The sequence below is a fragment of the Flavobacterium sp. genome, assembly GCF_031537875.1.
Taxonomy (GTDB): domain Bacteria; phylum Bacteroidota; class Bacteroidia; order Flavobacteriales; family Flavobacteriaceae; genus Flavobacterium.
The window spans coordinates 346,029-403,699 of record NZ_JAVKNB010000011.1 but is presented as its reverse complement, the minus strand read 5'-3'; the positions used below and the strand labels follow the sequence as shown (position 1 = coordinate 403,699).

The 57,671-nt window shown below is 33.2% G+C and carries 43 protein-coding genes (2 of these 43 cut by a window edge); 24 read left to right on the top strand and 19 right to left on the bottom strand.

The window, feature by feature from the left end; genetic code table 11:
* From RMR09_RS09025 to RMR09_RS09005, 5 genes are all read right to left on the bottom strand, one after another.
* Positions 1 to 2,008: the 5' portion of a TonB-dependent receptor gene (locus tag RMR09_RS09025; RefSeq protein ID WP_310595467.1), read on the bottom strand. Its footprint begins 1,073 nt before the window's first position; the window shows 2,008 of its 3,081 coding nt (coding positions 1-2,008); the start codon lies at positions 2,006 to 2,008; its stop codon lies off the left edge, out of view.
* A 38-nt stretch (positions 2,009 to 2,046) separates the two neighbouring features.
* Positions 2,047 to 3,369: a sugar porter family MFS transporter gene (locus tag RMR09_RS09020; protein WP_310595466.1), complete on the bottom strand. Its 1,323-nt coding sequence runs from the start codon at positions 3,367 to 3,369 to the stop codon at positions 2,047 to 2,049.
* 338 nt (positions 3,370 to 3,707) lie between these two features.
* Positions 3,708 to 5,243: a glycoside hydrolase family 32 protein gene (locus RMR09_RS09015; RefSeq protein ID WP_310595465.1), complete on the bottom strand. Its 1,536-nt coding sequence runs from the start codon at positions 5,241 to 5,243 to the stop codon at positions 3,708 to 3,710.
* 3 nt (positions 5,244 to 5,246) lie between these two features.
* Positions 5,247 to 7,808: a GH32 C-terminal domain-containing protein gene (locus RMR09_RS09010; RefSeq protein WP_310595464.1), complete on the bottom strand. Its 2,562-nt coding sequence runs from the start codon at positions 7,806 to 7,808 to the stop codon at positions 5,247 to 5,249.
* A 178-nt stretch (positions 7,809 to 7,986) separates the two neighbouring features.
* A complete protein-coding gene (locus RMR09_RS09005; RefSeq protein WP_310595463.1) occupies positions 7,987 to 10,719 on the bottom strand; it encodes a substrate-binding domain-containing protein in 2,733 nt (910 codons plus the stop codon).
* Between the two features lie 555 nt (positions 10,720 to 11,274).
* Here RMR09_RS09005 and RMR09_RS09000 point away from each other — a divergent pair.
* The 3 genes from RMR09_RS09000 (at position 11,275) to RMR09_RS08990 (ending at position 15,098) form a co-directional block, all read left to right on the top strand.
* Positions 11,275 to 12,393 (top strand): VWA domain-containing protein, encoded by a 1,119-nt coding sequence (locus tag RMR09_RS09000; RefSeq protein ID WP_310595462.1) that lies wholly within the window; start codon positions 11,275 to 11,277, stop codon positions 12,391 to 12,393.
* A gap of 17 nt (positions 12,394 to 12,410) precedes the next feature.
* Positions 12,411 to 13,880, top strand: coding sequence for a magnesium chelatase (locus RMR09_RS08995; RefSeq protein WP_310595461.1), 1,470 nt, complete (start codon positions 12,411 to 12,413; stop codon positions 13,878 to 13,880).
* 66 nt (positions 13,881 to 13,946) lie between these two features.
* Positions 13,947 to 15,098, top strand: coding sequence for an 8-amino-7-oxononanoate synthase (locus RMR09_RS08990; protein ID WP_310595460.1), 1,152 nt, complete (start codon positions 13,947 to 13,949; stop codon positions 15,096 to 15,098).
* A gap of 4 nt (positions 15,099 to 15,102) precedes the next feature.
* Here RMR09_RS08990 and RMR09_RS08985 read toward each other — a convergent pair whose 3' ends face one another.
* A complete protein-coding gene (locus RMR09_RS08985; RefSeq protein ID WP_310595459.1) occupies positions 15,103 to 17,013 on the bottom strand; it encodes an ABC-F family ATP-binding cassette domain-containing protein in 1,911 nt (636 codons plus the stop codon).
* 64 nt (positions 17,014 to 17,077) lie between these two features.
* Here RMR09_RS08985 and RMR09_RS08980 point away from each other — a divergent pair, with 64 nt between their 5' ends.
* Positions 17,078 to 17,461, top strand: coding sequence for a DUF983 domain-containing protein (locus RMR09_RS08980; protein WP_310595458.1), 384 nt, complete (start codon positions 17,078 to 17,080; stop codon positions 17,459 to 17,461).
* 4 nt (positions 17,462 to 17,465) lie between these two features.
* On the opposite strand, the gene RMR09_RS08975 is transcribed toward RMR09_RS08980, so the two are convergent.
* The 7 genes from RMR09_RS08975 to topA form a co-directional block, all read right to left on the bottom strand.
* On the bottom strand, positions 17,466 to 18,515 hold the full coding sequence (locus RMR09_RS08975; RefSeq protein WP_310595457.1) for an FAD-dependent oxidoreductase: 1,050 nt from the start codon (positions 18,513 to 18,515) through the stop codon (positions 17,466 to 17,468).
* A gap of 94 nt (positions 18,516 to 18,609) precedes the next feature.
* Positions 18,610 to 19,497, bottom strand: coding sequence for a gliding motility protein GldN (gene gldN, locus RMR09_RS08970; protein WP_310595478.1), 888 nt, complete (start codon positions 19,495 to 19,497; stop codon positions 18,610 to 18,612).
* A 39-nt stretch (positions 19,498 to 19,536) separates the two neighbouring features.
* Entirely contained in the window at positions 19,537 to 21,075 is a 1,539-nt protein-coding gene (gene gldM / locus RMR09_RS08965) for a gliding motility protein GldM (RefSeq protein ID WP_310595456.1), read from the bottom strand.
* 49 nt (positions 21,076 to 21,124) lie between these two features.
* Positions 21,125 to 21,760, bottom strand: a complete 636-nt coding sequence (gldL, locus tag RMR09_RS08960; RefSeq protein WP_310595455.1) for a gliding motility protein GldL — start codon at positions 21,758 to 21,760, stop codon at positions 21,125 to 21,127.
* 34 nt (positions 21,761 to 21,794) lie between these two features.
* Positions 21,795 to 23,201 carry a gliding motility lipoprotein GldK gene (gldK, locus tag RMR09_RS08955; RefSeq protein ID WP_310595454.1) on the bottom strand — a complete coding sequence of 469 codons (1,407 nt, stop codon included), beginning with the start codon at positions 23,199 to 23,201 and terminating at the stop codon, positions 21,795 to 21,797.
* 110 nt (positions 23,202 to 23,311) lie between these two features.
* Positions 23,312 to 24,463, bottom strand: coding sequence for a formimidoylglutamase (locus RMR09_RS08950; RefSeq protein ID WP_310595453.1), 1,152 nt, complete (start codon positions 24,461 to 24,463; stop codon positions 23,312 to 23,314).
* 3 nt (positions 24,464 to 24,466) lie between these two features.
* Positions 24,467 to 26,971 (bottom strand): type I DNA topoisomerase, encoded by a 2,505-nt coding sequence (gene topA / locus RMR09_RS08945; RefSeq protein WP_310595452.1) that lies wholly within the window; start codon positions 26,969 to 26,971, stop codon positions 24,467 to 24,469.
* Positions 26,972 to 27,257: 286 nt separating this feature from the next.
* On the opposite strand from topA, the gene miaB reads away from it, so the two are divergent.
* The 8 genes from miaB to RMR09_RS08905 all read left to right on the top strand — a co-directional run bounded on the left by miaB (position 27,258) and on the right by RMR09_RS08905 (position 36,551).
* Positions 27,258 to 28,703 (top strand): tRNA (N6-isopentenyl adenosine(37)-C2)-methylthiotransferase MiaB, encoded by a 1,446-nt coding sequence (miaB, locus tag RMR09_RS08940; RefSeq protein ID WP_310595451.1) that lies wholly within the window; start codon positions 27,258 to 27,260, stop codon positions 28,701 to 28,703.
* Positions 28,704 to 28,800: 97 nt separating this feature from the next.
* Positions 28,801 to 30,060 carry a sigma-54 dependent transcriptional regulator gene (locus RMR09_RS08935; protein WP_310595450.1) on the top strand — a complete coding sequence of 420 codons (1,260 nt, stop codon included), beginning with the start codon at positions 28,801 to 28,803 and terminating at the stop codon, positions 30,058 to 30,060.
* A gap of 35 nt (positions 30,061 to 30,095) precedes the next feature.
* On the top strand, positions 30,096 to 30,599 hold the full coding sequence (locus RMR09_RS08930) for an LptE family protein (RefSeq protein ID WP_310595449.1): 504 nt from the start codon (positions 30,096 to 30,098) through the stop codon (positions 30,597 to 30,599).
* Between the two features lie 74 nt (positions 30,600 to 30,673).
* On the top strand, positions 30,674 to 31,516 hold the full coding sequence (locus tag RMR09_RS08925; protein ID WP_310595448.1) for a tetratricopeptide repeat protein: 843 nt from the start codon (positions 30,674 to 30,676) through the stop codon (positions 31,514 to 31,516).
* A 2-nt stretch (positions 31,517 to 31,518) separates the two neighbouring features.
* Positions 31,519 to 31,848 (top strand): preprotein translocase subunit SecG, encoded by a 330-nt coding sequence (gene secG, locus RMR09_RS08920; RefSeq protein ID WP_310595447.1) that lies wholly within the window; start codon positions 31,519 to 31,521, stop codon positions 31,846 to 31,848.
* Positions 31,849 to 31,984: 136 nt separating this feature from the next.
* Entirely contained in the window at positions 31,985 to 32,260 is a 276-nt protein-coding gene (gene groES / locus RMR09_RS08915; RefSeq protein WP_310595446.1) for a co-chaperone GroES, read from the top strand.
* A 45-nt stretch (positions 32,261 to 32,305) separates the two neighbouring features.
* Positions 32,306 to 33,931, top strand: a complete 1,626-nt coding sequence (gene groL, locus RMR09_RS08910) for a chaperonin GroEL (protein ID WP_310595445.1) — start codon at positions 32,306 to 32,308, stop codon at positions 33,929 to 33,931.
* Positions 33,932 to 34,169: 238 nt separating this feature from the next.
* The gene (locus tag RMR09_RS08905) at positions 34,170 to 36,551 is read left to right on the top strand and encodes a hypothetical protein (protein ID WP_310595444.1); all 2,382 of its coding nucleotides are present in this window, start codon (positions 34,170 to 34,172) and stop codon (positions 36,549 to 36,551) included.
* A 71-nt stretch (positions 36,552 to 36,622) separates the two neighbouring features.
* Here the strand turns inward: RMR09_RS08905 and RMR09_RS08900 are convergent, their stop codons facing one another.
* From RMR09_RS08900 to RMR09_RS08875, 6 genes are all read right to left on the bottom strand, one after another.
* On the bottom strand, positions 36,623 to 37,291 hold the full coding sequence (locus tag RMR09_RS08900; RefSeq protein ID WP_310595443.1) for a VTT domain-containing protein: 669 nt from the start codon (positions 37,289 to 37,291) through the stop codon (positions 36,623 to 36,625).
* A gap of 98 nt (positions 37,292 to 37,389) precedes the next feature.
* On the bottom strand, positions 37,390 to 37,731 hold the full coding sequence (locus RMR09_RS08895) for a cation transporter (protein ID WP_310595442.1): 342 nt from the start codon (positions 37,729 to 37,731) through the stop codon (positions 37,390 to 37,392).
* 82 nt (positions 37,732 to 37,813) lie between these two features.
* On the bottom strand, positions 37,814 to 39,823 hold the full coding sequence (locus RMR09_RS08890) for a TonB-dependent receptor domain-containing protein (RefSeq protein WP_310595441.1): 2,010 nt from the start codon (positions 39,821 to 39,823) through the stop codon (positions 37,814 to 37,816).
* Between the two features lie 72 nt (positions 39,824 to 39,895).
* Complete coding sequence (locus RMR09_RS08885; RefSeq protein ID WP_310595440.1) at positions 39,896 to 40,300, bottom strand: HYC_CC_PP family protein; 405 nt, start codon at positions 40,298 to 40,300, stop codon at positions 39,896 to 39,898.
* A gap of 45 nt (positions 40,301 to 40,345) precedes the next feature.
* Entirely contained in the window at positions 40,346 to 41,701 is a 1,356-nt protein-coding gene (locus RMR09_RS08880) for an MBL fold metallo-hydrolase (protein WP_310595439.1), read from the bottom strand.
* Between the two features lie 24 nt (positions 41,702 to 41,725).
* Complete coding sequence (locus RMR09_RS08875; protein WP_310595438.1) at positions 41,726 to 42,556, bottom strand: ATP cone domain-containing protein; 831 nt, start codon at positions 42,554 to 42,556, stop codon at positions 41,726 to 41,728.
* 84 nt (positions 42,557 to 42,640) lie between these two features.
* On the opposite strand from RMR09_RS08875, the gene RMR09_RS08870 reads away from it, so the two are divergent.
* The 12 genes from RMR09_RS08870 to RMR09_RS08815 form a co-directional block, all read left to right on the top strand.
* Positions 42,641 to 43,096 carry a GAF domain-containing protein gene (locus RMR09_RS08870; protein WP_310595437.1) on the top strand — a complete coding sequence of 152 codons (456 nt, stop codon included), beginning with the start codon at positions 42,641 to 42,643 and terminating at the stop codon, positions 43,094 to 43,096.
* A 20-nt stretch (positions 43,097 to 43,116) separates the two neighbouring features.
* Entirely contained in the window at positions 43,117 to 44,076 is a 960-nt protein-coding gene (locus RMR09_RS08865; RefSeq protein WP_310595436.1) for an energy transducer TonB, read from the top strand.
* Positions 44,077 to 44,229: 153 nt separating this feature from the next.
* A complete protein-coding gene (locus tag RMR09_RS08860; RefSeq protein ID WP_310595435.1) occupies positions 44,230 to 45,087 on the top strand; it encodes an energy transducer TonB in 858 nt (285 codons plus the stop codon).
* 126 nt (positions 45,088 to 45,213) lie between these two features.
* A complete protein-coding gene (rpsO, locus tag RMR09_RS08855) occupies positions 45,214 to 45,483 on the top strand; it encodes a 30S ribosomal protein S15 (protein WP_229317385.1) in 270 nt (89 codons plus the stop codon).
* Positions 45,484 to 45,626: 143 nt separating this feature from the next.
* Positions 45,627 to 47,762 carry a polyribonucleotide nucleotidyltransferase gene (locus RMR09_RS08850; protein ID WP_310595434.1) on the top strand — a complete coding sequence of 712 codons (2,136 nt, stop codon included), beginning with the start codon at positions 45,627 to 45,629 and terminating at the stop codon, positions 47,760 to 47,762.
* A 163-nt stretch (positions 47,763 to 47,925) separates the two neighbouring features.
* A complete protein-coding gene (locus RMR09_RS08845) occupies positions 47,926 to 48,789 on the top strand; it encodes an RNA polymerase sigma factor RpoD/SigA (RefSeq protein ID WP_026707723.1) in 864 nt (287 codons plus the stop codon).
* A gap of 143 nt (positions 48,790 to 48,932) precedes the next feature.
* Entirely contained in the window at positions 48,933 to 49,595 is a 663-nt protein-coding gene (rpe, locus tag RMR09_RS08840; RefSeq protein WP_310595433.1) for a ribulose-phosphate 3-epimerase, read from the top strand.
* Between the two features lie 192 nt (positions 49,596 to 49,787).
* Positions 49,788 to 51,263: a GT4 family glycosyltransferase PelF gene (gene pelF, locus RMR09_RS08835; RefSeq protein ID WP_310595432.1), complete on the top strand. Its 1,476-nt coding sequence runs from the start codon at positions 49,788 to 49,790 to the stop codon at positions 51,261 to 51,263.
* Positions 51,264 to 51,283: 20 nt separating this feature from the next.
* Entirely contained in the window at positions 51,284 to 52,918 is a 1,635-nt protein-coding gene (locus RMR09_RS08830) for a hypothetical protein (protein ID WP_310595431.1), read from the top strand.
* 3 nt (positions 52,919 to 52,921) lie between these two features.
* A complete protein-coding gene (locus RMR09_RS08825) occupies positions 52,922 to 53,704 on the top strand; it encodes an endo alpha-1,4 polygalactosaminidase (protein ID WP_310595430.1) in 783 nt (260 codons plus the stop codon).
* A 385-nt stretch (positions 53,705 to 54,089) separates the two neighbouring features.
* Positions 54,090 to 55,736 carry a hypothetical protein gene (locus RMR09_RS08820; RefSeq protein ID WP_310595429.1) on the top strand — a complete coding sequence of 549 codons (1,647 nt, stop codon included), beginning with the start codon at positions 54,090 to 54,092 and terminating at the stop codon, positions 55,734 to 55,736.
* Positions 55,726 to 57,671, top strand: the 5' portion of a protein-coding gene (locus RMR09_RS08815) for a DUF2194 domain-containing protein (RefSeq protein WP_310595428.1). The gene runs 982 nt beyond the window's last position; 1,946 of the gene's 2,928 nt are visible here — the first part of the coding sequence; it begins with the start codon at positions 55,726 to 55,728; its stop codon lies beyond the right edge, outside the window. Before RMR09_RS08820 ends, RMR09_RS08815 begins: the two co-directional genes overlap by 11 nt.

Here is a 57,671-nt window from a genome sequence, read left to right as displayed (position 1 = left end):
TATCATAATCTGAAAATTCAACTACATTTCCAACACTATTATTTATAAAACTAGACATATACAGATAGTCTCCAATTAAGTCATTCCCATTGATACCCCATGAAGCTCTCAATTTTAAATTGGAAATGTACTTACTCTCTTTTAAGAAATTTTCTTTATTAGCATTCCATGCCAAAGATGCTGCTGGAAAGATCGCAAATTTATTGTTCGGTCCAAAACGAGAAGACCCATCTCTTCTTACACTTCCAGATAAAATATACTTATCATTAAAAATATATTTTAGTGACCCAAATTGAGAAATTTTATACGATTCAACTTTTCCTGTTAAAGTTTGAAATTGAGCATCTGGTTTAATAACATAGCCATTTGTTCCAGTAATATCAACTCCTCTAACTAAATCCGTCAATGAATTATCTTTTCTAGCAGAATTTTCTACACCAACTAAAATTGATATTGCGTGTCTATTAAAAGTTTTATCGTATTTTAAAGTATTAGTAAAAATCGTAGCTAAATAATCATTGTTAATAGCAGAAGTCGTGATATTTTGAAACACTGAAGGAACAGCTCCATTTACTGAAAAAGCTTCGGATGCAGTATTGAATTTATAAGTACCATAATCAAAATTTAAGGTAGTATTAAAATTTAAATTCTTTAACACCTCAAAATCAACATAAACATTACCTAAAATTCGATTATTTTTTTGAACGTTATTTCTATTGCTCCATAAATTAGCTAACGTATTTGGCTTGTCCTGTAAGCCTCCTCCAATAGGAGCAGCATAATCTCCCTTATTAGTATAAATCGGGATTAATGGATTTTGTAAAATTGAATTTTCAAATTCATTCGCTTTCACTTCATTGAATTTTGAATACAAAAAGTTTTCACCAATTGTAATTTTATCCTTCCATAATTTATATGATGCATTTAACCTTAAGTTGATTCGGTCATAATAAGTATATTTTTGTGTCCCATTATCTTTTGAATAACTTGCTTGTGAATACAAATTCAACTTTTCAGTTCCTTTTCTATATGAAAAATCAGTATTTGTAGAAATAGATTGTTGCGTAATTGCATCAACCCAATTGGTATTTGCAGATGAAACTAATTTATTGGCGTCCAAATATTGAGGAATAGTAAAACCAGTTCCATTATTAATCAAAATTGGATGAGTTGGAGTAGTTATTCCTGCTCCTAATTGAGATTGATATTCTACATCTGCCCATTGTTGAGCATTTAGTAAATTAATTTTATCACGAAGCATATTAGTAGTAACTTCTGATTTAAAACTAAATTCAGAAACTCCTTTTTTACCCTTTTTTGTAGTAACAACAATTACTCCATTTGCAGCTGAAGTACCATAAATTGCAGCTGAAGCACCATCTTTTAATACTTGAATAGATTCAATTTCTTCAGGATTTAAAGCAGAAGAATTCGTTGTTTGTACACCATCAATTACCCACAATGGAGATGAACCACTATTAACGGTTGTAAGTCCTCTAATGGTGATTTGAGAATCATTCCCACCAGGAGTTCCACCAGAATTAATTTGTAACCCCGCTACTCTACCTTGTAAAGCAGTTAATATGTTAGGGCTTGACTCCTGAGCGATATCAGCTACTTTAACAACAGTAATTGCTCCAGAAATATCTGATTTTTTCTCCTTACTATATCCAGTAACTACAATTTCATCTAAAGTGTTAGTAGCAGACTTTAATATAATTTTGTAATTAGGAGCTGCAGTTACTACTACTTTTCCATCTATATATCCTAAATAAGATATTATTAACACATTACCTGTTTTAGCACTGATATTGAAGTTCCCATCAAAATCAGTAACAGTTCCCTGTTTAGTCCCTTGAACAATTACACTAGCACCTGGTAACGGATTACCATCATCTGAGAAGACCTTTCCATTCAGCTTATTTTGCTGAGCATAAGATCCAAGTACTAAGAAAAACATCATAATAAAATAGATGTTTTTCTGATTTTTAAAATACTTAATTTTCATACATAATTTAGTTTTGGTTTGTAAATAGAATTATAAAATTATTTTTGTTTAGTAAGATTTTTGTTCATTTCTTCGAGTGATATCCCTTTAGTTTCTGGCATCATAAAAAGCACAAAAATCAATTGAAATACCATCATCAAAGCAAAAAAGGCAAACACATTCCCAACCCCATAATTGGAGAATAAAATAGGAATCATTGACGGGATTATAGCGGCTAGAACCCAATGTACTGAGCTGCCAAAAGACTGTCCAGAAGCTCTCAAATGATTAGGGAATATTTCAGATATAAAAACCCAAATTACAGCACCTTGTCCAATTGCATGTGAGGCAATAAAAACAAATAGAAAAATAGGAACAGCCAAACCAGTCCAATGAAAATAAAATGCACTAGCTACTAGTGAAAGTGAAATAATATAACCGATAGAACCAATTATCATTAATATCCTTCTTCCTAATTTATCAATCAAATACACTCCTAACATTGTAAATATCAAGTTGATAAAACCAATCCCGATACTGCTAAGTAAAGCGGTTTTTGAACCCAATCCTGCTTCTTCAAAAATTCTTGGAGCATAGTATAGAAAGGCATTGATTCCTGATAATTGATTGAAAAATGCTATCAAAAAAACTAATAGTAATGGGAACCTATATTTACTAATAAAAATGGTCTCTCTTAATGGAGTAGTATTGTTATTCTTTTCAAAATCAGAAATTAGAAGTTCTGTTTCATCATTTGTAGCATATAAATTTAAAACCTCTTTAGCTTCTGAAATTCGATTTCCAGACATTAACCAACGAGGGCTTTCTGGAATATATAAAACAAAAATTGAATACAGAACTGAAGGAAATAACTGAATCCCTAACATCCATCTCCAAGAATTTGCTCCAAAATCACTTAAGTAAAAATTAGATAAAAAAGCACACAGTATTCCTAAAACAATATTGAATTGGTAAAATCCAACTAAACGTCCTCGGTCTTTAGCTGGGGCTATTTCTGAAATATAAGAAGGGGCAGCAATTGTCGATGCTCCGATTCCTAATCCTCCAATAAATCTAAAAAAAGCAAACACCCACGGGTTATTTGCTAATGAAGAACCTAATGCTGACAGGGAGAATAATATTCCAATTATGAGCAAGGTCTTTTTCCTTCCTAATTTATTTGTAGGAATCCCACCAAACAAAGCCCCTATTACGGTTCCCCATAATGCCATTGCCATTACTACTGAACCATGGAAAAAATCACTTGAATGCCATAATTGCTGTAATGCTTTGTCAGCGCCAGATATTACTACAGTATCAAATCCAAATAGGAATCCTGCAAATGAAGCAATCAAAGACCATATTAAAATTTTTGTTTTCATAAGATAGTTTGAATTTTCATTTGAACCAAAACTATTCGAAATCGTTTTCTTGAAAATTCTATAATGTATCAATTACATTCAATTAGGTTACATTTATTACAAATCACTGATTATCAGAGAGTAAATAATAAATTACCCTGTTTTTTATTTAGAAAATTTCAAATATGTAACCTAATGTTCTAATATTGTATCTTGCTATGGAAATTGGTTTGGATTTATTTGAACAATTTCAACTTAAATTAGATACCAAAACCTTTTTGACATATATCCTTTAAATAAAAAGAAGTTACAATTCAAAAAAAAGGACTGCATTATGCAGTCCTTTATAAAATTTATTTTTATTTAAATTTGTGAAGGGAAAAATCTAATAATTCAAATATCGGATTCTCCGATTGTAGCTCAACTCTAGTTGTCTTGTTAGTATTAGGAAAAAACAAATTAGTAGCCACTTTCTTTCCGTTATCTAAAAATAATTCTATTGAATTCTTATCTACAATAATTCGAACATTTTTTCTCTTTTTAGAATTAGAACTAGTTTCATATAGAGTCTGAACTGTTTGGTATTCTTGTTTATTTAGTTCTTTATCTTTTCGAATTAAGGTCCAATTTTCGGAATTTGAATTATAACTCAATCTAATTGACACTTTATCATCATCTAAAATTTGAAATACTAAATCTCCATTGGATTTATTAGGAAAGAAAGAGAAACTTAAATCAAATGTTAAATCGAAGGAATTATGATTTTTAAAAATCATATTCACTTGGTCTATACTTATTTTTTTTGATTTTTTACTTAAATCCTTAACATAAGATTCCGATAAGTTTATCGGTTCTTGTCTTAATAAATAACCTGCATCATCTTTATCTAGATATAAATTTCTTGGAATAGTCATTGATCCTCTCCAGCCTAGTGAAGGAATGTCAGCAGCATATTGCCAATTATTCATCCAGCCTAACCATTTTCTGGATTGAGTAGTTTGATTAGGAATTCCTGCCCAAGTAACAGCTGCATAAAAATCCTTACCATAATCCAAAAATTGATACTCTAAACCTGATGAAGTTTCTGTTCCATCCAATACGTAATTTTTTCCATCGAAATCTCCTATAAAATAATGAATCCCTGATCCCCCAGAGATGTTTCCATTACCCAAATTGACTGTTAAAATCCATTTTGTTTTTCCTTTATACGATAAGGGAAATAAATCTGGACATTCCCAAACTCCTTCTGTAATTCCTTTCGAGCCAAACTCACTCATTTTAGTCCAGTCTTTTAAATTAGGTGAACTATAAAATAAAATTTTCTTTTCCATAGACATCGCGACAATCATAACCCAATTTTTATTATTTTCATCCCAAAATACTTTTGGATCTCGAAAGTCTTTACTATTTAAATTTAATACCGGATTATTTGAATATTTGGTAAACGTACGGGCATTATCATTACTATATGCTATACTTTGATGTTGCAACCCTGTAGCAGCATCATAACTGGTATAAATTGCTACAATTGGGGGACTCATCAAACTTCCAAAACCGCTTGTATTGTTATAATCAACAACTGCTGATCCAGAGAATATCATTGTTTTGTTTTCCTCTTCTAATGCAATAGGTAAATGCTCCCATTTTACTAAATCTTTACTTATTGCGTGCCCCCAACTCATATGTCCCCATACATTACCATATGGATTATACTGATAAAAAAGATGGTATTCTCCTTTATAATAAAACATCCCATTTGGATCATTCATCCAATTTTTTTGAGGTGTAAAATGTACTTTAGGTCGGTATTCTTCTATTGGTTTTGCATTTTGGGCATTCCCAAAAGTTAAAGAAAATCCAAATAGCACTAGTGCTTTAATTTTTAGTTTTAACATGTTTTAATTCACAATTATTTTAGCATCAAATAAGCTATTATTAATAAATCCTTTTATTATATATATTCCGTCATTCACTTTAAAACCATTATCTAAAAACCCATCCCAGTAAACTATTGGATTAGAAGGATCGATTGACGTTTCTAGTTTTTTAACTGGAAAACCATTTAAATCAAAAATATAAGCATAAATAGTACTTACTGATTTAGTGTGTTCAAATTGAAAATTAAAAAATGAATTAGATGGATTTGGAAAAACAATTGGATGAATTATATCTTCATTTTCAAAATTGTTTTTTGCAACTGAAGATACTCCACCTGAATTAATATTATAGATTTTTACTTCCGAAGCTGTTGCATTTCCTCCCTTTGCAAAAAGATCGATTCCATTTACTATCCCTGATGGGAATATTCTAGTAGCAAAGGCGAGTTCTTCATTTACAAAGACCTCTACCACTGATGCATCTACAAAAATGCGCCATTTAATATCCCCTACTGGGAGTTCATAGGAGGTGGATTGATTTGTTTTAGGCACATCACTTAGAACCGAGGATTTACTTCGATCAACAACAAAACTTTTATTTATTACATCATAATATATAAGTGTCTGCTCTGCAGTAGCTGTATTTTTATGCAAAACAAAACCTATTTTTGTCGCGGCCCCAGGATTAGTGGTTGCAACAATTTCATATTGTGAACCACTAGCTCCATTTAAGAGATTAGAACTTGATTCATTAAAACTCAAATTAGTAAAAGTTGCTGGTTGAGCGTTTCTTAACTGAAGAAGATTAGGATGAGGAACCTGCTTTATTTTAGAATTAGCAATCGTCCAAACTCTTGGCAAACTAAATACATTGGCCCAACCTTGACTTTTTTGCTTTGCAGAAGTTACATTGTCAGGGATAATTCCAATAGCTGTTAGATTCCCACTAGCATCCTTTCCAATAGAAGGAGATAATAACTGATTAATTAATTCCAAACTATTTGGAACCGGTGAATCTGGAATAAATTTAGTACCATTAAAATTACCAGTCCAATATAATGAATTTGCATTAGGAAGTTTATTTATTAGTAAAATAGATTTAGACCCAAAATTATAATAAATAGGCATTTCCCAAAAATCACCTGTTTGATCTACACTTGGATTACCTTCAAACATAGTACCTTGTAAATCCCATTTTGTAAAGTCTGAGGCAGCAGATTTATACAAAAATATCCCCCCTCTTGCAGTTCCATTGCGTAATCCAGTACCCACCATCATATACCAATTAGAATTGTGTTCAAAAACAAAAGGATCTCTAAAATCTGCGTGAGTAAACCCAGAAGTTGGTGCACTTGTAATCACAGGAATACCGTTTTTAGTCCATGTCTCAAAAGGCGAATCTGATTTTGCAAGTCCAATAGCGGCCCTTGCCTTATTAACTCCAGTATAAAATAAATAGGGTTTATCTTGTGAAACAATTACATGCCCTGACCAAATACCTACCTCGTCAAAACCAGGTTGAGGCCATAAAACTTGTTGCTTTTCTTCCCAATTAGTTAAATCGCTACTTACATAATGCCCCCAATTGATATGTTCTAAATAGGGTCCGTTTAAATTACGTTGACTAAATAAATGATATTTCCCTTGAAGATAAAATAATCCATGAGACTCATTAGTCCAGCCCGCAGAAGGCAATAAATGATATTTAGGTCTATGGTTGTCATTTTTGTAACGTTCAGCAATTGGTATGGACAAATTGGGCGTAGGAATAGTTGTAGCACTAAATTGTGTTTTAATTTCACTGGCTGTAAGTACATTATCCCAGACACTTACTTTATCTATTGCTCCTGTCAAACCATTGGTGTCAAATCCAGCAATGGTCTTAATTTTAGACTCTTTCCCAATAAAAACTGACGCCGAACTATCCCATATTAAATCTCCTCCAGAAACAGTCTTAGTTTGAACTAAATCTCCATTCAAATAGAGTTCTACTTTCCCATTTTTAGCCATCACATTCATTGCTAGATAACTCCATTTTTTAAGTAGAACTTGGGTATCAGATACGATTTGGGTAAGATTATTTCCAATCATACATTGACCAATAATTCTTCCGTATTGATCAATTCCTAATGCTATTCCAGAACCCGTAGAGGGATTCACATTTGAAAAAATCGAAGCTAAAGTATTTTCTGTTATTGGATCGGCATCTTTTCTTTGAACTGGAAATGCTGATGGAGCCACCCAGCCTGTAACCGAAACATTCGAAGTTGGATAGGTTACATTAATTTTACCCGTTGCCCATCCATAAAATCCATTGGTTCGCAAAGCACTCCCTTCTATACCTACAATCCATTCAGCAGAACCAGCAGGCCCATTAATTGAAAGATTGGAATTGGATTTAACTTCCTTTATAGTTTCTCCCGACAATTCATTAAAATTAAAAGAAATAATTTCTTTTGCTGAAACTGTTGGGGTAGGAACAGGAGATGGATCTGGAGGCGACGGTGACGGTGATGTTTTACTAGAGCTACAGCTATTAAGTAACATCACAGCGAAAACAATAAAACCTATAAATTTCTTCATACTATATTTATTTTTTATAAAAATAAGAAGAGTATAAATAAGAGAAATTAGGTATTGTTACATTGTGAAAATAAAATATTAAAAATTATAATAAACTGAATTACTGATATTTAAACCAGAAATTATATCTTGAATTTAACAAAAAAAAAGTAGTTTATAAAAATGTTACCTATTGGATTTACAGAGAATTTCGAAAATCCTTTGGTGAAACTAGATATTTATTTTTAAAGGAAGTTGAAAAATAATTAGGGGATGCAAATCCACAAGAGTAAGCAATTTCAGAAATATTCAAATCAGTTTCTTTAAGCATTTGAATTGCTTTTTCTAACCTGAAATTAACTATATAATCCCCAATTCCAATATTCAGTATAGCTTTTACCTTTCGATATAATTGCACTCTTGATATATGCAAACAAGAGGCTAATTCCTCGACAGAAAAATTTGAATTATCAATATTACTATTTAAAATATCATTTATTTTATTTAAGAAATCTTTTTCATTCTTACTCACCCCTACAATATCAGAAATAACGGTATTATTTTTAGCATAATACGTTCTCATTCTTTCTCTATTAAATAATAAATTTTTAATAGATTGTTGCAAAACTTTAAAATTAAAAGGCTTATTTAAAAATAAATCAGCTCCTGATTCTAAAGACTTAATATAATTTTCATGACCATCCATAGCTGTCAAAATAATGGTAGGTATATGCGATGTTAATTCATTTGATTTTATAGCGGTACAAATTTCAAAACCGTTCTTATCTGGTAAGTTTAAATCACACAACACTATATCTGGTATTGTTTCCAATACTTTATCTATAGCATTATACCCATTTGAGCTATACACTAAATAATCTAGCTGCATTTTTGACACAAGAAATTCAAGTAGTTCTGGATTATCTTCTATAATCAAAATGGATTGTTTTTCATCAGAATTCAAATCTGAAATTTGGGAATTAGAATCTGAATCAAAATATTCATACTCTAACTTATTTATAGTTGAAGTAGTTTCTGTAATTGGAAGTAAGGCTTGAGAGAACGGATTCTCCAAGGGGAGTGTTACTTTAAATTCAGTACCATTTTGAGAAAAAACTTCTATAGTACCATGATGTAACTCGACAAATTTTTTAGATAAATTCAAACCAATTCCTGAACCGTTTTTTGTGCTATTTGAACCTTGATAATATATTTCAAAAATTCTATTTTTTTCTTCCGATGGAATTCCAATTCCATTGTCTTTAAATAAAATTGAAACTGTATTTGAAGTTTGATTTTTTTGAATTTGAATTTCGATTTTCCCATTATCAGGAGTAAACTTGAACGCGTTTGACAATAAGTTATAATATACTTTATCCATCAAATTTTGATCAATAAACACCTGTAATTCTTCGTGATTTGAACTAATGCTATACTCAATTTTTTTCTTTTTTGCTTCTCTTTTAAACTCATCAAAAATATTAACTGAAAATTGATACAAATTAATTTTACTAGGTCTAATTGAGAAGTCCTTATTTTCAATTTTTCTAAAATCAAGTAGTTGATTAATTAAACGTAACAATCTCATCGAGTTGTTATGCATCAACATCAATTCTTTTTTTAAATGTTGATTCTTATTATTAAACTCATCATTTAGCGATTCAACTGCACTTAAAATAAGGGTTAAGGGTGTTTTGAATTCATGTGAAATTCCAGTAAAAAAATTAATTTTAGCTTCATTACTTATTTTTAATTTTTTAGCATATTTCTGTATTTCATTTTTTTGAATACTAATTTTATCATTATTGATTTGAAGCATTCTATTCTTATTCCGAATAGAAATCATATTGTAAACAGTAAAAAGCACTAAGAAAACAATGATAACTATAAAGAAAGTAAGTAACTTAATTAAGTTAAAAAGTGTGAAATATTCTTTTTCTTGTTCTTTAATTACATCTTGTTGCTTTTCTATATTAAGCATTTGTTGAGAAACTTTATCAAATTGGTTACTCATTATATCAGCGTTCAGAGAATCAATTAGTGTAGTCGCTAGCTTAATGTTTTTAGGGACGATTTCCTTCTTTACGATTTGCAATGCAATTTTTATAGCTTCACTCCCACCTGTTGGATATAAAACTGTAGCTGTTAACCTTCCTTCTTTAACTGCTTGAATTCCTCCAACTGGACCATTTAATCCATCAACACCAATAAATTTAATAGAACCTATTTTGTTTTTTTTCTTAGCAACATCCCAAACCTGTAATGCAATATTATCGTTAAACGCAAATACATAATCCAAACTTGGAACGCTATCTAAAATTCTGCTAAATGATTGATTTAAAGCATCCAGACTAACAGCAGTAATACTTGTTCTTTTAATATTAGGAAAATGATTCAAGACTTCTTTAAATCCAAGACTTCTTTCAACTCCTGGTGAAATGTTAGTGGTTGCTCTAATTTCAAGTACGTTAGTTGCTTTATTTGCTCTAGATGCAATATATTTTCCAGCAATTTTTCCAACTTCCACATTGTCTGAGCCAATGAATGTAGTGTAATTAGGTGTATTTACTTTTCTATCTAAAATTATGATTGGTATTCCTTTATTAAAAGCTTTATCTATAACTGTCTTAATAGAATCATTCCCTAAAGGAGCAATAATAATAACATCCATATGACTATCAATCATATTTTCAATATCACTTATTTGTTTTTTAGAGCTACTATTAGCGTTATGAATGAAAAGGTCTATTTCAGGATGTAGAGATGCTTCCACCCTCATTGAATTATCCATTGATTTTCTCCAACTATCATCTTCTGAAATACTTTGGGAGAAACCAATTTTAATCTTAGAACTAGTATCTGAATAATTTTCACAAGAAACTAATCCAATCATTAGGATGAAAACTATTAAAAAGGATTGTTCTTTTTTCATTATTCCTAAATTTCAAATTAATTTCAAATATATCGTTTTTTAACATCTCAATAAGATTAAATCAATTTCAATTTTGATACAATTATTTCAATTATGATACAATTTGCTTTCAAAATAAAGTTTCATAAAATTAACGAGACAAAAAATATCTCAATTAAAAAAGGAACTAGGTAACTATCTAAAATATAAAACAATTACAAATTCTTAAACAAAATAAGTATTGCTATTTGAAAATAAAATTACACCAATAAAATAATAAGTTTAGAGAAATTTCATCAACTTTTAGCATAAAAAAAAGCCTCAAGAATTATCTTGAGTTTTTTTGTGGACTCAAATAAAGACGAAAATTTATCTATTTCATCAGCCAAAAATTCGATAATTTGGTCTGAATTGGGTACTAAGACAAACCTCAAAAGCAATTTTGAGGTTTTTTTATGCTTTTTATTTCTTTACAAGAATTTTCTCAAAATTCACAATATAAAAAATCTTGCTTTTAACTAAAAATTAATAGTCGTTGTATTTTATTCTACGTAATAAACTTTAATTTTAACGATTATGAAAAAGAATAGTACAAAAGGTTTTTTCTTTAAGTCCTACGAAGCTCCGTTTGAGACTCCGTTTGAAAAACTGTTTAAAATTTTTAAAGAGTTAATCACTCATACGTCTGGAGATTTTGACGAAGCTATCGATTGGTTACGCCAATTGGATGTGGAATACAAATTGACCGACTCCAACTATACTATTGATGATTTTATCGAAGATTTAAAAAAGAAAGGCTACATCAAAGAAGAAGTCGATGGAAGCGGAAACTCGGGGACAAAAATAACCGCTAAAACAGAACGCGCCATACGTCAACAAGCACTGGATCAAATTTTTGGAAACCTGAAACAATCCAAAACCGGAAGTCACAATACTAAATCTTCTGGTAAAGGCGACGAACAAACCGGAGAATTTAGAGAATACCGCTTTGGTGATGGATTGGATAACATTTCGATAACCGAAAGTTTGCGTAATGCTCAAATCAACAATGGCTTAGAGGAATTCAAACTCACCGAGAACGATTTAATTGTGGAAGAGTCCAAATTCAAAGCGCAAATGAGCACAGTTTTAATGATTGACATCAGTCACAGTATGATTTTGTATGGTGAAGACCGAATTACTCCTGCAAAGAAAGTAGCCATGGCGTTAGCCGAATTAATCACCACTCGCTACCCAAAAGACACCATTGATATTCTTGTTTTTGGCAACGATGCCTGGTCGATCAAAATTAAAGATTTGCCGTATTTGCAAGTAGGGCCTTATCATACCAATACTGTTGCAGGGTTGCAATTAGCAATGGATATGCTGCGTAGAAAACGAAATACAAACAAACAAATTTTCATGATAACTGATGGAAAACCGAGTTGTGTTAGAGAGAAAAACGGCGACTACTACATGAACAGTAATGGCTTAGATCCTTACATCACTGAACAATGTTACAATCAAGCGGCACAGGCTCGAAAATTACACATTCCCATTACCACCTTTATGATTGCGAATGATCCGTACCTTCAACAATTTGTAAATCATTTTACCGAAGCCAATCAGGGAAAAGCATTTTACACTGGTTTAAAAGGTTTGGGAGAAATGATTTTTGAAGATTTCGAGACCAATCGAAAAAAGAAAATTAATTAGATAATTGAACTCAAAATATGACAATAGATAACATCAATACCTTAGGCGAATTAAAACAATCCAACTACTGTTCTAAAAATATAAAAGACGAATTACGAGACAACCTTCGCAACAAAATTAAAGCGGGAGAAGCTGCTTTTGAAGGTGTTCACGGATTCGAAAATACGGTTATTCCTGAATTGGAACGTGCTATTTTATCGAGACATAATATCAATTTGTTAGGACTTCGTGGTCAAGCTAAAACACGCATGGCACGCAAAATGATTGAATTACTAGACGAATACATTCCAGTAGTGGCGGGTTCCGAAATTAACGACGATCCTTTGAATCCTCTTTCTCGTTTTGCCAAAGATTTAATTACCGAAAAAGGAGATGCTACTCCGATACAATGGTTGCACCGTTCTGAACGATTTTTTGAAAAATTAGCTACTCCTGATGTTACCGTTGCAGATCTTATAGGTGATATTGATCCAATAAAAGCCGCGACATTAAAACTGTCTTATGCTGATGATCGTGTGATTCATTTTGGTATGATTCCAAGAGCCAATAGATGTATTTTTGTCATCAATGAGTTACCTGATTTACAAGCGCGAATTCAGGTAGCCTTGTTCAATATTTTACAAGAAGGTGATATTCAAATACGTGGATTCAAATTACGGTTAGCTTTAGATTTACAATTTATTTTTACCGCAAATCCTGAAGATTATACTAATAGAGGTAGTATTGTTACTCCCCTTAAAGATAGAATTGGCTCTCAAATCCTAACGCATTATCCAGAAACTGTTGCCATTGCACGCACAATTACCCAACAAGAAGCGAAGTTGCTAAACCAACAATCCGAGACGATTCACGTACCATCGTTAGCAAAAGATTTGTTAGAGCAAATTAGTTTTGAGGCGAGAGAAAGTGAATTCATTGACAGTAAAAGTGGTGTTAGTGCTCGATTAAGTATTACTGCTTATGAAGTTTTATTAAGTACGGCAGAACGCAGAGCGCTACAATCTGGAACCGAAACTACCACCGTTAGATTATCCGACTTTATGGGAATTATTCCAGCCATAACGGGTAAAGTCGAATTAGTCTACGAAGGGGAACAAGAAGGAGCTGCAGCTGTTGCACAACATTTAATTGGTGATGCTATACATACTTTCTTTCCGGCATTTTTTCCAAAAATCGAAAAATTAGAACGCGATGCAGAGTCGAGTCCTTATGCCCAAGTATTGGAATGGTTTTTTGCTGAAACAGGTTTCGAATTACTGGATGATGCATCTGACGAGGTATATAAACAAACCTTAGACTCCATTCTTCCATTAAATGATTTAATTGAAAAATACCAAGCTGGTTTTCCAATAGAAGACCGCTACTTTTTAAAGGAATTTATTTTATGGGGATTGGTTGAATACGATAAACTAAACAAAGACCGTTTCGATAAAGGCTACCAAATTAAAGACTTGTATAGTAACTATATCAATAAACTAAAAAGTTAAAACATCTTTTAAAAACTTTAATATTATTTCTTAATTAGTACTTTTAGCAAAACATCTCGTTCCAATTTGAAAAATAGTTATTCTTTCCAAATCTATTCTAGTGCCAACCAACTTCCTGAAAGCTGGGACAAATTAGCCATTGCTACCATTTTCTTATCGAAAGAATATCTTGTAATTCTCGAGAAATCGGCTCCAGAAAATATGAGCTGCCATTTCATTGGGATTTTTGAAAAGGAGATTTTAGTTGGAATTGCGGTTTCTCAATTTGTAGATTTAAACCAGCTAGAATCTTTTGGAGATCGTGACAAATGCATCAAGTCTTGGATTCGCAATAGTGTATTCAAAAATTTCTGTTCCCATATTTTATTGATTGGCAACAATACCCTGACGGGTCAGAACGCTTTTATAATTTCAGAAAATGCCAATACAACTGAAGTTCTAAAAACATTAAAAAAAGCCGTTTTAGGCCTTAAAGAAATTTTCAAAAATCAAGGCAAAAAAGTTCATATGTGTGGGTTAAAAGATTTTTGCGAAGAGGAATTAAGTCACTTTAAAATCCCTGAATTCGATCCCTATTTGCGATTTTCTACGCAACCTAATATGATTTTTAACGTTCGAGACAATTGGAAAAAAGAAGACGATTATGTAGCTGCCTTATCTAAAAAATACAGAGATCAATACAAACGAGCCAGAAAAAAAGCAACAGATCTAGTTAAAAAACAATTGTCTTTGGAAGAAATCAAAGACCAAGAAGAAGTGATTTATGATTTGTATTACCATGTAGCCAAAAGTGCTCCGTTCAATACTTTTTTCTTACCTAAAAACCACTTTGCTGTTTTTAAAGAGCAATTACAAGAGAATTTCTTGTTTTATGGCTATTTCGAAAATGAAAAATTAATTGGTTTCAATACCTTGATTAAAAACGGAACAGATTTAGACACCTACTTTTTAGGCTATGACGATAGCATTCAAAGAGAAAAAATGCTCTACTTGAATATGCTGTATGATATGATTGGATATGCCATCAAGGAGCAATTCAAAAGCATTATTTTTGCTCGAACTGCCCTAGAAATAAAAAGTTCTGTGGGAGCAAAACCACTCAAAATGTATGGTTTAATGTCTCACAACAACAAACTTATCAATAGACGTCTTGATTTCTTTTTCCGTTACTTAGAGCCTGAGACCATTTGGAAAGAGCGGCATCCTTTTCAAGATTAGTTTTCTAATTTAAATTATCAATCTCTTCCTGAACAATTTCCCAGTCCAAAAGCAATTGTTCCAAGTCGGCTTTCTTTTTGTTATAGGCCGTAAAAAAAGAAGCGTCTTCAATATGTTTGTCGTAATTAGACGCTAACATTTTATCATCGTGTTGAATGTCTTTTTCTAATTGTTGAATTTGACTTTCAATTTTGCTCAATTTATTTTGAAGCGTTTTTCCTTTTTTCTGGTCCTCGTAAGATCCCTTTTTATTTTCTTTAGGCGCTTCTTTTTTAGCGATGTCTTTTTTCTCCACTTCACGCATATTTTCTAGATTGCGCTGCTCTAAGAAGAAATTAATATCTCCTAAATATTCTTTTATTTTCTGATCTTTGAATTCGTACACAATATTAGACATGCCTTGCAAGAAATCCCTATCGTGAGAAACCAATAACAGCGTTCCTCCAAATTTTTGCAAAGCGGCTTTCAATACATTCTTCGATTTGATATCCAAGTGATTTGTTGGCTCATCCATCAGCAAGACATTGATAGGTTGCAATAATAATTTACACAACGCCAAACGGTTTCTCTCGCCTCCAGAAAGCACTTTTACCTTCTTTTCTACATCATCACCACGAAATAAGAAAGAACCCAGCATATCGCGTACTTTGGAACGATTCGTGTCCATGGCAGCATCTTCCATGGTTTGCAACAAGGTAATTTCACCATCCAAATACTCCGCTTGATTTTGTGCAAAATAACCCAACTGCACATTATGGCCTAATTTAATCGTGCCTTCGTATTCGAATTCGTTGACAATGGCTTTAATAAAAGTCGATTTTCCTTGTCCATTTTGACCTACAAAAGCAATTTTACTTCCGCGTTCCACTAATAAATTAATGTCTTTTAAAATGGTTTTATCCCCGTAGCTTTTGGTCACATTTTCAGCCTCCACTACTACTCTACCTGGTTCTTTTGAAACAGGAAAAGAAATATTCATGACTGAATTATCATCTTCGTCCACCTCAATACGTTCGACTTTATCTAATTTTTTGATTAACGATTGTGCCATCGAAGCTTTCGAAGCTTTTGCACGAAACTTCTCAATCAACTTTTCCGTTTCTTCAATTTTTTTAGCTTGATTTTTTTGAGTAGCCAATTGCTTTTCGCGAATTTCATGACGCAATTCTAAATATTGCGAATACGGTTTGTTGAAATCGTAGGCTTTTCCAAGTGAAATTTCGATAGTTCTATTGGTTACATTATCCAAGAACATTTTATCGTGCGAAACAATCACTACAACCCCAGGAAAATTGCGCAAAAATCCTTCTAACCAAATGATACTTTCTATATCCAAGTGATTCGTTGGCTCATCCAGTAGTAAAATATCATTGGATTGCAATAATAATTTAGCCAACTCAATACGCATTCTCCAACCTCCTGAGAAAGTCTCCGTTTGATTATTGAAAACCTCTCTTTTAAAACCCAATCCCAACAGAATTTTTTCGGTGTCGCCTACATAATTGTAGCCGCCTAACAATTCAAAACGGTGAGTATAATCAGATAAATCTTCGATAATTTGGGAGTATTCTTCACTTTCATAATCAGTTCGAGTGACCAATTGATGATTGATTTCTTCTAGCTTTTTTTCGACAATTTTAATCTCGGTAAACGCTTCATACGCTTCTTCCAAAACCGTTCTCCCTTGTTCAAAATCGATATCTTGACGAAGAAAACCCATTCGAATTTCTTTCTCTTGGGCGATACTTCCTGAATCTGGAGCAAAATCGCGCGCTAAGATTTTTAGCATGGTCGATTTTCCAGCACCATTTTTACCTACAAGACCTACTCGGTCTCCGGCACCAAGGCGAAAAGTAACTTCTTCAAATAAATAAGAACCTCCGAATGAAACGGATAAATTGTGTATATTAAGCATAGTTTGTGACTAATGTTACATTGGTACTTTTAAAAAAATGTACCTTTGTTAAAAATTTTTGCAAATGTTAAAAAAAGGATCCAAACTAAATAGTATTTTAACAGGAAGTTGTCCTAAATGTCAAAATGAAAGCATGTATGTGGATAAAAATCCGCTACATCTTGGAAAAGTCCTTAAAATGAATGAAAACTGCAGTCATTGTGGTTTGAAATATCAAATAGAACCTTCGTTCTTTTATGGAGCTATGTATGTGAGTTATGGTTTGAATGTAGCGGTAGGCATTGCTGCATTTATTATCTCACACGTATTTATAGGACTTAATTTAGTCCATTCTTTTATTGCTATCATTGGGACTCTTGTGGTTACATTCCCATTTGTCTTACGTTGGGCCAGAAATATCTACATCAATATGTTTATTTCGTATGACCAGAATGCTTCTAAGGAGTAATACCTTATTTCTTTTTATTGACAAATCGCTGAATATCAATTTCTTTATTCAAAGGAATTTGGTTTTCAATAGCATTATATAAGGCTTTTGCCATGGCTGGCCCGAGCATTACCCCTCGGGTTCCTAGGCCGTTCAAAACATGTATTCTATCATGGACTGCATGAGTACCTACTAAAGGTCTTCGATCTCGAACAGTTGGACGAACTCCTGCAAAATGAGAAACGATTTCAAAATCACACCTAATAATTTCTTGAATTCGTTCTACTAACTCGTTTTTTCCCTCGTCTGTAGGTAAATCGGTTTTGTCTTTCCAATTGTAAGTCGCTCCTACTTTAAACAAATCATTGCCTAAAGGCAAAATAAAGACGCTGGTGTTGACAATTACATCCAAATCTAAATCAGGTGCCTTAATAATAAACAACTCGCCTTTGGTCCCATCTAATGGCAATTGATTGAAATACGGATTAGCATGCAATCCAAAACCTTCTGCAAAAATGATATGTTGGGCTTGAATGTCTTTATAACGAACCGCATCTTCTTCAAAAATAATGGCAGTATAATCAAATGATTCTTGGCGAAACCAATTATTAGCCGTTAAATAATTTCGATACGATTCCAATAATGAAGCCGTATCTACATAACCAGTATGCAGTACCTCTCCATATCCAAAAGGCGCAGTAATTCCCTGGTATTCTTTACAATGCAATTGAGTAGATAGAAAAGGTGACAAAGCGGGTTTGTCAGAAGCGGCAAACCAATTATTTTGTTCTTCTATCGAAAAAAACTTTCTTACAATAGGCATTTTAAAATCAAACTGCTGACTGATTTTAGGCTTTAATTGCGCATAAAAGGCATTCATAGTAACTAGCTGAGATTGAGCTTCCCAAACTTCGCTAAAACGCTTTAAAATGACAGGATTATACAACCCACCAGCTATTTTAGAGGAGTTTTGCGAATCGTTATCAATAACTACAATACTTTTGTTATGCTGCAAGGCTTCTTCGGCAAAAGAAATACCTGCCAAACCACAACCCACAATTAAATAATCAATCATAACTCAATTTTGAATAGTACAAAGTAACTACATAAAAAGAAAAAACTCCTACCTTTCAGTAAGAGTTTTTTGCTATTTTAAGGAATCAAATGAATTAATAATTCCACATATCTTGTTCGAAACTACGAATCTTATCTTTCACTCGATCGGATTCTAACAACTGATTCTGTGCGTTATCCTTCATGTAATCTTTTATGTCTCTATCTCCGTACACGTTTTCCTCTTTGTAAATCACACTATTGAAACGGCGTGAATTTAAAATTTGATCAAAGGAAATTGGCATTGAAGAATTTTTCTCGTTAAATGCTTTAGCACTATATAAAGTCTCTCTAGCGTCTGGGAAAAATACCCAGAACAACTCAATAAAATCAGGGTCTTCACTATTCATAGTATAAACGTCTGGAGTTACTGGACAAATACCTAATAAACGGTATTTCAATTCGCTTTGACGTTTGTCAAAATACCACAATCCTTTGATTTTATATTGTGTAACATCTTGTGAAGTCAGGTCTTGTTGTACAATATACTCTGGAGAAATTTTTGAACCTGCATTCAATTGTTCTCTACCTGCATCTGTTGTGTCTATTCGAGACAAAGACGCTTTGATATCTTTAAATGATTTTTTAGTATTGAAATAACTATCCGTATACACTTCAGTGATTTTACCTTTTTTAATCCCTTTAATCAATACATCATACAAGGAACGTCTTTCTGGACCAACATTAGCGGTATCAATTGGAAAGTACAATGGAAAGTTAATTTTCTCTCCTAAATCGATAATTTCCCAAGTCGTTCTACTCATCAAGATATCTCTGTCATGAACATAGCCATAAGCTAGGGGTTTGTCATTATCAGAATTCAATTGAGCAGCTGATTTAATCCCAATTTGACTAGGCTTTTTTGCATTAAGCAAATTGGACTGTCCAAAAGAGGCTACACAACTGATTGAAAAAATTGCGATTAAAAAACTTCTAACGTTCATCATGTTTTGAATATATTGAGTAGTTTATATTTCTACTTATTATTGTATTTCATAAATTACTGGAGCCGTTCTTGGCAACATATAACTTCCAGCACCTACTAATTTTGTTTTGATTTCAGAAATAGTAACTTGATCACCTCTTCCTGCTTTAGCCAAAACCGCTTTACATTGAGCATTCAATTTATTTCCTGGAACTACTACAGTAGGCTGACCTGTTACTTTAAAGTTGAATCCAACTACATCTAGACCCACCTCGAAATCAAAGTCAACTAACTTAGCTCCAACAGTAGAAATCTCTAAACTAGTTTTAGGTCCTTTTACCACTCCCATTTCTCCTCTAATAGTTCCTACAGGGCCAGGAATACCTTTTATTCTAAAAGTCTTTTTATCTGAAACCTTAGATCCATCAGGTAAAGTTCCTGTAACATTAATTACAGCTTCATTACCAGCACCTGGGTTCATCACATATTTTCCTCCACCTACAGATTTTAAGCCTGGACCACTTGCTGAGACTTTATCTGCCGAAACTCCTGCAAATGAAATCGACATTGGGTTAGATACTCCTCTGTACACTACATTCATTTTATCTGCTGAAATCGTAGCTGAGTTAGGACGCGGTACTACCACATATTTACCTTCAAAAGCCAATGGAATCGTTTCTCCATCTTGAACGAATGTAAATTTACCATTGATTTTTTGTTCTCCAACACCACCTGCAGTCAATGAGATAATAGCTTGACCATTTTCTAATTTACCAGGACCTTGGAATGAAGTAGGTTTAGTATTCGCATCATATTTACCTAATACTACTTTACCTGTTACTTTTTCACCTTGGTAATAGGCATTTTTATCCAACACTACCAAAGCAGTAAAGTTTTTCATAGAAGAAGCTTCAACTGCCGCTTTTCCTAATAAAATACTGTAAATATCTGCTTCTGCTTTCTTTACATCATTTTGAAATGAAGTAATTTTAGTTAAAGAAGCAATAGCTGGAAATCCTTTGAAATGATAATCCAAGTATTTTTTAGTAACTCCTTCATGGTCTTTTACATCTGCTGTATTGAATTTTGATTCAATTTCAGCTATAACACCTTTTAATTTAGTATTATTCCCAACAGCGGCTTTCATATCAGCCACATATTTTGAAAATTGAGTTACTATTTCATCTCCTTTTTTAGAATATCCATCCCCCTCAAACCAACCTTCGTCAATTGCATGACCTTTGTCCATAGCTTCGTATGGTAATTTACCGGTTTCAGGATCTACTTCTACACCTTCAGTTGCATCTTTTTTCAAAGTCCCTAAAAATGTATAAAATTCTTTAGAAATGCTAGCTACTTTTTTAGCCTCAGCTGCTGCTTGAACAAAGTGTGCATCTTCACCGGCTTTCTTATCTAAAGCCTGCAACATACTAGCATTCATTGATTCTGCACTTGTATTTGCAGCATCAAATTTTTCATTCATTAATCCAAAAGCAGATAATACTTCTTTGGACATATTTAAAGCCAACATTGCGATGAAAACCAGATACATCAGGTTGACCATCTTCTGTCTAGGGGTTAATTTTCCTCCTGCCATTTTATTTTAAATAATTAGTTAGTAAAGTAATTTAGTTTAAAACTAATTATTATCCTTTGTTACTCATTGCAGAAAGCATTCCTCCATACACAGCGTTCAATGAAGCAATATTAGCCGTCATTGATTGCATTTGTTGTTTTAACATCGCTGCATTTTCAGCAATATCTTTGTTAGCTTCAGCATTTACAGATGCACTTTCCAATTGTAATTTATACAAACTATTCAACGACTCCATTTGAGCAGCTGCTTTAGTCAATTCTTCACTGTATTTTTTAGTTGATGCTAATGAATCAACAGTTGGAGCAATTCCTTTTGCTGCTGATTCGAAATTTTTAATACTATTTCCTAAGCTAGCCATTAACTCTCCGTCAATTTTAGCTTCTTTCAACATAGCATCTAATTTTTGAGAAAGTAATCCATCTGCATCAGCAACATCTTCTTTCTTTTTCACTTTTGGTTTTGCCTCACCACCAGCTAATTCTGGATAAACCAACGTCCAATCCAATTCATCATCTACTTTGTCAAATGCTGATAATGCGAAAATAAACGCCTCTGTTAAAAGCCCAATAATTAATAATTGACTTGCTCCAGTCCAGTGTTGGATTTTAAACAATGCCCCTACAATTACTACTGCCGCTCCCATACCGTAAGCGAAATTCATTACTTTTTTGTTGATTAATGCCATGCTATTTATTCTTTAAGTGATATTTATTAATTTATTATTTTTTTGCTTTTTTAGTTGAAATTTTCTGAGTTCCCATATAATCCTGAACTGTTCTAAAACCAATGTAACTTCTTGCAGAATCTGCATACTCATGGTCTCTAGTTGAAACTTGTAACATATAGGCTACATCTTTCCAAGAACCTCCACGAACTACTTTTCTTTTATTCTTGTAATCGATAATATTTGGACTCATCGTAGAAACATATTCATATGACCCTGGATCATAAGCCGTAGCAGTCCACTCGGCTACATTACCAGCCATATTGTATAAATTGTATCCATTTGGATCAAACGATTTTGCTTCTACAGTATACAATGCATTATCTGCAGCATAATCTCCTCTATTCGGTTTGAAGTTGGCTAAGAAACAACCTCTGTCATTTTTAGTATAAGGACCTCCCCAAGGATAGGTTGCTGATTGCAAACCACCTCTAGCAGCATATTCCCATTCTGCTTCTGATGGCAGTCTGAATTTATTGACTAAATCTCTTCCTTTTTTCTTCGATTTTATATATGAATTTTTATACAACGTTCTCCATTCGCAAAAAGCAACCGCCTGAGTTTGCTTTACCCCAACCACAGGATATTCCCCATAAGCTTTGTGCCAAAAATAATCATTGTGCATTGGCTCGTTATACGAGTATGAAAAATCTTTAATCCAAACTGTAGTGTCAGGATATACTTTAATTTGTTCCGTTCTGATAAAATCTTGTCTTTTTCCTCCTTTAGATTTAGCAGCAGCTTGAATATCCATCCATGAATAACGGAATTTCAATTTGTTTACATCTATGGTTCTCAAACCATTATAAGAGGCTTCTAAAGGCAAGTACATAGAATCCATTACCTCAGTATAATATTCGTCTGGGTATTGTTTTGTGTTCTTAATTAGCTTTACTTTTTTGTTTACTTTTCTACCTGCATATTGATTATCACCAGTTCCTACACTATAATAATTATCATACATGTATTTTTCGTAAGCGGTCATTTTTTCAGGATCGGTATCATTGAATGCAAAGTCACCAATACTTCCTGAATTTTTACCTTTTCCTTTTCCATCTCCTGCTTTTTGACCGTTATCATCGGCCAAAATCGCTAGACGCATACGCATTGTTGAATCTTTTACCCATTCTACAAACTGACGGTATTCGCTATTCGTTATCTCTGTTTCATCCATATAAAAAGAAGGAACAGTTACTGTTTTTGTAGGCGCATCTTCCACACCGGCCAAGTCTTGATCCGACTTACCCATAATGAACGAACCCCCCGGAACTAAAGACATTCCGAACGGTTTTTCAGGATGCCATTTGGCTCCTTTTACCCCAACCAATTCTCCCTTATCTCCAGATTTTCCGCAACTAATTAATAGTGTCAAAATTGCTGTAAATGCAATGAACTTCTTCATATAATTTTGAGTTATATTTTCTTTATTTTTCAATGTGTAAACCTATTTATTATTTTCTTAAAAAGCAATTTTTTTATTATGAAAGCTTTTCGCTACAAAAATAATGCTTTTTATATACTATTTTTTCGTTGTGCCTTCCACCATCTTTCTGGTAATTCTTGATCACATGCTGCTAAATATTCTTCATACGAACAGGGTAATAACGTGTTTCTTTTTAATTTATTATTACCATTCGTTACAAAAGGAATTTCTATCCACCAACGGTCTGTTTTATCACTCTTATAAAAAATTAGTTCTTCGTCTTCTGAAGGCACAATGTATTTTAAATAATTTTCTCTACTTCCAAAAGGATATTCATTAGAACGGTAATGAAACCCTTCTATAAAATACCAAATGATTTGGGCAATCAAAACAGATTCTTGCTTAGTATCGTTATGATTAAAAACCCCAAACGAAGTTACTTTATCACTAATCCCTGCATATCTAGCCAATGCACATATTTCTTTTCCATTAAACCCATTCGGAATAAACTCGGCAAAATTTCCAGAATCAGATGATTTTACCGAATTCATATCAATACTCACTAAATCGGCATCCCTAAAGACTGGTTCCGCAATAGCAATCGTATTAGAAACTTCTCCCAAGCGATAGGCATCAAAAAACAATTTTTCTACCAAATCGATTTCTTCTTGCGAATTGTAATAGGTTTGGTAACCAATATTGCAGTAGTTAAATAGATTATTCGGTTCTTCAATAACAATTTTAGTCAAATAAGACGAAGCTGAAATGACATCGCTTTCTTTACCAAAATCAAATCGACTGTCTATAGCTACTAAATTGACCATTTGTTCCAAATCGTCATAGCCTCTATAAAGTGCGTAGGTCAAATCTTGAGAACCCCCAATTACAACAGGAATAATTTTGTTTTTAATTAAATAAGAAGCTACTTTTTTCAAGGCAAAATAGGTGTCTTCTTTTGAGTTACCTGCCATTATATCTCCAAAATCAGCTATAGATGCATCCCAGTTCCCCGGGAACAAACCATACAATTCTTTACGAATAGCCAATAAATCAATTTCAGGATTGCCTTTTGTATTTCCTCTATTTTCTAACACCCCTATAATTCCTATAGTTACCTTGCTTACTTCTGGAAATTCTTCTGAAGTATGCAAAACCACCTTGCTCCCCAGTTGTTGAGAAGACAATACTTCAATATACTCTAGGATTTCAGTGTTTAAAGGTGATAGAAAATCAAATTCCATTTTTTATTTCTTTTTGGCGGTAGTTTTTTTAGCTGTACCCGCTTTCTTTGCAGGCGCCTTTTTAGCTGGTGCTTTTTTGGCAATCATTTCTTGAACAGCTTCCAATGTCAATTGACTTGCATCAACATCTTTACTTAGTTCAATTTTGATTTTACCTTTAGTAATTACTGAGCGTCCCCAACGGGCTTTCTCGACTACAATTCCTTCTTCTGCCCAGTTATGAATTACCTTATCAATATTTTTTTGCAATTTATCTTCAATCAATTCTTCTATATCTGCTTGAGATAAGTTATCAAAATTGTACTTCTTACTTACATTAATAAAAAGACCATCCCATTTGATAAACGCTCCAAAACGACCCACTCCTTTTTGCACACCTAAACCTTTATAAGTTGCAATTGGCGCATCAGCTTGTGCTTTTTCATCAATTAGTTCTTGAGCTCTTTCCATAGAAACATCTAAAGGATCTTCGCCTTTTGGCAAAGAAATAAAAGCCGATCCGTGACGTACATAAGGGCCGTAACGACCATTACTTACCTCTACTTCTTCTCCTTTGTACAAACCTAAATTTTTAGGTAATAAAAACAAATTCAAGGCATCTTCCAAAGTAATGTTTCCAATATTTTGATCGATTTTTAAACTGGCAAATTTCTTATCTTCATCTTCGGCGTCACCAATTTGAGCCATTGGACCAAATTTACCTAAACGAACTGAAACTGGTTTTCCTGAAACCGGATCTGTTCCAAGAATTCGTTCTCCACTTTCTCTATCTGCATTGGCTTCTACATCTTTCACATTCGGGTGAAACTTATCATAGAACTCTTGCATCATCTTAGCCCATTCAATATTTCCTTCGGCAATTTCGTCAAAATCTTGTTCTACTTTGGCAGTAAAATTATAATCCAAAATAGCATCAAAATTTTTCACTAAGAAGTCGGTAACAATAGTCCCAATATCGGTAGGAACTAACTTCCCTTTATCAGAACCTGTATTTTCTTTTAAAACTTTCTCACCCACTTTACCTGATTGCAAAGTCAACTGCGTATATTTTCTTTCTTGACCTTCTAAATTTCCTTTTTCAACATAATTTCTATTGATAATGGTAGAAATGGTTGGCGCATAAGTCGAAGGACGTCCAATTCCCAATTCCTCTAATTTTTTTACCAAAGAAGCTTCGGTGTATCTCGCGGCAGGTCTAGAATATCTTTCAGTAGCCGTGATGTAATTATTCTGTAAAGACTCATTTACTTTCAGCGCAGGCAACATCCCCTCTTGTTCTTCTTCGTCATCATCATTTCCTTCCAAATACACTTTCAAGAAACCTTCAAAAAGCAATACTTCTCCCGAAGCCGTAAAAACTTCACTATGGTTATTCGCTTCGATTTTAACGTTGGTACGTTCTAATTCAGCATCACTCATTTGCGAAGCCAAAGTTCGTTTCCAAATCAAATCGTACAAACGCGCTTGATCTCTGTCAATATTTACCGTATGGCGTGACATATCTGTAGGACGAATGGCTTCGTGCGCTTCTTGAGCACCTTTACTTTTATTAGCAAATGTTCGTGGTTTTGAAAACTCTTTCCCGTACGATTTGATAATTTCAGCCTGAGCCGCATCCATCGCTTCTTTAGACAAATTAACACTGTCCGTTCTCATATAAGTAATCAATCCCGCCTCATACAAACGTTGCGCTAATTGCATGGTAATCCCAACAGGCAAATACAATTTACGAGCTGCCTCTTGTTGTAAGGTAGAAGTTGTAAAAGGTCCAGTTGGTGATTTTTTAGTAGGTTTGGTTTCTAACTCTCCTACTTTATAAGTTGAGCCTACATTCTTATTTAAGAAATCTTCGGCTTCTTTTTTGGTATTGAAATTTTTAGGCAATTTCGCTTTTACGATTTTACCCGCTTCATTAGTAAATTCAGCTGTAACCGAGTAGCTAGCGACTGGCTTGAAATTTTGTATTTCGCGTTCGCGCTCTACAATCAAACGAACAGAAACCGATTGTACACGACCTGCTGAAAGTCCGCCTTTGACTTTTCTCCACAAAACAGGAGATAATTCATACCCTACCAATCGGTCTAAAACACGACGAGCTTGTTGGGCATTCACTAAATTGTAATCAATTTCACGAGGATTATCAATTGCTTTAAGAATAGCTGACTTCGTGATTTCATGAAAAACGATACGTTTTGTTTTCTTTTTATCTAATTTTAATTCTTCGGATAAGTGCCAAGAAATAGCTTCTCCCTCACGGTCCTCATCGGAAGCTAACCAAACCATTTCGGCATTTTTTGACAAAGTTTTCAGTTTGCTAACCAATGCTTTTTTATCGGCAGAAACTTCGTATTTAGGTTTGAAACCATTTTCAACATCTACTCCAATTTCTTTAGAAGGTAAGTCGGCAATATGCCCATAACTTGATTCAACTTGAAAGTCACTTCCTAAAAATTTTTCGATTGTCTTAGCCTTTGCAGGTGATTCCACTATAACTAAATTCTTTGCCATATCCCGTTTGTTTGTGTCCGCAAAAGTATGGGATTTTTTTAAATTTTAAGATTTTTAAATTTTAAAAGTAAATTTTATCGATGAAAAACGCTTTTAACCGATTCCAAATACTAATAATTTCAAAAAAAATAGTTAACCCGAAGTTAGGTCTTTTATAAACTGTATATTTAGAATAAATAGGTTTTGTCTTATTTTTTAAAAGCAACATAAAATACTGTTAAAAGTTCAACTGACATCTTGTCATATTTATTCAAATTGACGTATCTTTGTACTTTGAAAAAATGAAATGGAAAAAGTAATTGAAGAAAGCAAACAAGGTGAAAGTCTTGTTTTAGAACATAAAAAAGAAAACACAAAAAAACTCTTTATAGAGAGTTATGGCTGTGCTATGAATTTTTCGGATAGCGAGATTGTAGCTTCAATTCTATCTGAAAATGGTTTTAACACCACGCAAACCTTAGAAGAAGCCGATTTGGTTTTGGTTAATACTTGCTCTATTCGTGACAAAGCAGAACAAACTATTCGCAAACGTTTGGAGAAATACAATGCTGTAAAACGTATCAATCCTAAAATGAAAGTGGGTGTTTTAGGCTGTATGGCTGAACGTTTGAAAAGTCAATTTTTAGAGGAAGAAAAAATAGTAGACCTAGTTGTAGGCCCTGATGCTTATAAAGATTTACCTAATCTTCTTGCTGAAGTTGAAGAAGGACGTGATGCCATCAATGTGATACTGTCCAAAGAAGAAACCTACGGCGATATTGCTCCTGTTCGATTAATGAGCAACGGTATAACCGCATTAGTTTCTATCACTCGTGGTTGCGATAATATGTGTACGTTTTGCGTAGTGCCTTTCACACGAGGTCGTGAACGCAGTCGTGAACCTCAAAGCATAATGAAAGAAATTCAGGATTTGTGGAACAGCGGTTTTAAAGAAATTACCTTATTAGGGCAAAACGTGGATAGTTATTTATGGTATGGTGGCGGATTGAAAAAAGATTTTGAAAACGCTAGCAAAATGCAAAAAGCTACAGCCATTGGTTTTGACCAATTATTAGAATCTGTGGCAATTACTTTCCCTAAAATGCGCATTCGATTTTCGACATCTAATCCGCAAGATATGCACGAAGAAGTATTGCACGTAATTGCGAAATATCCAAATATCTGCAAACACATTCACTTACCCGTTCAATCAGGAAGTAATCGCATTTTAAAAGAAATGAACCGTTTGCACACGCGTGAAGAATATATGACCTTGATTGACAAAATCAGAACCATTATTCCTAACTGCTCTATTTCACAAGATATGATTGCCGGTTTTCCAACAGAAACAGAAGCCGACCATCAAGATACCTTAAGTTTAATGGACTATGTAAAATACAATTTTGGCTATATGTATTCGTATTCTGAACGCCCTGGCACTTTGGCTGGACGCAAAATGGAAGACGATGTTACCGAAGAAACAAAAGCAAGACGATTACAAGAAATTGTAGACTTACAACAAAAACACGCTTGGTTTCGTTCAGAGGAATTCATTGGGCAAACTGTAGAGGTTTTGGTTGAAAAAGTATCAAAAAAATCAAAAGATGAATTCTCCGGTAGAAATTCACAAAGTATAACCGTAGTTTTTCCAAAAGAAAACTACAAGATTGGTGATTTTGTTAATGTGAAGATTACGTCTTGTACTAGTGGAACTCTTAAAGGTGAAGCTGTTGGTCTAAGTGAAATGAATTGATTAAAAAGAAATAAAGAATAGTTTAAAATAAATCAGATCCCGAAACTTCGGGAAGCGGTTAATAAATCGAGATTGCTTCGTGCCTCGCAATGACATTATGGAAACAGTTCAATCAATAAAACAACGATTTGAAATTATTGGGAATGACCCTAAATTAAATCGTGCCATAGAAAAAGCAATTCAGGTGGCTCCTACCGATATTTCGGTATTAGTAATTGGGGAAAGTGGGGTTGGAAAAGAAAGTATTCCAAAGATAATTCATTCTCTTTCACATCGAAAACACGGAAAATACATTGCTGTAAACTGTGGAGCGATTCCCGAAGGCACTATTGACAGTGAACTTTTTGGTCACGAAAAAGGAGCCTTTACTGGAGCGACAAGTACTCGTGAAGGGTATTTTGAAGTAGCCAATGGCGGAACCATTTTCTTAGATGAAGTAGGTGAACTGCCTTTAACTACACAGGTTCGTTTGCTTCGAGTTTTAGAAAATGGTGAATTCATCAAAGTAGGTTCGTCTCAAGTACAAAAAACAAATGTTAGAATTGTGGCTGCGACCAATGTAAATCTATTCAATGCTATCGAAAAAGGAAAGTTCAGAGAAGATTTATATTATCGTTTAAGCACGGTAGACATTAGTTTACCACCACTTCGCGAACGCAAGGATGATATTCATTTATTGTTTCGAAAATTTGCAGCAGATTTTGCACACAAATACAAAATGCCTCCATTGAAATTAGATGAAAATGCCATTCACTTATTACAAAAATTTAGATGGAGTGGAAACATTCGTCAGCTGCGAAATGTAGCTGAACAACTTTCTGTACTAGAAACCAATCGTGATATTACAGCATTTACACTACAATCTTATTTACCTACAGAAGGAACTAATTTACCCTCTGTTATCAGTGATAAAAAGAATGATAGTGATTTCAATACCGAAAGAGAAATTCTATACAAAGTACTTTTTGATATGAAAAGTGATTTACACGATTTGAAAAAGCTCACTTTAGAATTAATGAAAAACGGTAGTTCCAAAGTACAAGAAACCAATCAAAATCTAATCAAAAAAATTTATGGTTCTCAAGAAAATGATACTGCTATTGATTTTGAAGAAACACCTAGAACTGCCATCATCACAACTCCAACTAATGAAGAAGAGTATGATGAACCTGAAGACAATTACCTTTTTGCTGAAACCATAGAAGCCGAAGAAGAAATTCTTAAATTAGAGCAAAAGGAAATTGAAATGATCAAACGATCCTTAGAAAAAAACAAAGGTAAACGAAAAGCAGCCGCAGACGAACTAGGAATTTCGGAACGCACATTGTACCGAAAAATAAAACAATTTGACCTATAATAATTTTGAATATCTTTGGATTTTTAAATTGAAAAATGAAAAATAAATTATACCTATATATATTATTAATTGCGTTAACACTTTCTAGCTGTTCTGTATATAATTTTACAGGAACAGGAAAGATTGATGCTAAAACATTTCAAGTCAACTTTTTCCAAAATAATGCCCAGTTAATTGAACCCGGAATCGACAGAACTTTCACTTTAAAATTGCAAGATTTAATTCAGAATCAAACCAATCTAAACCTAGTAAAAAACGGGGGTGATTTAACGTATGAAGGTGAAATTGTAGACTATAGAATCAGTCCAATGACAGCTACTGCTGACCAACAAGCAGCACAAAACCGATTAAAAATAAGAGTTAACGTTCGTTTTACAAATAAGAAAACAGAAAAGGACAATTTTGAAAAAGGATTTGAATTCTATTACGATTATCCTGCAACCACACAACTTAATGGAAGCACCTTGAACAAGGCTGTAGACGAAATTTTTGTAAGAATAACACAAGATGTGTTCAATGAATCGTTAGCTAAATGGTAGATTAAAATGATAATTCGGTGATTCGAATTAACCACAAACAAATAACCAAATCCCCAAATAAACAAATAAACTTAATGAACGTAACGGACTATACTTTTTTAATTAACAAACCCGATGCTATTAATGAAAAGCAAACGGAATCTTTAAGTCATGTTTTGGAAGAGTTTCCTTATTTCCAAAGCGCACGAGCATTGCGTTTAAAAGGTTTGTACAATCAAAATAGTTTCAAATACAATTACGCTTTAAAAGTTACGGCAGCTCATACAACTGACAGAACAGTACTCTTTGATTTTATCACCTCTGATACATTTACAGCAATTCAAAAAGGATATTACGACAAGAAAGTATTGGAACTGCTTGATATTAATGTAATTGATAGCGAAGTTATCGATTCACAAGAAAAACAAGAAATCAAAGACACACTCGAAGCCTCTATACTTACATCTATAAAAGAAGCTAACGCAGAGGAAACAACAGAAATCAAAATTGCCGCAGAAAAATTAGAAATAGGCAAGCCTTTGGATTTTAAAACTAATGAGCAGCATTCATTCCAAGAGTGGCTAAAATTATCCAGAATTCAACCCATCGTAAGAGAGAAAGAAAGCGTTACTGCATCGGTTACTTTGAATGAAACTCAAAAGAAAAAATTGGAGTTAATTGATAAATTTATAGAGACCAATCCAAAAATTCCAGCGGTAAAACAAGGAACATCAACTAGTAGTGCATTTGACCTCAACAAAGAAGACCATTCAATGTTGATGACAGAAACACTTGCAAAAGTATATTTAGAGCAAAAAAAATATCAAAAGGCAATTCAAGCTTATGAAATATTAATTTTGAAATATCCAGAAAAAATTAGTTTCTTTGCAGACCGCATTTCGGATATAAAGATTTTACAACAAAATAACAATAATTAACAATGAGCACATTTTCAATTTTTTTAGTTTTAATTACAATAGTTTGCTTTCTATTGGTAGTAGTAATCATGGTTCAAAACCCTAAAGGAGGCGGTTTATCTTCTTCAATTGGTGGATCTCAAATGTTAGGTGGAGTACAAAAAACTACTGACTTTTTAGATAAAAGTACTTGGACATTAGCAACTATTTTGATTGCACTTATTTTACTTTCAAGCTTGAGCTTTACTGGTTCTTTAAGTGATACTGATTCTAAAATCATAGAAAAAACGGAAGCTCCTGCTGCTACAACGCCAGCAACACCTGCTACTCCGGTTGCTCCAGCTACTAAATAAGTAGTATTCAATATACAAAAATGCCAGCCTGTCAAAGCTGGCATTTTTTTTAGGAAAAAATGTCAGTCAAAATAGGATGGCACAATTTCTGAAATAGTAGAACCATTCATTTAAAATAATTTAAAAACATAAAATCATGGGATTAAACATTAAACCACTTTCAGACCGCGTTCTTATTGAACCAGTTGCAGCAGAAACAAAAACTGCTTCAGGAATTTTTATTCCAGATACTGCTAAAGAAAAACCTCAAAAAGGAACTGTTGTTGCCGTGGGTAACGGAACAAAAGATCATGCAATGACTGTAAAAGTTGGAGATACTGTTCTTTACGGAAAATATGCTGGTACCGAATTAAAATTAGAAGGTAAAGATTATTTAATCATGCGTGAAGACGATATTTTGGCAATTATCTAATTAACAATTAAGTAGTAAGACTAAAATTTAAAAAAATAAATTAAAATGGCAAAAGATATAAAATTTGATATTGAAGCACGTGACGGTTTAAAACGTGGTGTTGATGCATTAGCTAATGCAGTAAAAGTAACTTTAGGACCTAAAGGACGTAATGTTATTATTGGAAAAGCTTTTGGTGGACCTAACGTAACTAAAGACGGTGTAACCGTTGCTAAAGAAATCGAATTACAAGACCCATTAGAAAATATGGGAGCGCAAATGGTTAAAGAAGTTGCTTCTAAAACTAATGATTTAGCTGGAGATGGTACTACAACTGCAACCGTTTTGGCACAAGCTATCGTAAAAGAAGGTTTGAAAAACGTTGCTGCTGGAGCTAATCCAATGGATTTAAAAAGAGGAATTGACAAAGCAGTTGAAGCTATTGTTGAAGACTTAACCAAACAAGCTAAAGTAGTAGGAAGTGATTCTGAAAAAATCAAACAAATTGCTTCTATTTCAGCTAACAACGACGAAGTTATTGGTGAATTAATCGCAAATGCTTTTGGGAAAGTAGGTAAAGAAGGTGTAATTACCGTTGAAGAAGCTAAAGGAACAGACACATTTGTTGATGTGGTAGAAGGAATGCAATTTGACAGAGGATATCTTTCTCCTTACTTTGTAACAAATCCTGAAAAAATGGAGGCTGAATTAGACAGTCCTTACATTTTATTGTACGACAAAAAAGTGTCTTCATTAAAAGAATTGTTACCTGTTTTAGAACCGGTAGCACAATCAGGAAAACCATTATTAATTATTGCTGAAGATGTTGATGGTGAAGCTTTATCCACTTTGGTAGTGAATAAATTACGTGGTGCCCTAAAAATCGCTGCGGTTAAAGCCCCTGGTTTTGGAGACAGAAGAAAAGCCATGTTAGAAGATATCGCTATCTTGACTGGTGGAACTGTAATCTCTGAAGAAAGAGGATATACTTTGGAGAACACAACTATCGATATGTTAGGTACTGCAAAAAGAGTTAACATTGACAAAGACAACACTACTATTGTAAGTGGTGCTGGTGATGCAGATACCATCAAAAACCGTGTCAACCAAATCAAAGGTCAAATGGAAACTACTACATCTGACTATGATAAAGAAAAATTGCAAGAGCGTTTGGCTAAATTAGCTGGAGGTGTTGCGGTATTGTATGTTGGTGCAGCTTCAGAAGTAGAAATGAAAGAGAAAAAAGACCGTGTGGACGATGCACTTCACGCAACTCGCGCAGCGGTAGAAGAAGGAATTGTTGCTGGTGGAGGTGTTGCCTTGTTGAGAGCAAAAGCGGTTTTAACTAAAATTAAAGCGGACAATGCTGACGAAGCAACAGGAATCCAAATCGTATCTCGTGCTGTAGAAGCACCTTTAAGAACTATCGTTGAAAATGCTGGTTTAGAAGGTTCTGTAGTAGTAGCAAAAGTAGCTGAAGGAAAAGGTGATTTTGGTTACAATGCTAAAACAGACGAATATGTAGATATGTTAAAAGCAGGTATCATTGACCCTAAAAAAGTAACTCGTGTAGCTTTAGAAAACGCAGCTTCAGTTGCTGGAATGATCTTAACTACAGAATGTGCTTTGATTGACATTAAAGAAGAATCGGCACCAAGTCCAATGGGAGGCGGTATGCCAGGAATGATGTAATTCCATATACGAAGTACTATATAAGAAGTACGAAGTACTATGAAATAAAAAATCCGAAGTTTTCACTTCGGATTTTTTTGTCTATTAATTTTCCTATTACAAAAAGAATAGCAATTTGTTTATTTTAAGATGATTACCGAAAATTCAATTTTAGAATTATGATATGATAGAATTATGTTCATGTGTGATGGCACAAACATTGATAGAACTAATATCAACTAATCTTAATTCAATATTTATGAAAATCTACATTACCATTATCGCCTCCTTTTGCGTAGGATTTTTTCAAAATCTACATTCACAACCAACCTTTTCTACAACATCTAAAAATGAGATTGTTGGTAAATATTTGCAAAATTATTTTTACCTGGACAGAGAAATAATTCATGTTCAGTTTAATAAACAACTATTTATAAACAATGAAGATATTACGTTTAAAGGTTATGTATTCAATAAAAACAAGAAAGCCCTAGAAGAAAATACTTTTAACATTCAATTAATCATTTACGACAATCAGAAGCAAATTATTGAAAAACAACTTATTTTATGTGAAAACGGAATTTTTACAGGAGGAATTCATCTTAACGATAAATTCAAGTCAGGAAAATACAATTTTCAGTTTTTTACGAACTGGATGAATAATTTCATTGAAAATGATTCATTTGTACAAACCATAGAAATCATAGATAGGGATAAACCTTTTTATCTCAAATCAAACGAAATAAATTGGAAGACAGCGCAAGTAACATTTTTTCCCGAATGTGGTAAAATTATAGATAACGTCTTTGCTACGGTTGTAGTCAAAATTGAAGATTGTAACCATAAAGGGATTGAACTTAATGATATTCATCTATTAGATTCTAAATCGACCATAATTTCAAGTTTTTCTACAAATGAAATGGGGAATGGATTATTTTACTTTCTCCCTAATAAAAACGAAAAATACACATTAAGCATTGATAGCAAAGAATTAAAACTAGTTGAGCCTTTGCCTCAAATTCAGGATAGCGGAATACTTATAACATACAATAATAATTTAAACAATGACAGAGTTGCTGTTGCAATAAAAACAAATAAAAAAGGGCTTGATATTTATCAGAATAAAAAATTGATTTTACTAGTTCAACAAGATGGAAATTGTATTCAAAATGAAATAAATTTTAATAAAGACAACACAGAAACTGAATTTATTTTCGATAAAAAATATTTATCTACAGGAGTAAATAGTATTCGACTAATCGATGAAAATTTAGATGAAATATCCGAAAGATTAATTTTTAATTACCCGAAAAATTTTAACATTACTAGTTTAAAGACGAAATTTACTACTAAGGATACCATTAAAATTAAAGCTGAAACGAATTTTAATAATGCTAATTTGAGCATAAGCATTCTTACTGAAAAAAATCAATGTATAAAAAATACCAATTCTATTTTAGGTACCTTCTACTTAAATACCTACTTGGAAAATCCAGTTATTAATAATTACAGTTACTTTGACCCAGCCAATTTGAATAGAAAGAAAGAAATGGAAATACTGATGTTAAGCCAATTGCATAGCAAGTATATTTGGAAAAACATCGTATCAAATCCTCCTCAAACTACTCATCTTGTAAAAAAAGGAGTAACGTTTAGTGGCAAAATAGACAAATCTATAAAACTCGGTTCTAAATTTAAAATTTCCCTCGTTTCATTAAAAGACAACATTTTAGATGAAACAGAAGTAGATCAGAACAACGAGTTTAAATTTGAAAATGTCATTGCTAAAGATTCAACTCTTTATCTATTTCAAATGGTTGACGATAAAAATTTAGTTATACCAACTAAAATTCAAGGTCAAATTTCAGACAATGAAATAGTATTAAATTATCCTTTACAGCCAATACAGAAGGATTGTCCGATTGAAAAAAATGAAATCAATCGTTTTTATTTTAATAAATCTAATAACAAAGAGGGTTCGGTAAATTTAAATAATGTAATAATCAAACAATATAAAAAAGAAAAATTTACTTATAGTCATGAAATGAGTCTCACAGCTACTGCTTATAAAATAAGTGATAAACAACACAATGGTTTTCTTGACTTCTTAAATACTCATGGTTATCTAACAGGAATTAATCTAATGGATAATACGGTATACATTAAAAGTTATCGATCTTTAAGAGATAATATTTATCCAAGTATATATATTGATAATTTCTTGATTTCAGATTTTAATGAGTTGTATAACCTAAATTTACATGATATTGATGAAATATACATTGATAAATCAGGAATGTCAGATAAAACTATAGGTAATAATGAAACAATTAAAATATTTTTAAAAAAAGAACGAACTATAAAAAATCACATTGATAATAAATACAGTCCTTTTACTGTTAGTAATGGATTATCAAATGATTTCAATTTCAACAATATAAAACACAGAGATCAAAAAGAATTTAATTTATTTGGATGTCTATTTTGGATGTCTAATCTAAATATACGTGAAGAAAAGAAATTTGAAATTCAATTCCCAGTAGTAGGCAATCAAAAAGAAATTCAGGTACTCATTGAAGGCATAGGTATTGATGGTCAATTAATTTCGGAAATGAGAATTATTCCTATTTCAAATCAGTAAAGTGAATAACATATACTATGCACAAAAAATCCGAAGTTTTCACTTCGGATTTTTTTATGAGTAATACTATATTACGAACGCTTTTTTAATAATTTTAATACGACTGGAAAAGTAGATATCAAAATTATTCCGATTACAATCTTTTCTATATGTTGCTTTAAATCAATGCCGTAATCTAAGAAAACGCCATATAAATAATGTCCTGAAAACACCAAAATAAAAGCCCATAAAAAAGAACTCAAGGTGTTAAAAAACATAAATTTCTTTTTATCCATAGAAACGATTCCAGCAACAATAGGCGCAAAAGTTCTAAAAATGGGTAAAAAACGGGCATAAATAATTGCTTTCCCTCCATACTTTTCAAAGAAGTCTTTGGACTGTAAAAGGTATTTTTTCTTGAACCAAAAAGTATCTTCTTTTTTAAACAAATAATACCCACTTTTAGCTCCAAACCAATACCCAACTGTATTTCCAATAATTCCTGAAAAAGCAACTAATAAAGCTAGTAATGTAACATTGACAAAATCATTTTCAATTACTACTATGTTTCCTACCAAATCGCCGCTGTATATTCCTGATAGAAAAAGCAAACTATCTCCAGGCAGAAAGAAGCCTGCAAAAAGTCCAGTTTCAGCAAAAATGATAAATAATACAATAAACAAACCAACTTGAACACCACCTAGGGATAAGGTAATGTAAAACTCTGGGTTCAACAATTGAGTCCAATCAAAATTATTCATGCGTTGGTATATAAGTTAGTATCTTGGGTGTGAAAGTAAGAATAATTTAGCTTAACCACAATTTAAACCTTGTTTTTAGAATTATATTAACGCCATAATCACTTTCTGTCATACAAACAACAATGATGTAAACTTTCATACACTTCATCTTTTGCTCGTACCTCATCAGTATCGTGTCCTACTTTAGCAATGGCTTTTTTTACATCCAAAAGGGTACATTTTTCTTCGTTTAAAATCACACTCAACTGATGTGTTTCAATATTCCAAACGGCTGATTTTACTCCTTCAACTGAAAAAGCGGCTTTCTGAATTCGTTTTTGACATTGTTCACAATTTCCATTTACTTCCGTTACGTATTTGGCATTTTTATTCTTTTTCACTTGTGCTTGAACAGAAAGTCCAACAAACACTAAAAGCACTAGTACAATTATTTTTTTCATGATTTCTATATTTAATTATTGATATTTAATTTGATTTTTGACATTGATTTTTGACATTGATTTTTGACATTGATATTGCATCCTATTTAATCTTAAATCGTAAACCCGCATAATACATCTGTCCAAAAATTGGCGCATAGACTATTGACGAATCAAAATTGGTTCCAAAAGGATTTTCAGTTCCTAAAATAGCTTTAGGCTGTGTATAATTTCCCATATTTTCTCCACCAACATACACTTCAAACATTGACGAAAACACTCGGGTGATTTGGGCATTAATCAACGAATACGCGGGAGAAAACTGAGGCAATCTTTCAGCATTGGGATTCGATTGCGTGTTCGGTAGTTGTTGCTCTCCAATCCAATTGTACGTAAAATCAAATTTCCAATGCTTTGGGTTAGCAAACGATGTCGTTTCGTATTCTAAATTCCCAAAGAATCGGTTTTTAGCTTGCAACGCTTTTTGGAAAGTTCCCGAAAGATAATCCGTTTGCACATCATACATTTTGTAAGCCGAACGCAATCGAAGATTTTTGGTCATTTCGTAATTGAATTCGATTTGAAAACTATTGGCAAACGAATTCCCTTTTAAATTATACAACAGCACTTGTTGCGGACTCTGCATCAAATCCACCACCACTTGATTTTGAAAATCAGTTCGATACCAATCAAGAGTAACATCGGCACTTTTTCCAAAAAGTAAAAATGATTGCGTGAAACTTGCTCCATAATTCCAAGCAATTTCAGGATTCAATCCATACGTTTTCCCATGGATATCCAAAATAGAAAAAGCTCTTGAACTCGCAAAAAGCGATTGGTTTTCGGCAAAAATATTAGCCGTTCGCTTGCCTCTTCCTGCCGAAAATCGGAAAACAGCTTTTGCCCAAGGATTGTATCTCAAATGCAAACGAGGCGTTACAAATGTTCCCAACCGATTATGATTATCGATTCTTCCACCCAGAATTAAGCTGAAATTATCGCTATTATCGTAAGTATATTCAAAAAAGGCTCCAAGAGAATTATCTGTTCTGCTCCAATCTTGGGTTGTAACCAACTCTTGATAATTATCCAACGTAAAGTTCAAACCAGTAGCAAACTTATGCATGGTATTATTGATAATCGAATTAAAAATTAGGTTTGAATAATAACTGTTTTGCTTGATATTGTATTGGCTTAGACCAAAATACGATTGCTGATTATGGGTTGTAAATGCATTTTGAAAACCAATGCTTTGGTAAGGCATATCTTTAAAAACATAGCCTAGTTTAGTTGAAACGTCCAAACGTTCCGTATTGATTTCAGAACCCCAAGCATTTGTTGACCCTCTGTCTGTGTTAGGATTGAAATTCATTTGACCCATTTGCTTTTTATCATTCATGTACCTGAAATTGATAAAACTCACCCAACCCTTATCGGCATCGTAATATTGATATCGATTCAAAATATTGATTTGTTTTGCCAAAGGATTATCCATAAAACCATCGCCATTTTTATCCATTTTCGCTGTTCGGGTATTCCCGTGCAAGAACAAACTACTACTCCATTTGTCCGATAGATGGGTATTAAAATGCGTATTCAATTCAAACCTTGAATCTGTTGAACCATAAGCATTCAAAAAAAACGGAATGTCGTTGATGGGTTTTATCAATTCGGTATTGATTTGCCCCGAAATACTTTCGTAACCGTTCACCACACTCCCCGCTCCTTTAGTGATTTGAATACTTTCTACCCAAGTTCCAGGCGTAAAAGACAAACCATATGCTTGAGAAGCACCTCTAACAGAAGGAATATTTTCTTCAGTAATTAGTAAATAGGGACTGGTCAAACCTAACATTTTAATTTGTTTGGTTCCTGTTAACGCGTCCGAGAAATTCACATCAATAGACGGATTGGTCTCAAAACTTTCTGCCAAATTACAACAGGCAGCTTTGAGCAATTCTTTACTGGTAACCAAGGTAGTATTCCCAGTAACTGTAAACGACTTTTGAAGTCCTTTACGCTTTTTGACAATTTTTACTTCTTCCAACTTTTGCTGTGCAAAAACAGGAGCGGCAATTAAAAAAAGTACAAAAAGCAAGATTGATTTTTGCATATAAAAAGATTTTAATGTTTGTAGAATAAACTTCAAGCCACAAAAAGACTCGACTTTTAAAAACATCAAAAATCAGGCGTAGAAAATATATTGGTGGTACAACTTAAAGAGCGGCGGCGCATTGGCATCACAATAATAAGTCGAAATTGATTGGTGTATAAAAGTAGCTTGTGCAGTAACTATCCCCTCTTTATTTTGAGGAACTAGACAAGCTATATAGGGCGTAAAAGAAAATGCCTTAAGAGTAGCATCATCTGATTTTTTCTGAAAATGAACCGTTTTGTTTTTGCAACAAGAGTCCTCCGTAATCGGTTTTTTAGTGCAACAACTTTTTTCGGAATTAATTTTATGTGCTAGAGTTTGAACAGATACAGAAGCCATTTTCCCTCCACAAAAATGCACATTAAACGCCAAACCGACATTGGAAACCAATATCAGCAACGCCAAAAATAATCCGATGCATTTTTTAAAATTCATACTGCAAATTTACATCATTATCAGACGCTCAGGATTAAAATCCTGTTAAAGTTCCATTTGTTGTCCCATTAAAGCAACCGAACAATCATACCCATATTTTTCTTGAATCTTAATTCGAAGTTCATCTGCTGGTTCATTCTCTCCGTGAACTATGATTATTTTTTTAGGTTTGTTTTCCAAATCCGAAAGCCAATTCAATAAATCATTTTGATCTCCGTGAGCTGACAGACCCTTGATTTCTAAAATGGTCGCCAAGACAGGATGGTATTTTCCGTGAATTTTGATTTCCTTAACACCTTCCAATAATTTTCTACCACGAGTCCCCTCGGCTTGATAGCCCACAATAATCACAGTAGTTTCTGGCATACTAATATAATATTCTAAATAGCTCAAAACTCGACCCCCTGTAACCATACCGCTAGCAGCAATAACTACTTTTGGTTGCTGGTCAAAAATCACCGAAGTACTTTCTTGATAATCAGAAACTAAAAGAAACATTTTGTTCATTGCCTCTAAATCCTCCAAAGATAATTTATGCCACTTTTTGTTATTAGAAAAAATATCCAAAGCGTTAATTCCCATTGGGGTATCAATAATATAAGGAATATTAGGAATCCTTTCTTCTTCCTTGAGTTGCCAAAGCAAATACATTAAAGTTTGTGCTCTTTCGACTGCAAAACTTGGAATGATTAAAGTTCCCCCTCTATCCACCGCATTATTTACATAGGTTTCTAATTCCAATTTAGCATCTGAAGTGGGATGAATCCTATTGCCATAAGTGCTTTCTAAGAAAATATAATCCGCTTTTTTAGGTTTAATTGGGGGAAACATTAAAATATCATCATCACGACCAATATCTCCAGAAAAAACCAAAGTCTGATTTTTGATTTGCAAAGCAATACTGCAGGCTCCTAAAATATGTCCCGCATTAGTAAATACCGCACTAATTTCGGCATCCAAAGGAACTTGTTCCTCAACGGCAGCAATTCTAAAAAGCGGAAAAACGGCTTTCGCTTGATCTACGGTATACAATGGTTCAGCCACTTCGTGTTTAGAAAACTTTTTTTCATTGGCTAAACGCGCCTCTTCTTCTTGGATTTTTGCCGAATCTAAAAGAATCAACTTTGTGATTTCTTTTGTGGGGCCGCTACAATAAATTTTTCCCTTAAACCCCTGAGCTACCAATCTAGGTAACCAGCCACAATGATCCAAATGACCATGTGTCAACAATACATAATCAATGCTCGAAGGCAAAATAGGTAATGGTTCCCAATTGAGCTCTCGCAAGGCTTTGAGACCTTGAAACAAACCACAATCTACTAGAATACGAATTCCATTACTCTCTATCAATGTTTTTGAACCCGTAACTGTTCCTGCTCCTCCTATAAATGTTACTTTCATCGTTTTACGTTTTTAAACTGAATTTTATATATACCTACATAATTCTGTTGCTTCTTTCAAAACATTTTTAATTCGGTTTGGACTAATGCCTATTTTTTCCAAACAATCCGAATTATTTATAATTTCTTTCACCAAAATCACATCCAAAATCAGCAATTTATCTTTCTCAGCAAGAGACAAAGTGGTCAAGCAAGTTACCGGATACAAGGCATTACTATCATTTTTCGTTTTCAAATTATTATTTTTGGGATAATCCCAGCTCAATAGATTCAAACCAGAACAATTGGCAAATGTCATAGCATCAAGAGTAAACCGATTATTGGTCACAATCCAACATTTAGTAATGTGTTCTCTGTCATCAAAAACAGGATGAGTTCTTTCTTTCAAATCGTTGAATCGCGATAGAATATACATAGGAACTTTTACATCTGACGCGGCATCTCTGCCCTGGTGAAATTTACATTCTACCATAGCAATTGAATTGTTTTTTTTCAACAGCACATCAATTTCGTGCGTAACACATTTACCTTGCAACGTAAGATTAGTTAAGGTTTCAAAATGTTCTGAAGCAAATAAACGTGCCACATATTTTTCGAAGAAGAAACCCGCAGGACCTAATAATCGTATAGATTCTCTTAGATTGTATCGTGCAGCGTGGGCGTTAGCCGTTTTCTTTAGCAAACCGAAAGCCAGTTTGTAAATTTGCTTGGTTGTCATTCCTTGAAAAAGCTCTTTTTTAATCTCTTTCAAAATAGACTCAACTACCTGATGCTCGGCACCCGATTTTAAAAGTGACGCTCGAAGTTTTTCAGGATCAAAATCGACTATATCGCCTGAATGTTTCACAATTTTCATAGCTACTTACTTTATATCTCCTTTAAAGGTACGAAATAAATAGCATATCTATTTATTTAATACTTTTGTATTAAAATCAAAGTCATGACATTTCAAGAATTACAACCGAAAGTTTCAGCAATCATTTCAGATAACCATGCTTCAAGAGATGAAAAGCTTCAAAGCATTTGTCAATTACTTAATGAAAATGTAGCTCATTACAATTGGGTTGGTTTTTATTTTGCCAATCACGAAGAAAGAACTCTACATTTAGGACCTTATGTTGGTGCCCCCACAGATCACACTATAATTCCATTTGGAAAAGGCATTTGCGGACAAGTAGCCGAATCCAATGCAAACTTTGTTGTGCCAGACGTAGCAGCTCAAGACAATTATATTGCATGTAGTTTCACTGTAAAATCCGAAATTGTGGTGCCTTTATTTGTTAACGGAATCAATATTGGACAAATTGATATTGACAGTCATGTATTAGACCCTTTTACTACCGAAGACGAACACTTTTTAGAGTTAGTAAATAGTGAAGTAGCCAAATTGTATTAACCCAAAAAAACACAGCCCCCATGAAAAAACAAATCGCCACCCTATTCTTATTTTTTATTTCATTTTTAGGACACAGTCAGTTTAGTTCAAACGATCAAGTATTCTATCTAGACTCTTTAAAGCAACTCACTACGTCTGAAAACTATAAATATATTCGTGTTGTAAAGGATTATTCATTAGTAAAAGAACTTTATGACGCTCTTATTTATTACAAATCAGGAAAAATAGAAATGAGGTCAACTGTAGTAAAAGACAATAATAACTTAAAATTTGAAGGTCCTCGTGTCTTTTATTTTGAAAACGGCAATAGAAGAAAAATAGTAAACTATTCCGACAATAAATTGATTGGCAAGCAATTTGAATGGTTTGAAAACGGAAATATCAAGTCGGAAACAGAAATTGTTATAGACAAAAAAAAGAAAACCGAAACAACTCGTATTTTACAATTTTGGGATGAAAATAATATCCAAAAAGTAATTAATGGCGAAGGTGAATTTGAAGAACGAGAAGATGAAAATAAAGCAATAATAAAAGGAAAAGTTAAAAATTACCTCAAAGAAGAGAGATGGGAGGGTTATTCACAAAAACTTAAAATAAGTTTTAATGATAATTATTTAAACGGAAAATTAATTTCAGGCGTGAGCAAAGATTCACTAGGTGTTGAGCACCACTATACCCAAATCTTAACAAAACCTATCCCCAAAAGAGGAATGGATAATTTTTACACTTATATTAGTAAACGCTTGCAAATTCCTTTCCCTGCCCAAGGTAAAATAGGCGGGAAAATATACTTAACTTTCAAAATAGCTGCAGATGGAAAAATTGAAAATGTAAAATCAATTTACAAAGATGAGTTTGGAATAAGTGACAACGCCATCCAATTAATATATAGTTACAAAGAATGGCTCCCAGGAAATTACAGAGGAGTTCCAATTAAAACTTCATTTTCTCTACCTATTACTTTAAAACCTATCCGCTAACTATTTATTTTGATCTAAAATCAATTTATTTTGAAAATTTTGTCTACTAACTCCAAATTACGCCCCATGAGAAAATAAATCATTACTTTATTTTTATTATTTATTTCATTTTTAGGGTATAGTCAAATTAGCCCTAATGATGATGCAGTTTATTTGGATTCTCTAGGTAATTTAGGGAATGAAAAGAATTTTAAACACATTCGAATTGTAAAAGATTTTACTAAAGAAAAAGAGTTCTACGACGTAGCATTCTACTACAGATCAGGAAAAATCGAAAGAAGAGGAATTACAACAAATAAATTTTTGATGAATTATGAAGGTTCTTGCGTATATTTTTTTGAAAATGGAAAAAAGAAAAAGACTGAAAATTATTCTGGAAATCAAATTTTAGGAAAACAATTTGAATGGTATGAAAACGGCAATATAAAACTGGAATCCGAGGTTATTATTGATGCAAAAACAAAAAAATCTATAACAAAAATCATTCATTATTGGAATTCAAATAATGAACAAAAAGTTATTAATGGCGAAGGTGAATATGAGGAAATAATTTTATTCCCAAAAGATTCAATAACTATCAAAGGCCAAATAAAAAATTATGTGAAAAATGGTATCTGGGATACCAAATACACAATCAACAAGCAAACTACAAAAGAGACTTATGAAAACGGAATATTCATCTCCGGAATAACAATCGATGAGAACGGAAAAAAATATCCATACAATACTCCAACCGAAAAACCACAGCCTAGAAACGGAATGGAAGATTTCTATAATTTTATTAGTACAAATTACAAAATACCAGACGTTGCAGGTTTAAGTGGAGTAATATATTTAACTTTTGTTATTGAAAAAGACGGAAAAATAACCGATATTAAAGTACTTAAAGACATCGGTTTCGGTACAGGAGTCGAAGCAATAAGAGTACTATCTAAATATGGATATTGGTTTCCAGGAAAACAGAGAGGTGTCCCAGTCCGAGTCATGTATTCTTTACCTATAACAATCTAAACAAATCGTAAACCATTTTAAACTAAAATCAATTTATTTTGAAACTTTCAATATTTTATATTACTTTTGCAGCCGTTATATAATAGCTATATAACATACATAAAAATCATTTAAAACAATATTGGAATGTATTTAACTAAAGAAATTAAAGAAGAAATCTTCGCTAAACACGGAGGAAAAGCAGAAAACACTGGATCTGCAGAAGGTCAAATCGCTTTATTCACACACAGAATTAGCCATTTAACTGAGCACTTGAAAAAAAATCGTCACGATTATAACACAGAGCGTTCACTAGTATTATTAGTAGGTAAAAGAAGAGCTTTGTTAGATTACTTGAAGAAAAAAGAAATCAACAGATATCGTGAGATTATCAAAGTATTGGGTATTAGAAAATAATCAATATAAAAAAGAGGTGCGAAAGTGCCTCTTTTTATTTTTACATAACAACAAAAAAAGTTTGGTTTTTCATTGGGATTTTTAACAACAACTACACACAACAACACAACTAATTCCAAAGTTCTAATCAATATTAAAAATTTATGATTCCACAATTATTTGTAGAAAGTATCGATTTAGGTGATGGCAGAAACATCACAATCGAGACAGGTCGTTTAGCCAAACAAGCTGATGGATCTGTAGTAGTAAGAATTGGAAAAACTGTAATTTTAGGTACAGTTGTTTCCGCAAGAAAAGCAAGCCCAGGTATTGACTTTTTACCATTAACGGTAGATTACCGTGAAAAATTTGCAGCAGCAGGTCGTTTCCCTGGAGGTTTCTTCAAAAGAGAAGCACGTCCAAGTGATAGCGAAGTATTGACAATGCGTTTAGTGGATCGTGTATTACGTCCTCTTTTCCCATCAGATTACCATGCTGAAGTACAAGTAATGATTCAGTTAATGTCTCATGACGAAGACGTAATGCCAGATGCTTTAGCAGGATTAGCTGCTTCAGCTGCATTAGCGTTGTCTGACATTCCTTTTGAAACCTTGATTTCTGAGGCTAGAGTTGGAAGAATTGATGGTAAATTCATCATCAACCCATCTCGCGCACAATTAGAATTATCAGATATTGATATGATGATTGGAGCTTCTGTAGATTCTATCGCAATGGTAGAAGGAGAAATGAAAGAAATTTCAGAAAAAGAAATGGTAGAAGCCATTAAATTTGCTCACGAACATATTAAAGTTCAAATTGCTGCTCAAGAAAGATTGGCGCAAGCATTTGGAAAAAAAGAAGTTCGTACTTACGAAACTGAAAAATCTGACGAAGCTATTTACGCTAAAGTAAAATCAGCGGCTTATGATAAAATTTATGCTATTGCTAGCAAAGGTTCAGCTAAACACGAACGTTCAGCTGCATTTGATGCTGTAAAAGAAGAAGTAAAAGCATTATTTACTGAAGAAGAATTAACTGAAAACGGAGATTTAGTTTCTAAATACTTTTACAAAGTCAATAAAGAAGCCGTTCGTAATGTTACTTTAGATTTAGGAACTCGTTTGGACGGTAGAAAAACTACTGAAATTCGTCCTATTTGGAGTGAAGTAAATTACTTACCATCGGTTCACGGATCAGCATTGTTTACACGTGGAGAAACTCAAGCCTTGGCAACAGCTACTTTAGGAACTTCTAGAGAAGCAAACCAAATTGATTCACCATCAGAACAAGGAGAAGAAAAATTCTATTTACACTATAATTTCCCGCCATTTTCTACAGGAGAAGCCCGTCCATTAAGAGGAACTTCAAGAAGAGAAGTAGGTCACGGAAACTTGGCACAACGTGCGTTGAAAAACATGATTCCTGCTGATTGTCCTTACACTATTCGTGTAGTTTCTGAAGTTTTAGAATCAAATGGTTCTTCTTCAATGGCAACCGTTTGTGCTGGAACATTATCGTTAATGGATGCAGGTATCCAAATGATTCGTCCAGTTTCTGGAATTGCCATGGGATTGATTACTGACGGAGAACGTTTTGCCGTTTTATCTGATATCTTAGGTGACGAAGATCATTTAGGAGATATGGATTTCAAGGTGACTGGAACTTCTGAAGGAATTACAGCTTGTCAAATGGACATCAAAATTGACGGATTGAAATACGAAATCATGGAACAAGCCTTGGCTCAAGCTCGTGATGGACGTTTACACATCTTAGGTAAAATTTTGGAAACGCTTGACAAACCTAATAATGACGTTAAAGTTCATGCGCCAAAAATCATCATGCGTACTATTCCTGGCAACTTCATTGGTGCTTTGATTGGACCTGGTGGAAAAGTAATTCAAGAATTGCAAAAAGCTACAGGAACTACTATCGTTATTAACGAAGTAGACGAACAAGGTGTAGTAGAAATCTTAGGAACTGATCCTGATGGAATTGCAGCGGTATTAGCTAAAATTGATTCGATCATTTTCAAACCAGAAGTGGGAGAAGCTTACGAAGTGAAAGTTATTAAAATGCTAGATTTTGGTGCGGTGGTAGAATATACTGCTGCTCCAGGAAACGAAGTTTTATTACACGTATCTGAATTGGCTTGGGAACGTACTGAAAATGTTTCTGATGTAGTGAATATGGGCGATGTATTCCAAGTGAAATACCTTGGTCTAGACCCTAAAACTAGAAAAGAAAAAGTATCAAGAAAAGCACTTTTACCAAGACCTCCACGTGAGGAGAAAAAAGAGTAATCCAATCTTAGTTTACTAAAGGTTTATTGATAGCAAAAATCCCGTTCCGAAATATTGGAACGGGATTTTTCGTTTTTATGAAAATAATTCAAAAGTTTTGTAACTTTTTATCTACTCGCTACGTATAACCTTTGTACACTTAAAAAATTGAGGAGACAAAGACATGAGACAACTTAAAATTACCAAGCAGGTTACCAATCGTGAAACCGCTTCATTAGACAAATACCTACAAGAAATTGGAAAAGTTGACCTTATTACTGCTGACGAAGAAGTAGAATTAGCTCAGAAGATCAAAGCCGGAGACCAACGTGCTTTGGAAAAATTGACAAAAGCCAATTTACGTTTTGTTGTTTCGGTGGCTAAACAATACCAAAATCAAGGATTAACACTTCCCGATTTGATTAATGAAGGAAATTTAGGTTTGATCAAAGCAGCACAACGTTTTGACGAAACTCGTGGTTTCAAATTCATTTCGTATGCTGTTTGGTGGATTCGTCAATCTATTTTGCAAGCTTTGGCGGAACAATCTCGTATCGTTCGTTTGCCTTTAAATAAAATTGGCTCTATCAATAAAATCAATAAAATGTATGCTTTATTGGAGCAATCTAATGAGCGTCCACCTTCTGCAGAGGAAATTGCAAAAGAATTGGACATGACCGTAAATGACGTGAAAGAGTCTATGAAAAACTCGGGTCGTCACTTATCTATGGATGCGCCTTTAGTTGAAGGAGAAGATTCTAACTTGTATGACGTTTTACGTTCAGGAGAGTCTCCAAATCCAGACCGCGAATTGATTCACGAATCATTGCGTACTGAAATCGAACGTTCATTAGAAACCTTGACACCAAGAGAAGCAGACGTAGTTCGTTTGTACTTTGGCTTAGGCGATCAACACCCAATGACTTTAGAAGAAATTGGAGAAACTTTTGATTTAACTCGTGAGCGTGTGCGTCAAATTAAAGAAAAAGCGATTCGCAGATTGAAACATACTTCAAGAAGTAAAATATTAAAAACATATTTAGGTTAATCCTACCAAAACTCCGGCTTTATTCCGGAGTTTTTTTTAACTAATTTCAAAATTCGTTTTTCGAAATTCATTGTTCAACATTGCTTAACTTTGAATAGTCAACATGGAATTTTGAATGTTGAACAAAAACAATACAATTACACATGAAAAATACTTTAATAGCCCCATCTGTTTTAGCAGCTGATTTTGCCAACTTACAACGCGACATTGAAATGATCAATGCTAGTGAAGCCGATTGGTTTCATATTGATATTATGGATGGTGTTTTTGTTCCGAATATTTCGTTTGGAATGCCTGTTTTAGAAGCAATTTCAAAACATGCTAAAAAAACCATTGACGTACATTTAATGATTGTAGATCCCGATCGTTACATCAAAACCTTTGCTGATTTAGGCGCCAATGTATTAACCGTTCACTACGAAGCGTGTACACACTTGCACAGAACGCTTCAAGCTATTAAAGCGGCAGGAATGAAAGCAGGAGTTGCATTGAACCCACACACGAATGTTACTTTATTAGAAGATGTAATTAACGATATTGATTTGGTTTGTATAATGAGTGTGAATCCAGGTTTTGGAGGACAATCGTTTATTGAAAATACGTATAATAAAGTGCGCCAACTAAAAGCGTTGATTACTAAAAAAGGAGCTGCCACTCAAATTGAAATTGACGGCGGTGTAACCAATAAAAATGCCAAACAGCTAGCCGAAGCTGGCGCTGATGTTCTGGTGGCAGGAAGCTTTGTTTTCAAAGCAGCAGACCCTATTGCTACCGTAGCTGATTTAAAAAAAATAACTACTTTATAAATTTCAAAAAGCAAGACAAAACCTCTAGTAATCTAGAGGTTTTTTTTATTTCAAAAACAATTAAATCGCTATAAAAACAGGCAATTCCACAAAGCCTTTTTTATGATTTTTTTTGCAGAATATTTATTTAACTTTGTTCATTCGGTATGTAATCATTTATTTGTAAATTGGATGATTACTATTTTGTGTTAAATGAAGAAAAAGCCCAACGTATTATTAATTTTAGAAGGAACTTACCCCTATAACGGAGGTGGTGTTTCTACTTGGGCGCACATCCTTTGCAATGAAATTAAAAATGCTAATTTCACCCTTTATTCCATCAATGCTTCCTACGAAGAAAAATCAAAATATACCTTAAGCGATAATGTAAAACGTGTAGTTCAAGTTCCGCAATGGGCGCCACTAGAACCTAAAGAACTTATTGATTACGGAAAAAAATATTACAAGCTCGTTTTTAAAAAAAATTATAATGACGAAGCTATTATTGACGAAGAATTCATTCCGCTTTTTACTTCATTTTTAAAAAATATTAAATCTCCAAACTCTGATACAGCCGAATTAGATACTATCATCTTTAAAATGTGGCAGTTTTTTCAGCAGCACGATTATAAAAAAACCATGCAGCGCCAGAAAGTTTGGCAAACTTTTTACGACATTTCTAAAGACGATTTAATCGAAGATAACGACACCGAAACCACTTTATTAGACATCACGGAAGGGCTACGTTGGATATACCGATTTTTAATACCTATCACGATTAAAGTTCCTAAATGCGAAATTTCGCATATTACATTAGCGGGGTTTCCTATTTTACCTGCCTTAGTTTTAAAATACAAATACGGCACTCCCATTATTGTTACTGAACATGGTGTTTTTATTAGAGAACGACTTTTAGCCATTAACTCGGCAGAGTACTCCTTTTTTCTAAAAAAATTATTGATTCAGTTTTCAGAAGCCATCACTAAATTGGTGTATTACAAAGCCGATTTAATTTTGTCTGTAAACAAATTCAATATGACTTGGGAAAAATTGTATGGAGCAGAAAGTTCTAAAATCAAGGTGATTTACAATGGTATTGACCACGAATTATTTTCTCCAAAACCCAAACCTGAGCATCTGAAAAATACGCCAACTGTGGTAGCGGCCGCCCGAGTTTTTCATTTGAAAGATATCATCACAATGATTCGTTCTTGCGAAGTCGTCCGAAGAAAAATTCCAAATGTAAAATACATTGTTTACGGCGATGACAATGCCGTACCTGAATATACTGAAGAATGTAACACACTAATCCAAGAATTAAATTTACAAGATAATTTCATTTTTGGAGGAATAACCAATAGCCCAAACCTCTTGTATTGTGAAGGTGACATTTCAATTCTAACGTCTATTTCAGAAGGGTTCCCTTATACCGTAATTGAATCGATGTCTTGCGGCGTACCTGTTGTAGCAACCGATGTTGGAGGAGTTGCAGAGGCTTTGGATGAAAGTTGCGGATTCATTTGTAAACCACGAGATTTTGAGGAAATAGGTAACCGAGTAATCGAACTATTGGAAAATGACGAATTACGAAAACAAAAAGGGGTCAATGCGAGACAAAAAGTAATTGACTATTTCACCATCGGAACATTTATTTCTGAATATGAAAAAGCCTACGAGAGCGTCTTGTAAATAAAGTACCATACGAAAAATTGAAGAAAAATTTGGAAATCCAAAAGCAACATATAGAGAACATCAAAGAATTAACCGCCAATATCAAAGATAAAATTGGCGTACCTGTTAATACAATGGTGGTAGCTACTGCCATTGAGTCAATGGGAATTCGAGATAAAGATACTCTTACCGATTTTGGACAAGCCTCAATTATTGTTTTAGCGGAACTTATTTTTAACGAATTACGAACCGCAGCTGAACATCGTGGAGCTAAAAATGCTAAAGAGAAAATGGTTGCTGAGCTCCACCAAAAAGAACTGGAGAATACCAATCATTTCCAAACCAACTTGATTCTTTTATTGAAGTCATTTGTATTAGGAATAACCAACTTATTCCCTGTTTTATTGCAATTTATGATGATTATCTTCTTCGGATATTCGCTCTGGACTTCTGTTGATTTTAATACTTTACAATCCACGGCAGTAGTGCTTGGAGTGATAGTAGGAATGATTATTTCTGGCGGATTTGTTCAGGTCATAGGACGTCAAGCCTCTTTTTATTGGAGTTATAGCGACTTTGAAATGACTAAAAAAACCATTAATTATATCCTTAAAAAAGGAACTTGGGCCATTTTAATTGGACTTTCGTTGCTGTTTATTCTGAATATGTTTTTGAGTTTTTATCCAAATAAAGTTTTAATAATCACTTTTGTTTATGCTTTCTTAATTGGATTGTTAATCTTGTATTTGGCTCCTCTTTACCCTATAAAACAACGTTGGTTCATTTCTGTCGCTGTTTTTATTGGAACTACAATTTCGATTGTTTTGGCTAAGAAAACCAATTTAATGATTTATTTCACCCATTGGATTGGGTTGATTACTGTAATTGGATTGTCGAAATTATTTCAGCATCTTTTTTTCAAACGAATCCTACACAAAACCGTAAAAATAGCTCAAAATAAAATTAATACTCCTGTGCTACTTTATCACAATTATAAGTATTTCTTTTACGGATTATTCATCTATCTATTTGTTTTTATTGATCGTATATTGGCTTGGTCATCTGAGTTGGATGGTCTCATGCCTTTTGTAATCTATTTCAAAAAAGACTACGAGCTAGGAATGGACATTGCTATTGTTTCCTTCTTATTTATGGGAGGTGTTTTAGAATATAGTGTAAAAGTATTTACGCATTTTCTAGACTTACAACAACGTTTAACAAAGTACAATGAAGTAAAACATTTCAATGGTTATTTCACAATGATGTATTGGAGAAACGTACTTATCCTTTTAGTGAGTAGTACAGTCCTCTTTATTATTACTTATTTTTTAATTACATCACCTTGGGGATATGAATCTAGATTTCATATAAAACTATTAGACTTGAGTTATACTGTGGCGAGTTTTGGCTGTATTGGCTACCTATTTTTAGCGTGGGGAATGATGAATTCTTTATACCTTTTCACTTTAGGAAGACCTACTGAACCACTAAAAGCCATCATTATAGCCACCGTTGTAAATATTATAACCGGCTTTGTGTTTAGTCGTTTTGTGGGTTATGAATATAGCGTCATCGGGATGGTAATGGGAAGTTTAGTATTTATGGTATTGACATTAAAAGAGAACGTTTCATTTTTTAAAAATTTGGATTACAACTATTATTCCGCATATTAATAAATGACCAACACTACCATTGATACTCAAAAACAGGAATCTGTATTTATTTGCTACGGCAAATTAAATCCCAATAGTGTAATGGGTTATCAATACGTTATAGTAGAAGCAGGCTTTTACAATTCCATTCAGGTTCAGGAATTTAAGGATAATAATGAAGCTGTGTTTGCTTATTTAAGTTTAGGAGAGGTCAATACTTATTCTAAAATATATGAACGTCTAAAAATGACCTTTGTCGGAAAAAATGACAATTGGGATAGTTTTTTACTAAATTTAGATCTCGAAAAAACTAAAACTGTTTTATCAGAGACCATCGACGAATTTATAAAATTAGGTTACAATGGCATTTTTTTTGATAATTTGGATAACTTTGGAATTCACGGCAAACAAACTGCTCAGAAAAATTCACTGATCGCATTTATAAAAAATATGAAATCAAAATATCCAAATCATTTATTTATCCAAAACGCTGGGTTGGAATTTATTGATTTGACCTACCCCTTAATTGACGCTGTTCTTGTTGAATCAGTTGCCAGTTGTTTTGATTTTGAGAACAAAACGTATCATTTGCGTTCAGAAGAAGACTTCGATTTCCGTTTGAATCAAATAAACACTATTCGAAATCAATATAAAACGCCTGTGTTAGTTGTCGAATATGCCAATTCACAAACCCGTTATGATAGTATTGCAGAACGATTACTTCCTACAGCAATCCCTTTTTTTGTAGGAGCTATTGATTTGCAAACCCAACCTAATTTTAACCTAATACCATCTTATGCTTTTTAGAACATCGATAGTATATGGTTTTATCAGACTTTGTTTATTAGTCTTTTTTATTTTTTTTATAAATAAAAAGGTATTCTCACGCTTTAAAACACAGAACTTAGTAGACTTTATTGTAACCAAATGGTTTAAATACGGCACCATTTTATTGGTATTGGTATTCATCATGATACAATTAGGCGTCTATAATTTTTTGAACCTTTTATTCTTATTATCATTATTACTATTGCTGGATTACATTGGAATAAAAAATATCCAGAGACCTAAAAAATACATTACACACAAATTAAACATTCATGCTTTAGAGGTTCTAAAAAACATTGAAAATAAAAAGTCCCTTGCATTTTGGCTGCGATTAGACAAAGATAATAGCCTAAGAAAAAAAGACATGCAATTCATTGCTATTATAGTAGGTTTAGTTACCCTTCAATTTTTCGTAAAATATTATATTTTCAACTTTGATATTTTTTCATTTTCAAAATTATGGTATGCTAATCTTGGGGACATTATACATCTGGATTCTCAAGTTTGGTTTTCTAATGAAAATACGACTTTAGGACAATCTGCTCTGATAGACATTTACAGTAAAACCGTAAACGTAAGCCCAGAAGTTGCTTTGCAGTCCATATCAATATTAGAAGACACTTTACTAGATATTACTATATTTTGGGTTATTTATCAATTGACTCCCTCCAAATTTGTAGCCCCTACAATAGCTGCATTATTCTTTACTTTGGCGCACACTATTGTGCCAATTAATATTGAGTTTATACTAAAAAACAACTCTGTATTCTCCGCATTGACATTAGCCATTCCATTAATGGTTTTCATGATAAATCCTAGCATTTTAAAACTTAAAAACCATAGCTTCCTCATTTTGAGTTCGCTCTGTTTTATCGCTATAGGATTGATTAATTTAGTTGTATTGTTCATCTGTATTCCTCTATTTTTAGCAATTACATTGGCATTGAATTGTCAAAAAGAAAACAAACAATACTGGATTAATCTAGCCGCTTATGCCATTGGAGTAGTTGTTATTCTTACTATATATGCATTAACATGCTATCGTTTAAGAACTGATTTTGCTTTCTTCATCCATTCTAATTTAATTAGCACACATACTTTTACGTACCTTCCTAACTTAAGTTTTCCTTATTCTACGTTAATTTCATTTTATCAAATTTTTTCAGGATTTGGCATTCTAGCAATGGTATTTTTATCCGTAAAAAAGAAAGAAAATTGGAAAGGACCTTTAGCATTTATGCTTTTCTTTAATGGACTAGTACTACTTTCTCACATCAACAATAGTTGGTTAGACACTGATTTGATTATCACTATGATTCCTGTTTTTTCACCAATAACCATTGGTATAAATGTTTCAATTTTAGTAAAAACAATCAATGCTAAATTGAACATTAACCCTAGTTTATCCAAAACTATTTATGGAATCGTAATTATTGTATTTGTAGTTTTCTTAATTCAAATTCAAAAAAAATCGATACAAAAATTAAAAGTTACTGACCGAACGCCAACGACTGTTTTAAATGCCTATGATCAAATTTCAAGATCGTATATTCCCTTTACTTATGCGGTGGTAAATGTGAATTCGGCAGAGCTTATCAGCACAAACAAACACTATTTTATTAACTACGACTATTTTATAGACAACTATATTTACCGAGATTCGGTATACATTGCCCACAAAAAAAACGAGCATTATTTTCAATCGCATCCAAAAATGGTATTGCCCAATTCTATTTTTGTATTTGTATACAATTTAGAAAAAGCCAAAACCAATCTTGATAATGAAACTAGCAACAAAACCAATCACAGTTACGTATTAGACATTGACGACCCTGAAAGTTTGTTTAGTGATGGTAGCCGAAAAGCGCCTCAACTCACCGCTATTATAGACACCTTAAAGAAAAAAGGAAGGACTGTAAAATTGTACTTTAATAGCGATGAAGTCAAAGTATATGAAATTGTCAATGTAGCCAAAAGGAGTAAAACAGAAGATTTGATTTATGAGAAATAACACTCCAAATATTCGCTTGCTAATAGGTAGCCTATTACTGCTACTAACGACTCTTTTTACTGCTTGTAATAAGAGTGATACCTTTTTGGGAGTTGATTGGGACGCAATTATTAAATCGGATAATGATTATACAGAAAGTAATTTTGACCCTTACGAACCCACCATAGCTGAACCTCCTTTAATTCAATTTATTGTAAACGAAAAAGATTCATTGAATGAAGCCTACAGTAAGCATATAGAAAAGGTAGCCGATTATACTAAAATTCCATTTGGAAAAATAAAACTAAAAGATTGGAATACACATCCAAGCATTGCTAAATCAACTCGTGTTTTGTGTTTGATGGAAACCAATGATATTAAAACGAATACCATTGACACCCTACTTCATTTTATTGCCAAAGGTGGAACCGTATTTGTCTCACAAGCTATTACCGATATTCGTTTTGGTTATTTAGCTGGTATAAAAACAACTGGCGATTTAGATACTGACATTACCTCTAAAGGAATTCATTTCACCTCTCCATTTTTACCCAATATGGATGGAAAAGATATTAAACCGAAATTTGGTCATTATAGTTTAAAAGAAAACAATTTTTCATCATCGATTAATGTTCTAGCAACGGCAAGCAATAACCCTAAATTACCCGTTGTAATTGAGAATAAAATTGGAAGAGGAAAAGTAATATATTTCAATTCAACCATGTACCTTGACAAAGAAGATCGAGGATTTCTTTTTTCTTATGTGTTGAGTGGATTAGAAGGTATTCCCTACCCGATTGCTAACACAAGTACGATTTTCTTAGACGACTTTCCATCTCCATTATTTGAGGCAAAACTAGAACCAATTGCTTCCGAAATGAATATCAACACGGCCGAATTTGAAACTAAAGTATGGTGGCCGGATATTAAATATTTGGCACACAAATACCACATTAGCCTAACTGCAATCCCTTGTTTTGATTATGAAAATACAACAAATCCTCCGTTTGATTTTACACAATGGGACTCTAGAAAAATCAAATCCAACAATACTATTGACGCCACAAGTAGTTGGCTGATGAAAGATTGTTTAGGAAACGGCAATGAACTTGGATTTCATGGTTACAATCACGTTTCATTAGAAGTCAAAGGTTGGGAAAAAGAGTATATTCCTATTGCGCTTAATGCTGTGGAAAAAAAATGGGAAATCAATGGGTTTGGCGACTTACCTCGCTCGTACGTTCCACCTTCCAATGTAATTGACAAAATGGGTGTGGGGCAATTAAGAAAAGGAATGCCTTCATTACAATTTATGTGTAGTCTTTACTCGGGTGAGAAATTTGAAGGAGGTGATCGCGAATTTGACTTTGAACCTTACGACCCTACCCTATTTGATTATCCTAGACTTACCGCAGGATTTTATATGGATGAGGATCGAAAATTCTCGCAACAATCTATGTATTTGTATACCGGTATTTGGACTCATTTTATACATCCTGACGACATTTATCAAATCAACTCTGTTTACAATAAAAGTAAAGGAAATTTCGATTTGAGAAATAAAAAGAATCTTGGATGGCGAACTACAAAAGGCAAAAAAGGAGGCATGTTCTATGAATTTGACAACTACCTCAATGAGATCACACATCTATTCCCTCAGATTCGTTTTTTAAATGCTAATACTGCCGGGAATATTGTCTATAACTGGAGAGCTTCGGCCTTCAAGCATACTGAAACGGCAACAAACTACACCGTAGAGAGAAGAAATCAAGACAATACTAACAATCAGTATTGGTTTTTATACGCTACAAAAGCAAATGTTTCGAGCGTTGACGAACAATTGAAAAAACAAAAAGCGATTGTTTCTAAAACTGTTTTTCAAAAAGGATATTTATACACTATTCTCACTCCAAAAGGGAAGATAAGTATTGAAAATTTAACCCAAAAAGAAGCGTT

Excerpts from the sequence above, each read along its gene's own strand:
- rpsO (WP_229317385.1), top strand. The coding sequence starts at position 45,214 with ATGTATTTAACTAAAGAAATTAAAGAAGAAATCTTCGCTAAACACGGA.
- RMR09_RS08870 (WP_310595437.1), top strand. The coding sequence starts at position 42,641 with ATGACATTTCAAGAATTACAACCGAAAGTTTCAGCAATCATTTCAGAT.
- RMR09_RS08825 (WP_310595430.1), top strand. The coding sequence starts at position 52,922 with ATGACCAACACTACCATTGATACTCAAAAACAGGAATCTGTATTTATT.
- RMR09_RS09000 (WP_310595462.1), top strand. The coding sequence starts at position 11,275 with ATGAAAAAGAATAGTACAAAAGGTTTTTTCTTTAAGTCCTACGAAGCT.
- RMR09_RS08925 (WP_310595448.1), top strand. The coding sequence starts at position 30,674 with ATGAACGTAACGGACTATACTTTTTTAATTAACAAACCCGATGCTATT.
- groES (WP_310595446.1), top strand. The coding sequence starts at position 31,985 with ATGGGATTAAACATTAAACCACTTTCAGACCGCGTTCTTATTGAACCA.
- RMR09_RS08930 (WP_310595449.1), top strand. The coding sequence starts at position 30,096 with ATGAAAAATAAATTATACCTATATATATTATTAATTGCGTTAACACTT.
- RMR09_RS09015 (WP_310595465.1), bottom strand. The coding sequence starts at position 5,243 with ATGTTAAAACTAAAAATTAAAGCACTAGTGCTATTTGGATTTTCTTTA.
- RMR09_RS08985 (WP_310595459.1), bottom strand. The coding sequence starts at position 17,013 with ATGCTTAATATACACAATTTATCCGTTTCATTCGGAGGTTCTTATTTA.
- secG (WP_310595447.1), top strand. The coding sequence starts at position 31,519 with ATGAGCACATTTTCAATTTTTTTAGTTTTAATTACAATAGTTTGCTTT.
- RMR09_RS08900 (WP_310595443.1), bottom strand. The coding sequence starts at position 37,291 with ATGAATAATTTTGATTGGACTCAATTGTTGAACCCAGAGTTTTACATT.
- gldM (WP_310595456.1), bottom strand. The coding sequence starts at position 21,075 with ATGGCAGGAGGAAAATTAACCCCTAGACAGAAGATGGTCAACCTGATG.
- RMR09_RS08980 (WP_310595458.1), top strand. The coding sequence starts at position 17,078 with ATGTTAAAAAAAGGATCCAAACTAAATAGTATTTTAACAGGAAGTTGT.
- RMR09_RS08995 (WP_310595461.1), top strand. The coding sequence starts at position 12,411 with ATGACAATAGATAACATCAATACCTTAGGCGAATTAAAACAATCCAAC.
- topA (WP_310595452.1), bottom strand. The coding sequence starts at position 26,971 with ATGGCAAAGAATTTAGTTATAGTGGAATCACCTGCAAAGGCTAAGACA.
- RMR09_RS08890 (WP_310595441.1), bottom strand. The coding sequence starts at position 39,823 with ATGCAAAAATCAATCTTGCTTTTTGTACTTTTTTTAATTGCCGCTCCT.
- gldN (WP_310595478.1), bottom strand. The coding sequence starts at position 19,497 with ATGAACGTTAGAAGTTTTTTAATCGCAATTTTTTCAATCAGTTGTGTA.
- gldL (WP_310595455.1), bottom strand. The coding sequence starts at position 21,760 with ATGGCATTAATCAACAAAAAAGTAATGAATTTCGCTTACGGTATGGGA.
- pelF (WP_310595432.1), top strand. The coding sequence starts at position 49,788 with ATGAAGAAAAAGCCCAACGTATTATTAATTTTAGAAGGAACTTACCCC.
- RMR09_RS08820 (WP_310595429.1), top strand. The coding sequence starts at position 54,090 with ATGCAATTCATTGCTATTATAGTAGGTTTAGTTACCCTTCAATTTTTC.
- rpe (WP_310595433.1), top strand. The coding sequence starts at position 48,933 with ATGAAAAATACTTTAATAGCCCCATCTGTTTTAGCAGCTGATTTTGCC.
- RMR09_RS09020 (WP_310595466.1), bottom strand. The coding sequence starts at position 3,369 with ATGAAAACAAAAATTTTAATATGGTCTTTGATTGCTTCATTTGCAGGA.
- groL (WP_310595445.1), top strand. The coding sequence starts at position 32,306 with ATGGCAAAAGATATAAAATTTGATATTGAAGCACGTGACGGTTTAAAA.
- RMR09_RS08935 (WP_310595450.1), top strand. The coding sequence starts at position 28,801 with ATGGAAACAGTTCAATCAATAAAACAACGATTTGAAATTATTGGGAAT.
- gldK (WP_310595454.1), bottom strand. The coding sequence starts at position 23,201 with ATGAAGAAGTTCATTGCATTTACAGCAATTTTGACACTATTAATTAGT.
- RMR09_RS08875 (WP_310595438.1), bottom strand. The coding sequence starts at position 42,556 with ATGAAAATTGTGAAACATTCAGGCGATATAGTCGATTTTGATCCTGAA.
- RMR09_RS08895 (WP_310595442.1), bottom strand. The coding sequence starts at position 37,731 with ATGAAAAAAATAATTGTACTAGTGCTTTTAGTGTTTGTTGGACTTTCT.
- miaB (WP_310595451.1), top strand. The coding sequence starts at position 27,258 with ATGGAAAAAGTAATTGAAGAAAGCAAACAAGGTGAAAGTCTTGTTTTA.
- RMR09_RS08880 (WP_310595439.1), bottom strand. The coding sequence starts at position 41,701 with ATGAAAGTAACATTTATAGGAGGAGCAGGAACAGTTACGGGTTCAAAA.
- RMR09_RS08885 (WP_310595440.1), bottom strand. The coding sequence starts at position 40,300 with ATGAATTTTAAAAAATGCATCGGATTATTTTTGGCGTTGCTGATATTG.
- RMR09_RS09010 (WP_310595464.1), bottom strand. The coding sequence starts at position 7,808 with ATGAAGAAATTTATAGGTTTTATTGTTTTCGCTGTGATGTTACTTAAT.
- RMR09_RS08975 (WP_310595457.1), bottom strand. The coding sequence starts at position 18,515 with ATGATTGATTATTTAATTGTGGGTTGTGGTTTGGCAGGTATTTCTTTT.
- RMR09_RS08850 (WP_310595434.1), top strand. The coding sequence starts at position 45,627 with ATGATTCCACAATTATTTGTAGAAAGTATCGATTTAGGTGATGGCAGA.
- RMR09_RS08905 (WP_310595444.1), top strand. The coding sequence starts at position 34,170 with ATGAAAATCTACATTACCATTATCGCCTCCTTTTGCGTAGGATTTTTT.
- RMR09_RS08865 (WP_310595436.1), top strand. The coding sequence starts at position 43,117 with ATGAAAAAACAAATCGCCACCCTATTCTTATTTTTTATTTCATTTTTA.
- RMR09_RS08950 (WP_310595453.1), bottom strand. The coding sequence starts at position 24,463 with ATGGAATTTGATTTTCTATCACCTTTAAACACTGAAATCCTAGAGTAT.
- RMR09_RS08845 (WP_026707723.1), top strand. The coding sequence starts at position 47,926 with ATGAGACAACTTAAAATTACCAAGCAGGTTACCAATCGTGAAACCGCT.
- RMR09_RS09005 (WP_310595463.1), bottom strand. The coding sequence starts at position 10,719 with ATGAAAAAAGAACAATCCTTTTTAATAGTTTTCATCCTAATGATTGGA.